At 71.9% G+C, this 55,595-nt stretch carries 56 protein-coding genes, 1 tRNA gene and 1 riboswitch (1 of these 58 only partly in view); of the genes, 30 read left to right on the forward strand and 27 right to left on the reverse strand.

The genetic code is table 11. The features are described from left to right. Positions 1–1,025, reverse strand: the 5' portion of a protein-coding gene (locus tag BLW78_RS12910; protein ID WP_056522549.1) for a catalase. It extends 565 nt beyond the left edge of the window; only the first 1,025 of its 1,590 coding nucleotides appear in the window; it begins with the start codon at positions 1,023–1,025; the stop codon falls past the left edge of the window. Between the two features lie 136 nt (positions 1,026–1,161). Between BLW78_RS12910 and BLW78_RS12915 the strand changes: the two genes are divergently transcribed. From BLW78_RS12915 to ilvA, 5 genes are all read left to right on the forward strand, one after another. Beyond that, positions 1,162–2,097, forward strand: a complete 936-nt coding sequence (locus tag BLW78_RS12915) for a LysR substrate-binding domain-containing protein (protein ID WP_056522542.1) — start codon at positions 1,162–1,164, stop codon at positions 2,095–2,097. Positions 2,098–2,187: 90 nt separating this feature from the next. Continuing rightward, on the forward strand, positions 2,188–3,678 hold the full coding sequence (locus BLW78_RS12920; protein ID WP_091680052.1) for an argininosuccinate lyase: 1,491 nt from the start codon (positions 2,188–2,190) through the stop codon (positions 3,676–3,678). 110 nt (positions 3,679–3,788) lie between these two features. Next, positions 3,789–4,847: an AbrB family transcriptional regulator gene (locus BLW78_RS12925; protein ID WP_091680054.1), complete on the forward strand. Its 1,059-nt coding sequence runs from the start codon at positions 3,789–3,791 to the stop codon at positions 4,845–4,847. Further along, positions 4,844–5,191 carry a diacylglycerol kinase gene (locus BLW78_RS12930; protein WP_020093477.1) on the forward strand — a complete coding sequence of 116 codons (348 nt, stop codon included), beginning with the start codon at positions 4,844–4,846 and terminating at the stop codon, positions 5,189–5,191. Before BLW78_RS12925 ends, BLW78_RS12930 begins: the two co-directional genes overlap by 4 nt. Positions 5,192–5,216: 25 nt before the next feature. Beyond that, positions 5,217–6,809: a threonine ammonia-lyase, biosynthetic gene (gene ilvA / locus BLW78_RS12935; RefSeq protein WP_280142463.1), complete on the forward strand. Its 1,593-nt coding sequence runs from the start codon at positions 5,217–5,219 to the stop codon at positions 6,807–6,809. A gap of 19 nt (positions 6,810–6,828) precedes the next feature. Here the strand turns inward: ilvA and BLW78_RS12940 are convergent, their stop codons facing one another. From BLW78_RS12940 to BLW78_RS12950, 3 genes are all read right to left on the reverse strand, one after another. Next, entirely contained in the window at positions 6,829–7,488 is a 660-nt protein-coding gene (locus BLW78_RS12940) for an MgtC/SapB family protein (protein WP_082557725.1), read from the reverse strand. An 82-nt stretch (positions 7,489–7,570) separates the two neighbouring features. Next, complete coding sequence (locus BLW78_RS12945) at positions 7,571–8,509, reverse strand: EcsC family protein (protein WP_091680060.1); 939 nt, start codon at positions 8,507–8,509, stop codon at positions 7,571–7,573. A gap of 25 nt (positions 8,510–8,534) precedes the next feature. Then, complete coding sequence (locus BLW78_RS12950; RefSeq protein WP_056522528.1) at positions 8,535–9,920, reverse strand: AmpG family muropeptide MFS transporter; 1,386 nt, start codon at positions 9,918–9,920, stop codon at positions 8,535–8,537. A 203-nt stretch (positions 9,921–10,123) separates the two neighbouring features. Between BLW78_RS12950 and BLW78_RS12955 the strand changes: the two genes are divergently transcribed. Both BLW78_RS12955 and BLW78_RS12960 read left to right on the forward strand, forming a co-directional pair. Beyond that, positions 10,124–11,200 (forward strand): histidine kinase dimerization/phosphoacceptor domain -containing protein, encoded by a 1,077-nt coding sequence (locus tag BLW78_RS12955; protein WP_091680062.1) that lies wholly within the window; start codon positions 10,124–10,126, stop codon positions 11,198–11,200. Between the two features lie 57 nt (positions 11,201–11,257). Continuing rightward, the gene (locus tag BLW78_RS12960) at positions 11,258–11,695 is read left to right on the forward strand and encodes a response regulator (RefSeq protein ID WP_020093483.1); all 438 of its coding nucleotides are present in this window, start codon (positions 11,258–11,260) and stop codon (positions 11,693–11,695) included. Positions 11,696–11,735: 40 nt separating this feature from the next. Here BLW78_RS12960 and mutS read toward each other — a convergent pair whose 3' ends face one another. The 5 genes from mutS to BLW78_RS12985 all read right to left on the reverse strand — a co-directional run bounded on the left by mutS (position 11,736) and on the right by BLW78_RS12985 (position 18,134). After that, a complete protein-coding gene (gene mutS, locus BLW78_RS12965) occupies positions 11,736–14,453 on the reverse strand; it encodes a DNA mismatch repair protein MutS (protein WP_091680065.1) in 2,718 nt (905 codons plus the stop codon). A 142-nt stretch (positions 14,454–14,595) separates the two neighbouring features. After that, positions 14,596–14,904, reverse strand: coding sequence for a hypothetical protein (locus tag BLW78_RS12970; RefSeq protein WP_026604979.1), 309 nt, complete (start codon positions 14,902–14,904; stop codon positions 14,596–14,598). A 237-nt stretch (positions 14,905–15,141) separates the two neighbouring features. Beyond that, complete coding sequence (locus tag BLW78_RS12975) at positions 15,142–15,999, reverse strand: alpha/beta fold hydrolase (protein ID WP_091680068.1); 858 nt, start codon at positions 15,997–15,999, stop codon at positions 15,142–15,144. Between the two features lie 70 nt (positions 16,000–16,069). After that, positions 16,070–16,273, reverse strand: a complete 204-nt coding sequence (locus tag BLW78_RS12980) for a hypothetical protein (protein ID WP_020093487.1) — start codon at positions 16,271–16,273, stop codon at positions 16,070–16,072. Between the two features lie 127 nt (positions 16,274–16,400). Then, positions 16,401–18,134 carry a patatin-like phospholipase family protein gene (locus tag BLW78_RS12985; protein ID WP_091680071.1) on the reverse strand — a complete coding sequence of 578 codons (1,734 nt, stop codon included), beginning with the start codon at positions 18,132–18,134 and terminating at the stop codon, positions 16,401–16,403. Positions 18,135–18,344: 210 nt separating this feature from the next. Here BLW78_RS12985 and BLW78_RS12990 point away from each other — a divergent pair, with 210 nt between their 5' ends. The 4 genes from BLW78_RS12990 (at position 18,345) to mmsB (ending at position 23,564) form a co-directional block, all read left to right on the forward strand. Then, positions 18,345–19,094, forward strand: coding sequence for an SDR family oxidoreductase (locus tag BLW78_RS12990; RefSeq protein ID WP_056522513.1), 750 nt, complete (start codon positions 18,345–18,347; stop codon positions 19,092–19,094). Positions 19,095–19,641: 547 nt separating this feature from the next. Further along, positions 19,642–20,715 (forward strand): multiple monosaccharide ABC transporter substrate-binding protein, encoded by a 1,074-nt coding sequence (gene chvE, locus BLW78_RS12995; RefSeq protein WP_091680074.1) that lies wholly within the window; start codon positions 19,642–19,644, stop codon positions 20,713–20,715. A gap of 99 nt (positions 20,716–20,814) precedes the next feature. Continuing rightward, positions 20,815–22,350: a multiple monosaccharide ABC transporter ATP-binding protein gene (mmsA, locus tag BLW78_RS13000; RefSeq protein ID WP_091680076.1), complete on the forward strand. Its 1,536-nt coding sequence runs from the start codon at positions 20,815–20,817 to the stop codon at positions 22,348–22,350. 86 nt (positions 22,351–22,436) lie between these two features. After that, positions 22,437–23,564, forward strand: a complete 1,128-nt coding sequence (gene mmsB / locus BLW78_RS13005) for a multiple monosaccharide ABC transporter permease (protein ID WP_244526938.1) — start codon at positions 22,437–22,439, stop codon at positions 23,562–23,564. A 205-nt stretch (positions 23,565–23,769) separates the two neighbouring features. On the opposite strand, the gene BLW78_RS13010 is transcribed toward mmsB, so the two are convergent. Continuing rightward, positions 23,770–24,741, reverse strand: a complete 972-nt coding sequence (locus BLW78_RS13010; protein WP_026604982.1) for a polyprenyl synthetase family protein — start codon at positions 24,739–24,741, stop codon at positions 23,770–23,772. Between the two features lie 155 nt (positions 24,742–24,896). On the opposite strand from BLW78_RS13010, the gene mtgA reads away from it, so the two are divergent. Both mtgA and BLW78_RS13020 read left to right on the forward strand, forming a co-directional pair. Beyond that, positions 24,897–25,547, forward strand: a complete 651-nt coding sequence (mtgA, locus tag BLW78_RS13015) for a monofunctional biosynthetic peptidoglycan transglycosylase (protein WP_244526931.1) — start codon at positions 24,897–24,899, stop codon at positions 25,545–25,547. A 62-nt stretch (positions 25,548–25,609) separates the two neighbouring features. Further along, on the forward strand, positions 25,610–26,254 hold the full coding sequence (locus tag BLW78_RS13020; RefSeq protein WP_091680081.1) for a hypothetical protein: 645 nt from the start codon (positions 25,610–25,612) through the stop codon (positions 26,252–26,254). A gap of 49 nt (positions 26,255–26,303) precedes the next feature. Here the strand turns inward: BLW78_RS13020 and BLW78_RS13025 are convergent, their stop codons facing one another. After that, on the reverse strand, positions 26,304–27,542 hold the full coding sequence (locus BLW78_RS13025; protein ID WP_020093496.1) for an argininosuccinate synthase: 1,239 nt from the start codon (positions 27,540–27,542) through the stop codon (positions 26,304–26,306). A gap of 212 nt (positions 27,543–27,754) precedes the next feature. On the opposite strand from BLW78_RS13025, the gene BLW78_RS13030 reads away from it, so the two are divergent. From BLW78_RS13030 to BLW78_RS13060, 7 genes are all read left to right on the forward strand, one after another. Further along, a complete protein-coding gene (locus tag BLW78_RS13030; RefSeq protein WP_091680084.1) occupies positions 27,755–28,381 on the forward strand; it encodes a 2-hydroxychromene-2-carboxylate isomerase in 627 nt (208 codons plus the stop codon). A gap of 129 nt (positions 28,382–28,510) precedes the next feature. Further along, complete coding sequence (locus BLW78_RS13035; RefSeq protein WP_020093498.1) at positions 28,511–29,209, forward strand: DsbA family protein; 699 nt, start codon at positions 28,511–28,513, stop codon at positions 29,207–29,209. Between the two features lie 216 nt (positions 29,210–29,425). Continuing rightward, positions 29,426–29,998 (forward strand): F0F1 ATP synthase subunit delta, encoded by a 573-nt coding sequence (locus tag BLW78_RS13040; RefSeq protein WP_091680087.1) that lies wholly within the window; start codon positions 29,426–29,428, stop codon positions 29,996–29,998. Positions 29,999–30,052: 54 nt separating this feature from the next. Next, positions 30,053–31,585, forward strand: a complete 1,533-nt coding sequence (gene atpA, locus BLW78_RS13045; protein ID WP_091680089.1) for a F0F1 ATP synthase subunit alpha — start codon at positions 30,053–30,055, stop codon at positions 31,583–31,585. Positions 31,586–31,719: 134 nt separating this feature from the next. Beyond that, positions 31,720–32,610, forward strand: a complete 891-nt coding sequence (locus BLW78_RS13050; protein WP_091680092.1) for a F0F1 ATP synthase subunit gamma — start codon at positions 31,720–31,722, stop codon at positions 32,608–32,610. A gap of 42 nt (positions 32,611–32,652) precedes the next feature. Beyond that, on the forward strand, positions 32,653–34,107 hold the full coding sequence (gene atpD / locus BLW78_RS13055) for a F0F1 ATP synthase subunit beta (RefSeq protein ID WP_020093502.1): 1,455 nt from the start codon (positions 32,653–32,655) through the stop codon (positions 34,105–34,107). A 140-nt stretch (positions 34,108–34,247) separates the two neighbouring features. Beyond that, complete coding sequence (locus BLW78_RS13060) at positions 34,248–34,649, forward strand: F0F1 ATP synthase subunit epsilon (RefSeq protein ID WP_020093503.1); 402 nt, start codon at positions 34,248–34,250, stop codon at positions 34,647–34,649. A gap of 7 nt (positions 34,650–34,656) precedes the next feature. Here BLW78_RS13060 and BLW78_RS13065 read toward each other — a convergent pair whose 3' ends face one another. From BLW78_RS13065 to hrpB, 7 genes are all read right to left on the reverse strand, one after another. Further along, complete coding sequence (locus tag BLW78_RS13065; protein ID WP_091680095.1) at positions 34,657–35,895, reverse strand: CCA tRNA nucleotidyltransferase; 1,239 nt, start codon at positions 35,893–35,895, stop codon at positions 34,657–34,659. Beyond that, positions 35,892–36,149 (reverse strand): DUF6111 family protein, encoded by a 258-nt coding sequence (locus tag BLW78_RS13070; RefSeq protein WP_020093505.1) that lies wholly within the window; start codon positions 36,147–36,149, stop codon positions 35,892–35,894. Before BLW78_RS13070 ends, BLW78_RS13065 begins: the two co-directional genes overlap by 4 nt. Before the next feature lie 9 nt (positions 36,150–36,158). Continuing rightward, a complete protein-coding gene (locus BLW78_RS13075; RefSeq protein ID WP_091680098.1) occupies positions 36,159–36,830 on the reverse strand; it encodes a CoA pyrophosphatase in 672 nt (223 codons plus the stop codon). After that, positions 36,827–37,411: a DUF1285 domain-containing protein gene (locus BLW78_RS13080; RefSeq protein ID WP_091680101.1), complete on the reverse strand. Its 585-nt coding sequence runs from the start codon at positions 37,409–37,411 to the stop codon at positions 36,827–36,829. Before BLW78_RS13080 ends, BLW78_RS13075 begins: the two co-directional genes overlap by 4 nt. A gap of 90 nt (positions 37,412–37,501) precedes the next feature. Further along, positions 37,502–38,725 carry an SMP-30/gluconolactonase/LRE family protein gene (locus BLW78_RS13085; RefSeq protein ID WP_091680103.1) on the reverse strand — a complete coding sequence of 408 codons (1,224 nt, stop codon included), beginning with the start codon at positions 38,723–38,725 and terminating at the stop codon, positions 37,502–37,504. Between the two features lie 74 nt (positions 38,726–38,799). Beyond that, positions 38,800–39,240, reverse strand: coding sequence for a PaaI family thioesterase (locus BLW78_RS13090; RefSeq protein ID WP_091680106.1), 441 nt, complete (start codon positions 39,238–39,240; stop codon positions 38,800–38,802). Positions 39,241–39,281: 41 nt separating this feature from the next. Further along, on the reverse strand, positions 39,282–41,747 hold the full coding sequence (hrpB, locus tag BLW78_RS13095; protein WP_091680108.1) for an ATP-dependent helicase HrpB: 2,466 nt from the start codon (positions 41,745–41,747) through the stop codon (positions 39,282–39,284). 185 nt (positions 41,748–41,932) lie between these two features. Here hrpB and BLW78_RS13100 point away from each other — a divergent pair, with 185 nt between their 5' ends. The 4 genes from BLW78_RS13100 to BLW78_RS13115 all read left to right on the forward strand — a co-directional run bounded on the left by BLW78_RS13100 (position 41,933) and on the right by BLW78_RS13115 (position 44,254). Further along, positions 41,933–42,580, forward strand: coding sequence for a carboxymuconolactone decarboxylase family protein (locus BLW78_RS13100; RefSeq protein WP_091680111.1), 648 nt, complete (start codon positions 41,933–41,935; stop codon positions 42,578–42,580). A gap of 150 nt (positions 42,581–42,730) precedes the next feature. Continuing rightward, positions 42,731–42,964 carry a hypothetical protein gene (locus BLW78_RS13105; RefSeq protein WP_056522462.1) on the forward strand — a complete coding sequence of 78 codons (234 nt, stop codon included), beginning with the start codon at positions 42,731–42,733 and terminating at the stop codon, positions 42,962–42,964. A 107-nt stretch (positions 42,965–43,071) separates the two neighbouring features. Further along, the gene (locus BLW78_RS13110; RefSeq protein WP_020093513.1) at positions 43,072–43,443 is read left to right on the forward strand and encodes a hypothetical protein; all 372 of its coding nucleotides are present in this window, start codon (positions 43,072–43,074) and stop codon (positions 43,441–43,443) included. 112 nt (positions 43,444–43,555) lie between these two features. Continuing rightward, on the forward strand, positions 43,556–44,254 hold the full coding sequence (locus tag BLW78_RS13115) for a YoaK family protein (RefSeq protein WP_091680113.1): 699 nt from the start codon (positions 43,556–43,558) through the stop codon (positions 44,252–44,254). On the opposite strand, the gene BLW78_RS13120 is transcribed toward BLW78_RS13115, so the two are convergent. The 5 genes from BLW78_RS13120 to BLW78_RS13140 form a co-directional block, all read right to left on the reverse strand. Further along, complete coding sequence (locus BLW78_RS13120; RefSeq protein WP_091680114.1) at positions 44,244–44,492, reverse strand: flagellar protein; 249 nt, start codon at positions 44,490–44,492, stop codon at positions 44,244–44,246. The two genes, BLW78_RS13115 and BLW78_RS13120, sit on opposite strands and share 11 nt — an antisense overlap. 102 nt (positions 44,493–44,594) lie before the next feature. Continuing rightward, positions 44,595–44,759, reverse strand: a complete 165-nt coding sequence (locus BLW78_RS13125) for a hypothetical protein (protein WP_244526932.1) — start codon at positions 44,757–44,759, stop codon at positions 44,595–44,597. Positions 44,760–44,802: 43 nt separating this feature from the next. Further along, positions 44,803–44,889, reverse strand: a tRNA-Leu gene (locus BLW78_RS13130). A 33-nt stretch (positions 44,890–44,922) separates the two neighbouring features. Beyond that, complete coding sequence (locus BLW78_RS13135; RefSeq protein WP_091680119.1) at positions 44,923–46,116, reverse strand: FAD-dependent monooxygenase; 1,194 nt, start codon at positions 46,114–46,116, stop codon at positions 44,923–44,925. 12 nt (positions 46,117–46,128) lie between these two features. Further along, positions 46,129–46,386, reverse strand: coding sequence for a zinc-finger domain-containing protein (locus BLW78_RS13140; RefSeq protein ID WP_020093518.1), 258 nt, complete (start codon positions 46,384–46,386; stop codon positions 46,129–46,131). 197 nt (positions 46,387–46,583) lie between these two features. On the opposite strand from BLW78_RS13140, the gene map reads away from it, so the two are divergent. The 6 genes from map to BLW78_RS13170 all read left to right on the forward strand — a co-directional run bounded on the left by map (position 46,584) and on the right by BLW78_RS13170 (position 52,356). Further along, on the forward strand, positions 46,584–47,414 hold the full coding sequence (gene map / locus BLW78_RS13145) for a type I methionyl aminopeptidase (protein ID WP_170855148.1): 831 nt from the start codon (positions 46,584–46,586) through the stop codon (positions 47,412–47,414). Positions 47,415–47,420: 6 nt separating this feature from the next. Next, a complete protein-coding gene (gene radC, locus BLW78_RS13150; RefSeq protein ID WP_091680120.1) occupies positions 47,421–48,167 on the forward strand; it encodes a RadC family protein in 747 nt (248 codons plus the stop codon). A gap of 96 nt (positions 48,168–48,263) precedes the next feature. After that, positions 48,264–49,697 (forward strand): circularly permuted type 2 ATP-grasp protein, encoded by a 1,434-nt coding sequence (locus tag BLW78_RS13155; protein ID WP_020093520.1) that lies wholly within the window; start codon positions 48,264–48,266, stop codon positions 49,695–49,697. Positions 49,698–49,762: 65 nt separating this feature from the next. Further along, positions 49,763–50,710: an alpha-E domain-containing protein gene (locus BLW78_RS13160; RefSeq protein WP_020093521.1), complete on the forward strand. Its 948-nt coding sequence runs from the start codon at positions 49,763–49,765 to the stop codon at positions 50,708–50,710. Between the two features lie 21 nt (positions 50,711–50,731). Then, positions 50,732–51,559, forward strand: a complete 828-nt coding sequence (locus tag BLW78_RS13165; RefSeq protein WP_020093522.1) for a transglutaminase family protein — start codon at positions 50,732–50,734, stop codon at positions 51,557–51,559. A 44-nt stretch (positions 51,560–51,603) separates the two neighbouring features. After that, complete coding sequence (locus tag BLW78_RS13170; protein ID WP_020093523.1) at positions 51,604–52,356, forward strand: proteasome-type protease; 753 nt, start codon at positions 51,604–51,606, stop codon at positions 52,354–52,356. A gap of 58 nt (positions 52,357–52,414) precedes the next feature. On the opposite strand, the gene BLW78_RS13175 is transcribed toward BLW78_RS13170, so the two are convergent. From BLW78_RS13175 to thiO, 4 genes are read right to left on the reverse strand one after another with little or no spacing between them, the layout of a single operon-like run. Further along, the gene (locus BLW78_RS13175) at positions 52,415–53,071 is read right to left on the reverse strand and encodes a thiamine phosphate synthase (RefSeq protein WP_091680122.1); all 657 of its coding nucleotides are present in this window, start codon (positions 53,069–53,071) and stop codon (positions 52,415–52,417) included. Then, a complete protein-coding gene (locus BLW78_RS13180; protein ID WP_091680123.1) occupies positions 53,068–53,871 on the reverse strand; it encodes a thiazole synthase in 804 nt (267 codons plus the stop codon). Before BLW78_RS13180 ends, BLW78_RS13175 begins: the two co-directional genes overlap by 4 nt. 2 nt (positions 53,872–53,873) lie before the next feature. Beyond that, positions 53,874–54,086, reverse strand: coding sequence for a sulfur carrier protein ThiS (gene thiS, locus BLW78_RS13185; protein ID WP_020093526.1), 213 nt, complete (start codon positions 54,084–54,086; stop codon positions 53,874–53,876). Beyond that, positions 54,083–55,306, reverse strand: coding sequence for a glycine oxidase ThiO (gene thiO, locus BLW78_RS13190; RefSeq protein ID WP_091680126.1), 1,224 nt, complete (start codon positions 55,304–55,306; stop codon positions 54,083–54,085). The genes thiS and thiO overlap by 4 nt, the downstream gene beginning before the upstream one ends. Before the next feature lie 64 nt (positions 55,307–55,370). Next, a riboswitch (TPP riboswitch) is annotated at positions 55,371–55,499 on the reverse strand. Between the last annotated feature and the right edge of the window lie 96 nt (positions 55,500–55,595).

Consider the following 55,595-nt stretch of genomic DNA (forward strand, 5'->3'; position numbering starts at 1 on the left):
AGCGTCCGCCCCTGCAGCATCTTGTCGTCCGAGAAGTCGATGCCGTCGACCAGCACGCCGGTGCCGAAGGCCGACTGCTCGACCTCGGCGAAGAAGTTGTCCGGCACGCGGTCGAGCACCATGCGGCCCACCGGCAGCAGCGGGAACTGGTCGACCGGCCACAGCTTCGTGTCGTCCAGCGGGTCGAACGACAGGTGGTCGTTCGGGCCGTCCGGCATGATCTGGACGCAGAATTCCCACTCGGGGAAATTCCCGGCCTTGATGTTGTCGTACAGGTCGCGGGTCGCGTGGCCGACATCCTTGGCCTGGATCTCGGAGGCTTGGCTCGAGGTCAGGTTGCGCACGCCCTGCTTCGGCTCCCAGTGGAACTTGCAGAGCACGGCCTCACCCTGGTCGTTAACCAGCTTGTAGGTGTTGACGCCCGAGCCTTCCATCTCGCGGTAATTGGCCGGGATGCCCCAGGGCGACTTCAGGTGCGTCACCATGTGGATCGACTCGGGGTGCTGGGCCACGAAGTCGAAGAAGCGCCACGCCTCCTGCCGGTTCGTCACCGGGTCCGGCTTGAACGCGTGGATCATGTCGGGGAACTTGATCGCGTCGCGGATGAAGAAGACCTTGAGGTTGTTGCCCACGAGGTCCCAATTGCCGTCGACGGTCTTGAACTTGACCGCGAAGCCGCGCGGATCGCGCTCGGTCTCCGGGCTCTCCTTGGCGCCGGCGACCGTCGAGAAGCGCACGAACATCGGCGTCTTCACGCCGGTCTCGTTCAGCACGCGGGCGCGGGTGTACTTGGAGGCCGGCTCGTCGCCGATCTTGCCGTAGGCCTCGAACCAGCCGTGGGCGCCGGCGCCGCGGGCGTGGACGACGCGCTCCGGGATCCGCTCGCGGTCGAAATGCGTGATCTTCTCGATGAACTGGTAGTTCTCGAGCGTGGCCGGGCCCCGCTCACCGACCGTGCGGGTGCTCTGGTTGTCGCGGACCGGATGGCCCTGGCGGGTGGTCAGGATCGGGCGTTGATCGCTCATGCGTACCGTCTCTCCGTACTGCGAAGGCTCTCGGTGGACAGCGGGGTCAGCCTGGAACCGTTCTGGTGAAGGGTTATGACCGGGGCGTGACCCCGAGGCAAATGCATCGTCACAAAGGTTCTGATAGACGCAGCCTATGAATCTGGCCGGCCTCTCCCTCCGCGATCTCGAATACGTCGTCGCCGTCGCCGACGAGGGGCATTTCGGCCGGGCTGCCGAGCGCTGCAACGTCAGCCAGCCGACGCTGAGCGTGCAGGTCCGTAAGCTGGAAACCGCGCTCGGCCTGACTTTGTTCGAGCGCTCGAACCGGCGGATCCTGCTCACCGAGGCGGGCCAGGCCATCGTCCGGCAGGCGCGGGTCGTCCTGGCGGAGGCGCAGCGGCTCCTGGCCCTGGCCAGCGAGGGGCGCGGCTCGCCGCTCACCGGGCGCCTCGTGCTGGCGGCGATCCAGACGCTCGGCCCCTACTTCTTCCCGCTGGTGCTGCGGCCCCTGCGCGAGCAGTACCCGCTGCTGATGCTCTCGCTGTCGGAATCGCGCACGGCCGACATCGTCGAGGGTCTGCGCGACGGTCGCATCGACGCGGCCCTGGTCTCGCTGCCGCTGCCGTCGCACGGGCTCGCGGTCTCGCCGCTCTTCGTGGAACCGTTCTGGCTCGCCTGCCCGGCCGAGCACACCCTCGCCCGGGGCGGCGCGCTCTCCGCCAACGAGATCGCGGGGCCGGACCTGCTGCTCCTCGACGAGGGCAACTGCCTGCGCGACCAGACGATCGCGGCCTGCGGCGCCGGTTCCTCGGTCGGCCGCCACGCGACCAGCCTGGAGACGCTCCGCTCGATGGTGGCGGCGGGCGCCGGGTACACGCTGCTCCCGGCCCTGGCGGTGCCGGCGAGCCCCGATCCCAGCGGCCTGACGGTGACCCGCGCTTTCGACGTCGACGGTCCCGGTCGGACCATCGCGCTGGTCTGGCGCGCGAGCGATCCGCGGGCCGCCGGCCTCGCGAGCCTGGCCGCCTTCTTCCGGGCGCACGCGCCAGCGGGCACGGCCGCCTGCCGCGACGGGGAGGCCGTCGCCTGAGCCGCCGCGGACGCCCACCTTGAGCGGTTGTGAATAGGAAGAGGGGCCGCGACCGGTCTATCAGGACGGGTGACGACAGGGAGCGGTTCGATGCGGCGCACGATGGTCTGGGCCGTACTGGGGCTGCTGATCCCCGCGGGCGCGCGGGCCGAGCCGAAGGACAGCTTCGCCCGGATCGACCAGATCAACCGCGCCTCCCTGGTGATGACGGTGGAGACCGGCATCGTGCCGCGGGCGCTGGGCGCGACCGTCGCCCGCGCCCTCGACCAGGTCGCCGCCGACGCCGCCAAGCCGGGCGCCGAGCGGCCGGACGATTACCTGCGGATCGAGCCGCTGATCACCGCCATCGCGGGGGCCGACGCCACGCGGATGCATTCCGGGCGCAGCCGCCAGGACATCATCCCGACGGTGCTGAAGCTCGAGCAGCGGGACCGTCTCCTGAACCTGGCCAAGGCGCTCGACGAGACCCGGGCGGCCCTGCTGGCAGTGGCCGAGCGCGAGGCCGACACGATCGTCCCGGCCTACACCAACGGGGTGCAGGCCCAGCCGACGACGCTCGGCCACGTCTACCTGGGCTACGCATCCGTCCTCGCCCGCGATGCCGACCGCCTCCGGGAGACCTGGGCGCGGCTGAACCTGTCGCCCCTGGGCGCGGCCGCCCTCGGCACGTCGAGCTTCCCGGTGGATCGCGAGAGGCTGGCGGCGCTGCTCGGCTTCGACGCGCCGGTGGAGAACAGCTACGATTCCGGCCAGCTCGCGCCCATGGACATGGGGCTCGAGCTGACCGGGCTCGCGGCGAACCTCGCCACCACGGCCGGCAGCTTCGCGCAGGATCTCTACGCGCAGTACCACCAGACCCGGCCCTGGATCCTGCTGCGGGAGGGCGCGCTCACCGGGCCGAGCAGCATCATGCCGCAGAAGCGCAACCCCGTCGCACTCTACAGCCTGCGCATGAAGGCCAGCGACGTCGTGGGGGCCGCCCAGGCCTTCGTCATCATGGCGCACAACGTCGATTCCGGCATGCCGGACTACAAGCGCAACCAGGCCGAGCCGCCGGGGCGGACCCTGGCCGAGGCCGCCGAGATGTGCCGGCGCTGGACTCGCGTCCTCGACGGGCTGGTTGTGGACCGGGCGCGCGCCGCCGACGAGGTCGCGGCGGACTATTCCACCACCACCGAGCTCGCCGACACGCTCCAGCGCGAGGCCGACGTGCCGTTCCGGCTCGGCCACCACTTCGCGTCCGAGCTCGTGAGCTACGGCCGCAGCCACGACCTGCGCCCGGCCGACCTGCCCTTCCCGGAGGTGCGGCGCATCTACGCCGAGGCCGCGGCGGGGTCGGGGCTGAAGCCGGACCTGCCCCTCGACGAGGCCCGCTTCCGGGCGGCGCTGTCGGCCCGCGGCATGATCGACGCCGCGAAGGGGCTCGGCGGCCCGCAGCCCGCGGAGGTCCGGCGGATGCTGGGCGCCGCGCAGGCGCGGCTGCGGACCGACCGCGACTGGCTCGACGCCCGCCGCAAGGGCCTGGCCGACGCCCGGGCGCGCCTCGACGCCGCCTTCGCGGCCCTCACGCGCGAGCCCTGAATTCCGCGCGGGGGCGCCGTGCCGAAACTCTGCCGTGACAGGGCCAATATTGCGGTATAGCGCGCGCCTGACGCCTGCCGGCTGAAGCGGGCCTCTCCCGATCGGTCGCCTTGCCCCCTCTCCGCACCCTCGGCCTCTGGGCCGCCCTCGCCGCCGCGTCGGCGGCCGTGTCGTACGGCCTGATGCAGGCGCAGTTCCCGGCCGCGCTGCTGCTCGGGCCGATGATCGCGGCCATCGCCTTCGGCGTCGGCGGCTCGCGCCTGCGCGTCCCGCGGCCCGCGTTCCAGGCCTCCCAGGCGGCGATCGGCTGCCTCGTCGCGCACGCCGTCACCGGGCAGATCGCCCAGACCCTGATGGAGGACGGGCCGCTCATCGTCGCGGTCGTGCTGGTCACCGTCGCGGTCAGCGGCCTCGTCGGCTGGATCCTGACCCGCCTGCGCGTGCTCCCCGGGACCACCGCGGCCTGGGGCTCGTCCCCCGGGGGCGCCTCCGCCATGGTGGCGATGGCCGAGGATTTCGGCGCCGATCCGCGCCTCGTCGCCTTCATGCAGTACGTGCGCGTCGCCGCCGTGGTGTTCTCGGCCTCGCTGGCGGCCCGCTTCCTGATGGAGGCCCCGGTCCCGGGGGCGTCGTCCGGCGCCGGCGAGGTCACCGGTCCGCTCTCGCTGCTGGCGACGCTGGCGGTCGCCGTCGTCGGCGCGGGCGCGGCGCTCGCCCTGCGGGTTCCGGCCGGCGCGCAGATCGGGCCGATGGTGCTGGGCAGCCTGCTCCACGCCACCGGGCTCGTCCGGATGGCGCTGCCGGTGCCGCTCCTCGAACTCGCCTACGCCTGCATCGGCATCTACGTGGGGCTGCGCTTCACCCGCGAGACGCTGCGCCTGACCGTCACCGCCCTGCCGGGCATCCTGGCGGCGACCTTCTCGGTCATCGCCCTCTGCGCGGCGTGGGGCTGGGGGCTGACCCTCCTGCTGCCCATCGACCTGCTGACCGCCATCCTCGCCACGAGCCCCGGCGGCCTCGACTCGGTGGCGATCATCGCGGTCGGCTCGAAGGCGGACGTCTCCTTCGTGCTGGCCGTCCAGACCCTGCGCCTGTTCGTGGTGCTGCTCACCGGCCCGCTGCTCGCCAAGTGGATCAGCCGGTCCGTGCCGGAGGCCGCCATCCGATGAACGCCCTGGTCCTCGCCTTCCTCAATTCCTGGCGCGGCCTGCGCCACGGCGCGCGCACCGAGCGGGCCGTGCGCCAGGAACTCGTGCTCCTGGCGCTCGGGATCCCGGTCGCGCTGTTCCTCGGCGCGACGCTCTGGGTGCGCGTCGCCCTGATGGTCAGCCTGCTGCTGATGCTGGCCGCGGAGTTCCTGAACACCGCCGTCGAGAAGCTCTGCGACCACGTCCATCCGGGCCATCACCCGATGATCGGGACCGTGAAGGACCTCGCCTCCGCCGGCACCTTCATGGCGCAGATGGCGGCGCTGCTCGTCTGGGTGGCGGCGCTGGTGGACCGTCTCGGCTGACCTGCCGCGCGCGGGGCGCGCTCGCATCCGCGGGCCGGAGGGTCTATCTGGCCGGCATCGCCCCGCGCATCGGCCGAGACTGCACACCGTGACGGACTACATCCGCAAGATCCTCACCGCCCGCGTCTACGACGTCGCGATCGAGAGCCCCCTCGATCCGATGCCGCGCCTGACGCAGCGGCTCGGCCGGCCGGTCCTGCTCAAGCGCGAGGATCTCCAGCCGGTCTTCTCGTTCAAGCTGCGCGGCGCCTACAACAAGATGTCGGGCCTGCGCCCCGACCAGATCGCCCGCGGCGTCGTCTGCGCCTCGGCGGGCAACCACGCCCAGGGCGTCGCCCTCGCCGCCGCCAAGCTCGGCGCGCGGGCCGTCATCGTGATGCCGCGCACCACCCCCTCGATCAAGGTCGATGCCTGCCGGGCGCGCGGGGCCGAGGTCGTGCTGCACGGCGACGCCTTCGACGAGGCCCTGGCGCAGGCCAAGATCCTCGAGGCCGAGCAGGGCCTGACCTTCCTGCACCCCTTCGACGATCCGGACGTGATCGCCGGCCAGGGCACCATCGGCAAGGAGATCCTGGAGCAGCATACCGGCCCGATCGAGGCGATCTTCGTGCCGGTGGGCGGCGGCGGGCTGGCCGCCGGGATCGCCACCTTCGTGAAGTACCTGCGGCCCGGCACCAAGGTGATCGGCGTCGAGCCCGAGGACGCCGCCTGCATGGCCGCCGCGCTCGCGGCCGACACCCGGGTCAGCCTGCCGAGCGTCGGCCTGTTCGCCGACGGTGTCGCCGTGCGGCAGGCCGGCGAGGAGACCTTCCGGCTCTGCCGCGAGCACCTCGACGAGGTCATCACCGTGGACACCGACGCCATGTGCGCCGCGGTCAAGGACATCTTCGACGACACCCGCGCGGTGTCCGAGCCCTCCGGGGCGCTGAGCCTCGCCGGCGCCAAGATGTACGCCGAGCGGGAGGGCGGCGACGGCACGCTGATCGCCATCTCGTCGGGAGCAAACCTGAACTTCGATCGCCTGCGCCACATCGCCGAGCGCGCGGAGATCGGCGAGCAGCGCGAGGTCCTGATCGGCGTGACCATCCCGGAACGTCCGGGCGCCTATCGCGCCTTCATCCAGGCCCTCGGCCCGCGCGCCGTCACCGAGTTCAACTACCGCCACGCCCCGGGCTCCGAGGCGCAGATCTTCGTGGGCATCAACGTCGGCGGCGGCAAGCGCGAGAAGCAGGCGCTGATCGGCTCCCTGCGCGACGCCGGCTACCGCGTCCTCGACATGAGCGACAACGAGATGGCCAAGGTCCATGTCCGCTACATGGTCGGCGGCCGGGCCGTGGGGGTGGCGCACGAGCGCCTGTTCCGCTTCCAGTTCCCGGAGCGGCCGGGCGCGCTGATGAAGTTCCTCGAAGCGCTGGGCCCGGACTTCGACATCACGCTGTTCCACTACCGCAACCACGGCGCCGATTACGGCCGGGTGCTCGCCGGGATCGCGGTGCCGCCGGCCGAGCGCGCCCGCTTCGACGCCGTCATCGAGGCGCTCGGCTACCCGGCCACCGACGAGACCGCGAACCCGGCCTACCGTCTGTTCCTCGACGGCGAGGGCGCCGGGGCGCTCTGAGCCCCGGCGGCACGCGTCGTCAGCTCTCCGCCACGTCGACGGAGGTGACGTCCGGCATCGCCCGCAGCTTCGCCGCGATGGTCTCGAAGCTCGTCCGCGACAGGCGCACGAAGGTGACGGTGACCTCGTCGTGGTCGGGGTCGGGGCCCGGATGGACCGTGAAGGTCCGGACGCGCGAGGCACGCTCGCCGGTCGCCGCCTGGAGGGTGTCGATCGACATGGTGCCGCGCTTGGCGGTCAGCCGCAGCGTCTGGGCGCGCATCCGGTCGCGCCAGCGCTCCTCGAAGGGCTTCACGCCGGCCAGGATGCCGACGATGAGCGCCGTCGCGGCGAGCGCCGGCACGTAGAGGCCGCTGCCGATCGCCAGCCCGATCGCCGCCACCCCCCACAGGCTCGCGGCCGTAGTGAGGCCCTTCACCACCTCGCCGCGGAGCAGGATCGTCCCCGCGCCGAGGAAGCCGATGCCGGAGACGACCTGCGCGGCGATACGGGAGGGATCGAGCACCACGTGCTCGGCGCCCAGCACGTCGGCGAAGCCGAAGGCCGAGACCAGCATGATCAGGCAGGAGCCGACGCAGACCAGCATGTGGGTCCGCAGGCCGGCCGCCCAGAGCAGGCGCTCGCGCTCCAGGCCGACCACGCTGCCGAACAGGGCCGCCAGCGCCAGCCGGGCCACCATCTCGCCGTTGCCGATCAGAGCCGCCTCCGTGCCTCCGCCCCGTGCGGATGGCGCGGATCCTTGCGGCTTTACCGCGGGCGGATCAAGCGATCCCGAGCGCCGCCTTCTCGACCTCGTAGGCGGCCCGCACGGCGGCGGCGCCGTAGGCGCGCTCCAGGCGGCGCACGGTGAAATGCGCCCGCGCGGTCGACTGGAAGTGGTTCATGAAGGCGGTGTTGACCGCCGCCCCGCCGAAGGCGCCGAGGATCGGCACCGCCTGGGCGGCGACCTTCTGGGAGACCACGAGGCCGAAGCGCGCGGCGATCTGCGCGGTGAAGCGGATCAGCGCCGGCGCCGACTGGTCGAGGAGCGTCTTGCTCCCGGCGTAGCGGGCCGCCTCCGACAGGGTCTTGGCCAGCGCGGCGCGGACCGCGAAGTAGCCGCTCTCGGTGAGCGCCGAGCCCGCCTCGGTCTCCGCCATGGCCCGGCCGCCGAGGGCGAAGACCTGCACGCAGGCGAGCGCGCCTTCGGGGGTCTCGAGATCCTCCCCCTCCTCCCGGGCGATCTCGGCGATCGAGCGCAGCATCAGCGTGGTCGAGACCGGCAGCTCGACCGCCAGCGTCGCGAGGCCGAACGCGCCGCCGACCGCGCCCGAGAGCGCCGCCATCGCCTTGTGCTTGGCGTCGCCCGAGCCGAGCAGCCGCGCGAGACGGCTCTCGGCCTTCGCGGCCACGCCGCCGAGACCCTCGCCCTCGGCGGGGACGAGTTCCTTGCGCGGCAGCGTCGCCAGCGCGACGCGCAGAGCTCCCCGCATGGCCACCTCGGTGCTGCGGCTCACCGCCTCGGTGACCGGGGCCGGCAGCGACCGGCCGATAATGTCGAGGGGCGCGCCGGCCGCCGCGGAGAGCCGCGCCGCGAGGCTCGGTCGCTCCAGCACCTCCACGGCGCGGCGCAGGGCGGCGAGGTCCGCGTCGCTCAGAACCGTCTCTGGCGTCTCCGCCGGCAGCGTCTCGCCGGCGCGGGTGAGGTCGCTCGTGCTCATCCGTCGATCCCTGGATCTGTCCCGCTCACGCCGCCCCGGGGGCGCGCGCCGTGGTAGGAAGCTCGGGCCCCGGGATGCGGTTCCCCGGCTCCTGGGCGTCCCGCGCCGGGGCCGCGGCCTCCACCCGACCGCTCCGCCGCCCGACCGCGAGGCAGAGCACGAGGACGGGGATTCCCACGAGGGAGGTCATGACGAAGAAGGCCGGGTAGCCGATCGCCGCGACCACGAAGCCCGACGAGCCCGCGATCAGCTTGCCCGGCAGCGCGTAGAGCGAGGAGAACAGCGCGTACTGCGTCGCCGCGTAGGCCGGGCTGGTGAGGCTCGACATGTAGGCGATCAGCACGATCCCCGCGAAGGAGCCGCAGAAGTTCTCGATCGAGATGGCCACGGTCAGGCGCCAGATCTCGGGCGCGCCGGCCGCCAGCCACGCGAAGGCGAGGTGGGAGGCGGCGGCCAGGAAGGCGCCGAGCAGCAGCGTCGGGAACAGGCCGAACCGGGCCAGCGCCCAGCCGCCCGCGAAGCCGCCCGCGATGCCGACCCAGATGCCGTAGAGCTTGGTGACGGTGGCGATCTCCTTCAGGTCGAAGCCCAGCGTCCGGTAGAGCGGGCTCGCCATGACGCCGGACAGGAAGTCGGGCAGCCGGAACAGGGCCACGAGCAGGAGGATGCCCCAGAGCGCGCCGCCGAACCGGCCGTGCAGCTCGGTCAGCGGCTCCAGGATGGCGCGGCGCATCGACCAGAACCGGGACCGGCCGGGCGTCTCGGCGGGGGCCGCGCGCGGTCTGTCGAAGGCCGGGGCCAGCAGGGCGGCGATCATCCCGACCAGCATGAGGGCGGCCATGATCAGGTAGGCCAGCGTCCAGCCCCCCGCGGAGGCGATGAACAGCGCGCCCGCGCCGGCGCTGATCAGGCCGAGGCGGTAGCCGAGGTTCGAGGTCGCCGCCAGGATGCCCTGGAAGTCGCTGCCGGCGGCGTCGATGCGCCAACCGTCGATCACGACGTCCTGGCTGGCCGCGCAGAACGCCACCAGGAAGGCCCCGAGCCCGAGGAGCGCGAGGTTGGTCTTCGGGTCCGAGAAGGCCATCAGGATCAGGCACAGGGCGACCGCGGCCTGCGTCGTCACCATCCAGGCGCGGCGGCGCCCGAGCCGGGCGCTCAGCACCGGCACGTTCAGGCGGTCGATCGCGGGCGCCCAGAGAAACTTCAGCGAGTAGGGCAGCGCCACGTAGCTGAAGAGGCCGATCGCCCGGACGTCGATGTCCGAGAAGGCGAGGCGGAGCGTGAACGTCCCCAGCACCAGGAGCAGCGGCAGTCCGGACGAGAATCCGAGTGCCAGCATGAGCGCGATCCGCCGGTCCTCGACGATGTCGCGGAGCCGGAAGCGACGCGTCGCCTGTGGCTGGTTCGCCATGGCATGGAACTCCTGAGCGTTCGTGGCCTTGATCCCGCGAAATCGTGGCAGCCTTACGCCGCACCTGTCTCCGCTGGATCGTGCTGTCTTGCGCCCCAATCTTGGTAGAAGCTTGCTTAACGCGGTGTCCACGTCCCGCGGTCGGAGCGCGACGGTGGCGCCGCCGGACGAACGGGGCCACCGCCTGACTGTGGAATGATGCGTTGAGTGCCCGATCCGAGACCGGTCCGCCCCTCGCGACGCTGGTCGACGCGTTCGCGTCGAGCCCGTCGCCGATGGTCATCACCGATGCGCGTGCGCCCGACAACCCGATCGCCTGGGCGAACGACGCCTTCCTGAACGCCACCGGCTACGCCGCCGACGAGATCGTCGGGCGCAACTGCCGCATGCTGCAGGGGCCGGCCACGGACCGGTCGACGATCCAGCGCATCCGCGCGGCCGTCGAGTCCGCCGAGGCGATCTCGGTGGAGCTGCTCAACTATCGCAAGGACGGGTCGTCGTTCTGGAACGCGATGACCATCACGCCGGTGCGCGACGCTGAGGGGCTCGCCTACTTCTACGCCGCGCAGGCGGACATGACCCATGTCCACCAGATGGAAGTGTCGATGCGCGGCACCAACGACGAGCTGGAGCGCCTCGTCGCGGCGCGGACCCAGGACCTGACATCGGCGCTGGAGCAGAAGACCGCCCTGCTGCACGAGGTCGACCACCGGGTGAAGAACAATCTCCAGGTGATCTCGTCGCTGATGCTCCTGAAGGCGCGGCGCACGCCCGAGGGCGAGGCGCGCGACGCGCTCCAGGGCATGGCCGAGCGGATCGGCGCCCTCTCGACGGCGCACCGGATGCTCTACTCCGAGGGCGACTGCACGCACTTCAACCTCGGCGACTTCGCGGCCGAGTTCCTGGCCGACATGAATGCCGGCCTGGACCCGGAGCGGCGCCGGGTGGAGGCCGACGTCGAGCCGATCGCGGTGGCCGCCGCGATGGCGGCGCCTCTCGCGCTGATGATCCACGAACTGACGGCCAACGCCCTGCGCCACGCCTTCCCGGGCGAGCGCGAGGGGCGCGTGTCGATCGTCGCCCGCCGCACCGAGGGCGGGATGCACATGACGATCCGCGACGACGGCGTCGGCGTCGGCGCGGCGGCCCCGAACCCGGCGGGGTTCGGGCGCAATCTCGTGGAGATGGTCGTCCGGCAGATGCGCGGGACCATCGCCTGGGCGGATGCCGGCCCGGGCACGACCGTCGAGATCGACATCCCGCTCCAGCAGCCGGCTTGAGAAATCGACGTGGAGGCATCAAGCTCGTCGGCCGCGGGGCCGGAGGACGAAGAGCGCATGGGGACCGGGAACGCCGCCGCGGACGCCGCCCTCCGCATCCTCGTGGTGGAGGACGAGGCCCTGATCGCCCTCGAGCTGGAATGCCTGCTGGACGATCTCGGGCACGTCACCGTCGGCGTCGCCGGCAACGCGACGGAGGCCATCGCGATGGGCCGGTCCACGGCGCCCGACGTCGCCCTCGTCGACATCCACCTCGTCGACGGCCCGACCGGCATCGACGTGGCCCGGGCGCTGTCGGCCGACCGGCGCACCACCGTGGTGTTCATGACCGCCAACGCCAAGCGCATCCCGGCCGATTTCGCCGGCGCGATCGGGGTGATCGCCAAGCCTTATTCCGAGCGCGTCGTGGCCAGCACCCTCGACTACGTGGCCGATCGCCGGGCCGGCCGCGACGGGCCGGCCTGCCCGGACGGTTTCTCGCCCGCGCCCGTCTGAGATTCTTCGGGTCAGGCCCCCGGCGCGCGGCCCACGGGTCTCAGCCCCGCGCCGCCCGCTCGCGCTTCAGCCGGTACAGCGCGTCCAGCGCCTCGCGCGGCGTCAGCGCGTCCGGGTCGATCCCGTCGAGCAGCGCGCCCAGCGGATCCTCCGGCGGCGGCTCCGGCGGCGGGGGTGGCGCGAGGGCCGCGAAGAGCGGCAGGTCGTCGATCCGGGCGCGGGCGGGACGGCCGCGCTCGGCCTTCTCCAGGCTCTTGAGGATCGCCCCGGCCCGGGTCACGACGCTGCCCGGGAGGCCGGCGAGCCGTGCCACCTGCAGCCCGTAGCTGCGCTCGGCGACGCCCGGCACGACCTCGTGCAGGAACACGACGCCGTCCCGGTGCTCGGCCACCTTCAGGGTGGCGTTCTCCAGCCGCGCCAGCCGGTCGCCCAGCGCCGTCAGCTCGTGGAAATGCGTGGCGAACAGCGCCCGGCAGGCATTCACCTCGTGGAGGTGCTCCAGGCAGGCCCAGGCGATCGACAGGCCGTCGAAGGTCGCGGTGCCGCGGCCGATCTCGTCCAGGATCACCAGGGAGCGCCGGGTCGCCTGGTTGAGGATCGCCGCGGTCTCGACCATCTCGACCATGAAGGTCGATTGCCCCCGGGCGAGATCGTCAGCGGCGCCGACGCGGGAGAACAGCCGGTCGACCCGGCCGATCCGCGCCTCCGCGGCCGGCACGAAGGCGCCGATCTGGGCGAGCACCGCGATCAGCGCGTTCTGGCGCAGGAAGGTCGACTTGCCGCCCATGTTGGGGCCGGTGATCAGGCGGATCCGGCCGCGCGTGTCGCCGGACAGGTCGCAGTCGTTGGCGATGAACGGCTCGCCGGCCCGGCGCAGGGCCGCCTCGACCACCGGGTGGCGGCCGCCGACCACGACGAAGCTGAGCGAGTCGTCGACCACGGGACGCCGCCAGTCGAGCTCGACGGCGAGTTCCGCGTGGCTCGCCGCTACGTCGAGCCCGGCCAGCGCCTCGGCCACCTCGGCGACGGGCTCGGCCTGGGCCAGCACGCGGGCCGCGAGGTCGTCGAAGACGGCGGCCTCCAGGGCCAGGGCCCGGTCGGAGGCGCCCGAGATCTTCGATTCGAGCTCGCCCAGCTCGACGCTGGTGAAGCGCATCGCGTCCACCATGGTCTGGCGATGGACGAACTCGCTCTGCAGGCCCTTCAGGCAGGCCTCGCCGACCGATTGCGGGACCTCGATGAAGTAGCCAAGCAGGTTGTTGTGCTTGATCCGCAGGGTCCGGCAGCCGGTCTGCTCGGCGTAGCGCGCCTGAAGGGCCGCGATCACCTTGCGGGAATCCTGTCCGAGGGTCCGCGCCTCGTCGATCTCCGGGTGGTAGCCCGTGCGGACGAAGCCGCCGTCGCGCCGGCTCAGGGGCAGCTCGTCGGCGAGCGCCGCCGCCAGGGTCGCGATGAGCGCCCGGTCGGCCTCGGCCAGATGCTCGGCCAGCCGGGCGAGTTCCGCCGGGAGGCCGTTCATGGCGGCGAGGCGCGCGCCGAGATCCGCCGCGACCGCGAGGCCGTCTCGGATGGCCGCGAGGTCCCGAGGACCCGCGCGACCGAGCCCCGTCCGCGAGAGCGCCCGCGCGAGGTCGGGCGCGCGGGCCAGGGCGTCGCGCAGGAAGCCGCGCAGGCGCGCGTCCTCCACCAGATACGCCACCGCGGCGTGCCGCCGGGCGATGGCGTCGAGATGGGTCAACGGGCCCGCGAGGTGCTCGGCGAGCAGCCGCGCCCCGTTCGCCGTCACGGTCCGGTCGATCGTGGCGAGGAGGCTCCCGGCGCGCTCCCCCGACAGGGTGCGGGTGAGTTCGAGGTTGGTCCGCGTCGCCGCGTCGATCGCCAGGGTGGCGCCGCCATCCTCGCGGGTCGGAACCGCCAGGGGCGGACGGGCCGCGAGCTGCGTCCGGGCGATGTAGAGCAGCGCCGCCCCGGCGGCCGCGATCTCGGCCCGGGTGAACTGGCCGAACCCCTCCAGGGTGGAGACCCCGTACTGCTCGCGCAGGCGCCGCTCGGCGGCCGCGGGCTCGAGCTCGGCCTGCGCGAGGGGCACGACGGCGGCGCGGCTCTCCTGCCAGAGCCGCGCGAGGGCCGGATCGGCGTGGATCGCCTCCGACAGGACGATCTCCCGCGGGTCGTGCCGGGCGATGGCGCCGGACAGGTCGCCGCCCGCGACCTCGCTGAGGGAGAAGCGGCCCGTGGAGATGTCCACCGCGGCGAGGCCGTAGGCGACCGCCCCCTCCCCCGTCTTCCGGCGGCCGATGGCCAGGAGGAGGTTGGCGCGGGCGGGGTCGAGGAGCCGGTCCTCGGTGATCGTGCCGGGGGTGACGAGCCGCACGACCTCGCGGCGGACCACGGATTTCGGCCCGCGCTTCTTGGCCTCGGCCGGATCCTCGGTCTGCTCGCACACCGCCACGCGGTGGCCGAGGGCGATGAGGCGGTTGAGATAGTCGTCGGACCGGTCGACCGGCACGCCGCACATCGGGATCTCGCCGCCCGCGTGCTTGCCGCGCTTCGTCAGGACGATGCCGAGGGCCCGGGACGCGATCTCGGCGTCCTCGAAGAACAGCTCGTAGAAGTCGCCCATCCGGTAGAACAGCAGGCAGTCCGGATTGGCGGCCTTGATCTCGATGTACTGCGCCATCATCGGCGTCGCGCCGGCCGGGTCCAGGCCGGGCGTGGGCGTCGTGTCGGCGGCGGGGCGGACGGCGGTTCTGGCCATGCCGCCTCTTAGCAGAGCGACGCCGGCGAATCAGGCCGGGCGAACCGATGCGCCTGGGGAGAAGGCGCCCGGACGCCGCATCGCCGGTGGATGGCGCCCGGATCCGCCACAGCCTGCGCGGGATCCGGGCGCGGTCGCGATGTCAGTAGCGCGGGCCGCCCGTGGTGTTGCCGAGCTGCTGCTGGTAGCCCGGGCGCGACGGGTTGCGGGCGTTCGGGTTGCCGTGGCGCATCGTGTTCATGCGCCGCATCCGGCGCTCGTGCCGGGTCGAGTGATGGCGGTGCATCCGGTGATGATGCATGCGGTGATGGCGATGCATCGCCACGGTCTCGACCATGTCGGATCCGGCGAAGCCGGGCTGCGCGATCGCGGGCGCGGCCTGCGACGCGACGGTTCCCGCCAGGAGGCCGCCGAAGACCACACCCGCGGTCAGGAAAGAACGAAAAGACATCGTGGAGTAGCTCCGATCAGCCCTCATGGGCCACCACCAAGTGACAAGTGCTCGTCATGTTCCGGAGCGGCGAGCGAAAAATAGTACGTGGCTTCCGAGAAGCGAACGGATTACCGCATCGCCCGACGCGCGTCCGCACGCGCCGGCGCGGAGACTTGCGAGATCCGGCCGTGCATTGAATATCGCTCTACAACTTGCCCGCGTGGACCGGCCCGCTTCCACGCGGGTGCAAGGCGGCTAGCGGAGGAACGCGCCGAGGTCGGCGTTGACCGCCTCGGGCTCCTCGTGGGCGAGCCAGTGGCTGGCCCGCTCGTACCAGCGGAGCCGGCCAGTGTCGCAGTACGCGAGGCTCGCCTCCGCCAAGCCGGGCTGCAGCGCCGTGTCCCGTCGCCCCCAGAGGATCAGCACCGGCACGCGCACCCGCGGCGGCCGCGCCCGGGGCAGCTGCACCAGGGCCCGGTACCAGTTCAGCATGCCGGTCATCGCGCCGGGCCGGAGCCACGCCGCGACGTAATGGTCGAGATCGGCCTGCGCGAAGGTGCCGGGCCGGCTGGAGGTCGTCAGCGCGCGCCGCAGGGCCCGGCCGCGATCCGCCGTGAGCAGCCGCTCGGGCAGGCGCGGGAGCTGGAAGAGGCCCACATAGGTGCTGCGCAGCCACTGACCGGGATGGCGGCGCATGTAGGCGCCGACGATCGCGGGATGCGGCGCGTTGAGGATCGCCAGCCGGTCGATCCGCTCGGGGTGGCGGCTCGCCACCCACCAAGCGACGAGGCCACCCCAGTCGTGGCCGACGAGCCGCACCGTGGGCGCGCCGTAGGCGTCGGCCAACGCCAGGACGTCGCCGGCCAGCCGGTCCAGGTGATAGGCGGCGATCTCCGCCGGCTTGTCGCTGAGGCCGTAGCCGCGCTGATCCGGCGCGATGATCCGCAGCCCCGCCTCGGCGAGCGGCCCGATCTGGTGGCGCCAGCCGTACCAGGATTCCGGGAAGCCGTGCAGCAGGATGGTCGGCGGCCCCGTCTCGGGACCCGCCTCGGCCACGTGCAGGCCGACCTCCGGCAGGGCGATCCGGCGAAACCTCACTCCCGCGACGGTCATCCTCGCGCGCGCTCCGTCATGTCCGGCTCCCCCGCGGCGGAGAACGCGCGCGTCCTCCGGTCCGATCCGTTCAGAAGCCGAGCGCGGCGCCGTCGCCGGCGTCCGGGGAGAGCTGGTCGCGCAGACGCTCTGGCGCGGTCCGCGTCCAGAGGCACAGCAGCACGAAGGCGGCGCCGTGCAGGAGGGCGTGCGGCCCGGAATGGTCGGCCGCGGCGCGCCGGTCCGGCGCGGAACCGGGCACGGCGCCGGTCGGGGTCTTGGCAGGATGGGTCATGGTTCCGGTCTCCCGATGACGTGTTACACCGGAGATCGTCGGCGGATGGTCCGGGTTACAGGGCCGCGGGCGCCGCGCGTGCGCCGCCGCACGCGGACATCTCAGCGCACCGGGTCAGCGGACCCGTTCAGCGCATCGGATCGAGCCAGCGCGCGAGGGTCCCGGTCGCGATGCCCGCGCGGGTCTCCCGGTAGCCGAGCTCCGCCGATTCCCGGAAGCGCGACCACGCCCGCAGGTCGATGCCGGAGAGCTGCGGCTTCAGCACGGCGGTCGCGTGGGCCGCCGCCATCAGGCTCTGCGCGTCGCTCGACACGGTGGCGGCGCGCAGGAGCAGCGGGGCCAGGCCCGGCATCGCCAGCGGCGAGCCGATCAGCCTGCGCATGAGCCGTCCGCTCCACCCGCGCCGCGGCATGTCCTGGAACGCCCGGTCGGTCCCGACATCGACGGCCAGGACCGGGCCGCGCTCCAGCTCGGCGGCGACGTCGGCCGGCAGGTTGTTCATCATGCCGCCGTCGACCAGGACGCCCTCGTCGCACAGCACGGGCGGCAGGAGGCCGGGGATCGCGATGCTGGCGCGCAGGGCCTTCGGCAGGTCGCCCGAGCGGTGCACCATGGTGTTGCCGGTCGTCAGGTTCGACGAGACGCAGAAGAACGGCAGCCAGAGGTCCTCGATGCGCACGCCGCCGTAGCGCGCCGCGAGGCCGGCATCGACCTTGGCGCCGCGGGTCAACGCGTGCAGCGGCAGCGTGTAGTCGTTGATCGGGTTGCTGGTGGCGAAGAACGCCTCGATCTGGGCCTGGATCTCCGCGACGCTCCAGCCCATGGCGAGGCTCGCCGCGATGATCGCGCCCATGCTGGTCCCGCCCACGAAGTCGGGCGCGCAGGACACCTCGTCGAGGGCCTTGAGCACCCCGAGATGGGCGAGCCCCCGCGCCCCGCCGCCGCCGAGGACGAGGCCGCGCGCCGACCCGCTGGCGAGCCGCGCGAGGCGATGCAGATCCCCCCGGTCGCCGTCCCGGACCTGGATGCGCATCGCCGCGGGCAGCGCGGCAACCTCCGGATGCAGGGCCTTCGGGCGCCGGGCCGCGGGGTCCTGGCGCACGACGAGGTCCATGCGGATCCAGTCGGAGCGCACCCGGTCGAGATAGGCCGCCGCGCCCGGCCGCGGCGGCGCGCCGGGCTCGGCGAGGAGCAGGACATGGTCGCCCCGCCGCTGGCTCTGCCGGCACCAGGGGCAGTCGATGTCGTGCGCCGCGAAGATCGTGCGCGCGTGGGCGCCCTCGAAGGCCTGGAACCACGCCTCGTCGGCGCCCTCCGGCCAGTCGGTGAGGCAGCCGGTCTTCCCGGGCAGCAGGGCGTCGAAGGCGGCGGCGAGCTGCCGCGCCACCCGCGCCGGATCGGGCCCCTCGGTCACGGCCAGGATCGTGAAGATCCGCGGTGCGTGGTGGACCGAGTGGCCGCCGTAGATCGCCCGCAGGCGGTCGGCGAGCATCCGGGCGAAGTAGAGGAGCGTGTGCGGGTGCTCGGCGATCACCGCCTCGAAGGCGTCGCGGGTGAGTTGCAGGAGGTGCGAATCGCGCAGCGCCATAACGGTCGCCGCCCGCGGGGCGTCCGACAGCAGGGCCATCTCGCCGAAGGTCTCGGGCGGCCGCAGGCGCGCGATCCGGGTCGGCCGCCCGGCATGGTCGCGGGCCGAGACGCCGACCGCGCCGGAGACCAGCGTGTACAGGGCGTCCCCGGTCTCGCCCTGCTCGAACAGGGTCCGGCCGCCCGGCACCGCCACAGGCTCCATCCGGGCCCGCACGGCCGCGATTGCCGGCGCGTCGAGGCCGGCGAGGAACGGGATCTCGGGGGCGCTCACGCCGGGACCGCCGCGTCGCTCGTCCCGCGCAGGCCTGCCGACGAACCCTGCCCCATCGTTCCGTTCCCGTCCCCGTGTCTTTCGACCACCATAGCGCATGGCGGCCGCCGGTACGCCCCGTGACCGCGGCCCGCATCTGAAACGCCGACGCCTTCGCGCGGCGGCGGCCATCCGCTACAGGCGGTGAAACACCGGAACCGGGAGGAACGCATGTCGGGGCTTGAGCGGATCGCGATCGTGACCGGGGCCGGGACGGGTGTCGGCAAGGCCGCCGCCCTGGCGCTCGCCGACGCCGGATGGCGCGTCGTTCTCTCGGGACGGCGTCAGGCTCCCCTCGAGGAGGTCGCCGCGCGGATCGGTCACGGGGCGGTGGCGGTCCCGACCGACGTGACCGATCCCGACTCGATCGCCGCCCTGTTCGCGCGCACCAAGGCGGAGTTCGGCCGGCTCGACCTGCTGTTCAACAATGCCGGGATCGGCGCTCCGGCGGTCCCGCTGGAGGATCTGCCCCTCGAGACCTGGCGGCAGGTGGTCGACACCAACCTCACGGCGCTGTTCCTGTGCACGCAGCACGCCTTCCGGATCATGCGCGACCAGGATCCCCGGGGCGGCCGGATCATCAACAACGGCTCGATCTCGGCCCACGCGCCCCGACCGAACTCCATCGCCTACACGGCGACCAAGCACGCCGTGACCGGGCTGACCAAGGCGACCTCCCTCGACGGCCGGGCCTACGACATCGCCTGCGGCCAGATCGATATCGGCAACGCCGACACGCCCATGGGCGGCAAGATGAAGGCCGGCGTCCCGCAGGCGGACGGCTCCCTGCGGGCCGAGGCGGTGATGGATCCGGACCATGTCGGTCAGGCCGTGCTGTCCATGGCGAGCCTGCCGCTGGAGGCCAACGTGCAGTTCATGACCATCATGGCCACCAAGATGCCGTTCGTCGGCCGCGGCTGAAACACCGCGGTTTCCGGGCCCGCGCGGCGACGCCGCGCTGAACTGCTTGGCGGTGCGGACACGGGATCCGGCCTGCCCGGATCCGATCGGGCGGACCGGTCGTCGCCGCCGTGCCGATCGGCCGGCCGCGCCCCGTGGCCCGCGCGACCCCATCGCGCCGACCGGCGATCGAACTCGGGCCTGAACCCGCGGCGCGCTCCACACACACACCTGAGACCGCGCCGCGAGACGGGGCGCCGCGCGTGCCGATTGACGGCCCCTTCTATAACTCATACAAATCGAATGCCCGAGCTTCGCAAGGTGCGGGCTTGGCCCTCGAAGAGGCTGCCGGCGGCGCCCGAATCGCGCCTCTGCCTGCCAACCCGGCCAAGCTTGCCGGATCGGCTCCCGCAGGGATCTTCGGACGGGCAGTGGATGGGTGTCGGCCATAGACTGGGTAAGTCCAACATCGCGTTGTAACTATAAAAAATAGTCAATCGACAATAACGGAAGCACGGACTCGCTTCGAGTGAAGTCGAAATCCGGCTGTGAAGCGGTAGGGGGGATTATGATCGCCAGGCAGACGGTTCTCAAATACATCCTGGGCCTGTCGCTCCTCGGCGTGTCCGCCGCGACATCCGCGCAGGCGGCCGGCGGGGATCCGATCGGGGTCGCCATGCCGACCAAGTCGTCGCAGCGCTGGATCGACGACGGCAACAACATCGTCAGACTTCTGAAGGCCAAGGGCTACAAGCCGGATCTGCAATACGCGGACGACGACATCCCGACCCAGCTCGCCCAGATCGAGAACATGCTCACCACCGGCGTGAAGATCCTGGTGATCGCTTCCATCGACGGCACGACCCTCAGCGATGTGCTGACGAAAGCGAGCGAGCGCGGCGTCAGGGTCATCGCCTACGACCGGCTCATCCGGGGGACGCCGAACGTCGATTACTACGCCACCTTCGACAACTACAAGGTCGGCGTTCAGCAGGCGACATCCATCGTCGACGCCCTCGGCCTGAAGGACGGGAAGGGGCCCTTCAACATCGAACTGTTCGGCGGTTCGCCCGACGACAATAACGCATACTTTTTCCACGACGGCGCCCTGTCGGTGCTGAAGCCCTACCTCGACGCGAAGAGGCTCGTTGTGCGCTCGGGCCAGTTCGGCATGGACAAGGTGTCCACCCTGCGCTGGGACGCCGCGACCGCCCAGGCGCGGATGGATAACCTGCTCTCGGCCTATTACGGCAACGCCCATCTGGATGCCGTGCTCTCGCCCTACGACGGCATCTCGACGGCGATCCTCTCGTCGGTGAAGAGCGTGGGCTACGGGTCGGGCGGCGTGAAGCTGCCGGTGATCAGCGGCCAGGACGCCGAGCTGCAATCGGTCAAGTCGATCATCGCCGGTGAGCAGACGGCGACGATCTTCAAGGACACCCGGGACCTGGCCAAGGTGACGGTGGCGATGATCGACGCCATCGAGGCGGGCCGACAGCCCGAGGTCAACGACGCGAAGACCTACGACAACGGCAAGAAGATCGTCCCGTCCTACCTGCTCACGCCGGTGATCGTCACCCGGGCCAACTGGAAGCCGGCCCTGATCGACACGGGCTACTACACGCTCGACCAGCTCAAGTGACCGATGCCGGGGCGGAGCCCGGTCGCTCCGCCCGATCCGATCCCCGCCGCGACGGCTGTCGCGCGGGCCGAACGTGCAGTCCGAGCTGGTAGGCGCCGCATGCAGCCCGTTCTCGAAATGCGGGGAATCACCAAGACCTTCCCCGGCGTGAAGGCCCTCTCCGACGTCAACCTGACGGTCGAGCCAGCCGAGATCCTCGCCCTGGTCGGCGAGAACGGCGCGGGGAAGTCGACGCTGATGAAGGTGCTGAGCGGCGTGTATCCCTACGGGTCGTACACGGGCGACATCGCCTACGAGGGGCGGCCGGGCCGCTTCCGGGACATCACGGACAGCGAGCGCCTCGGCATCGTGATCATCCACCAGGAACTCGCCCTGGTGCCGTACCTGTCGATCGCCGAGAACATTTTCCTCGGCAACGAGCCGGCCCGGTTCGGGGTCATCGACCGGGATCGTGTCCAGGCCCGCGCCCGCGCACTGATGGCGATGGTGGGGCTCGACGAGAGCCCCGACACCCTCGTCACCCATCTCGGGGTCGGCAAGCAGCAGCTCGTGGAGATCGCCAAGGCGCTCTCCAAGGAGGTGAAGCTCCTGATCCTCGACGAGCCGACCGCGTCGTTGAGCGAGACCGACAGCGAGGCCCTGCTGCAGCTCCTGCTGCGCTTCAAGGCGCAGGGCATCGCCTCGATCCTGATCTCCCACAAGCTGAACGAGATCGCCAAGGTGGCCGACCGGATCACGGTCCTGCGCGACGGCAGCACCGTCGAGACCCTCGACTGCCGCGGCGGCGCGATCGACGAGGACCGCATCATCCGGGCGATGGTCGGCCGCACGCTGGAGAGCCGCTACCCGGTCCGCACGCCGCGGATCGGCGCGGTGCTGATGGAGGTGCGCGACTGGACGGTCCACCACCCCGTCCACGCCGACCGGGCGGTGGTGCGCGACGTCGACCTGAGCCTGCGCCGGGGCGAGATCGTCGGGATTGCGGGCCTGATGGGCTCGGGCCGGACCGAGCTCGCCATGAGCCTCTTCGGCCGGTCCTACGGCCGGGACATCCGGGGCACGGTCCGGATCGAGGGTGTCGAGGTCGACGTCTCGACGATCGACCGGGCGATCGCGGCCGGCCTCGCCTACGTCACCGAGGATCGCAAGCAGCTCGGGCTCGTGCTGGGCGAGGACATCGCCCGGAACACCACCCTGGCGAACCTGCCCGGGATCTCCACCGCCGCGGTGATCGACGAGGCGGCCGAGCACCGGGTCGCGACCGGCTACCGCACCAAGATGCGCATCCGCTCCGTCGGGGTGACGCAGCAGACCGTGAACCTGTCGGGCGGCAACCAGCAGAAGGTCGTGCTGAGCAAGTGGCTGTTCACCCGGCCCAAGGTGCTGATCCTCGACGAGCCGACCCGCGGCATCGATGTCGGCGCGAAGTACGAGATCTACAGCATCATCAACGAGCTGGCCGAGGACGGCCGCGGCGTCCTCCTGATCTCCTCGGAGATGCCGGAACTGCTCGGCCTCTGCGACCGCATCTACGTGATGAACGAGGGGCGCTTCGTGGGCGAATTCGACCGCGCCGAGGCCAGCCAGGAAGCGATCATGCGCGCGATCATGCGCTCCAGGGGGCCGAACGGATGACCGACATCACAGTGAGCAAGTCCGTGAGCCCCGGCCACGACATCGTCCCGGCGGGTGCGGCCGGGGTCCGGCGCGGCCGCCTGCCGATGGCGCCGCTGCGCGCCTACGGGCTCGTCGTCGCGCTGGCGGCGATCACGCTGTTCTTCGAGGTCGCGACGGGCGGCGTCCTGTTCCAGCCGCTGAACCTGACCAACCTGATCCTCCAGAACAGCTACGTCGTCGTGATGGCGCTCGGGATGCTGCTGGTCATCGTGGCCGGGCATATCGACCTGTCGGTCGGCTCGGTGGTCGGTTTCGTGGGGGCGCTCGCCGCCCTGCTGATGGTCCGCTTCCACGTCGACCCGTTCTCGGCGGCCCTCCTGTGCCTCGCGATGGGCGCGGTCATCGGCGGTCTGCAGGGCTACTTCGTGGCCTACCTCGCCATCCCGAGCTTCATCGTCACCCTGGCCGGCATGATGGTGTTCCGCGGCCTGACGCAGGTGCTGCTGCAGGGGGCCTCCATCGGACCGTTCCCGGAGGTGTTCCAGCTCCTCGCCAAGGGCTTCCTCGTCAACGGCGCCGGACCCTGGACCGCCGTCCTGATCGCCGCCGCGCTGGTCGCGACGCTGACCGGGCTGAACTGGCGACGGCGGCAGGCGCGGCTGCGGAACGGGAGCCCGGCCGAGTCCCCGGCGGCGTTCATCGGCCGCAACGGCGTGACCGCCATCCTGATCCTGGCCTTCGCCTGGCAGATGAGCGCGTACCGGGGCCTGCCCAACGTGCTCCTCGTGCTGCTGGCGCTGGTGACGCTCTACGGCTTCGTGACGACGCGGACGACGATCGGGCGCCGGATCTACGCGCTGGGCGGGAACATCAAGGCCGCGCGCCTCTCGGGCATCAAGACCGAGCGGCTGACCTTCCTGACCTTCGCCAACATGGGCGCGCTGGCGGGCCTCGCCGGCATGATCTTCGTCGCCCGGCTCAACACCGCGAACTCGAAGGCCGGCGTCGGCATGGAGCTCGACGTGATCGCGGCCTGCTTCATCGGCGGCGCCTCGGCGGCGGGCGGCATCGGCAAGGTCTCGGGCGTCGTGATCGGCGCCTTCATCATCGGCATCATGAACAACGGCATGTCGATCCTGGGGATCGGCGTCGACTGGCAGCAGGTGATCAAGGGCGTCGTCCTGCTCGCCGCCGTGTGCCTCGACGTCCACAACAAGACCAACCGGCTCTGACCGGCGCCGCGCGCTCCGCGGCCCCGCCTCGGATGGCCCCGATCGGGACGGCGCGGGTCCGCCTCGCGGAGGGTTTCGATCCGGCGGTGCCGCGATCGCTTGTGGCGTGCCTCGCGTGGTCGTGGCGCAGTGTTCGCGGAGGTCGGGCCGCCGGGCCCGGCCCGGCCGCCCGAGGCGGCGGCCGGGTTTCCCCCGCCCGGCGCGATCAGGTCTTGCGGGCGACCGTGAAGCGGGCGGCGTCGCGCAGGACGCGGGCGCCCTCCCCCCAGGACGACACCGCGTCCTCGCAGACGCCGACGAGGCGGTCGCACTCGGCGCGGGCCCCGTCGATGCCGAGACGGTCGACGAGCGTCGCCTTGCCGGCATCCTTGTCCTTGCCGGTGGCCTTGCCCATGGCCTCGGGCGAGGCCTCCCGGTCGAGGATGTCGTCGGCGATCTGGAAGGCCTGCCCCAGGGCGAGGCCGTAGCGCAGGAGTGCGGCCTGCTGGTCCTTGTCGGCACCGCCGACGATCGCGCCGGCCTCCACCGAGAAGGCCAGGATCGCGCCGGTCTTCATCGCCTGCATCCGCAGGGTGTCGTCCACGTCCATGTTGGCCGCGCCGAACCGACCCTCGGCGGTGAGGTCGAGGAGCTGGCCGCCGACCATGCCGCCGAGGCCCGAGGCGCGGGCGAGGCCGAGCACGAGGTCGGCGCGGATGCGCGCATCCGGCTGCCAGGTCGGGTCGGCCACGATCTCGAAGGCCAGCGTCTGCAGGGCGTCGCCGACGAGGATGGCGGTGGCCTCGTCGTAGGCCTTGTGGACCGTGGGCTTGCCGCGGCGCATGTCGTCGTCGTCCATCGCCGGCAGGTCGTCGTGGACGAGGCTGTAGCAGTGGACCAGCTCGACGCCGGCGCCGGCCGCCAGCGCGGCGGCCTCGGAGCCGCCGAGCATCCGGGCGGTCTCGATGGCCAGGAACGGCCGGAGACGCTTGCCGCCGCCGAGCACGGCGTGCCGCATGGCCTCCATCAGGCGGGGCGGCCGGGCGATCTCGCCGGCGCCGACCGCGGGGCCGAGCCGCTCGACCAGGAAGGTCTCGACCGTGCCGGCGACCTCCGTCAACCTGTGGGTAAAATCGGCGGCCGGCGTGACTGCCTTGACCGAACCGGTCGGTGCCTGCGTTGAGGGGGTCGGGGTCATCGGGCTTACGTCCGGTCCTGGCCTTGCGAAAACCAATCGGGTGTCAGTTGGGCGGGGACGGACTCACGGTGGACGGGGCTCGACGCAGGCGGGAGACGGCAGGTCGCGACCTCCCGCTCGCGCGCCTGCGCCGTTCCCGTCGCGTCCGACAGCTTGTGGGAGCGCTGCTGCTGCTCCCCGCCGTCGGGTTCGTCCTCGCGCTGACGTTGGCGCTCGTCTATAGCGCGGTGATGCCGCCGTCGACCCTGATGCTGGGACGGTGGTTGATGCTTCAGCCGGTGAGTCGGGATCCGGTCTCGCTCTCCGCCATCGCGCCGGCCCTGCCCCAGGCCGTGATCGCCTCGGAGGATCAGCGCTTCTGCCTGGATCACGGGGTCGATTTCGGCGCGATCCGCGACGTGGTCGAGGACGAGGATTCCCCGAGCCGCGGCGCCTCCACGATCGCCATGCAGACGGTGAAGAACGTCTTCCTGTGGCCCGGCCGCTCCTACATCCGGAAGGCCATCGAGATCCCGCTGGCGCTGGCGCTCGACACGCTCTGGGGCAAGCGCCGGATGATGGAGATCTACCTCAACGTCGCCGAGTGGGGCGACGGGATCTACGGCGCGCAGGCCGCGAGCCGGCACTGGTTCGGCAAGGACGCGAGCCGGCTGACCCGCAACGAGGCCGCCCTGCTCGCCGCCGTGCTGCCGAACCCGATCACCCGCAGCGCCGGCCGGCCCTCCCCCGGGGTGCGCCGCCGGGCCGCGCGGATCCAGGCGATGATGGGACAGATCGACGGCCTCACGGGCTGCTTGCGGCGGTAGCAGGGGGCGACTCGCCTCTGTAAGACGGGCCTTCCAAGCGTGAGAGCCGGGACCGATACACGATGAGCGATGCCGTCTACGACCTGAGCCTGGAGCGCATCGCCCTGATCCGCCGGATGGTCGTCGCCTGGGACGGCGCCGAGCCGGGGGCGCCGACCATCCACCCGGCCGCCCCCTATGGCAGCCTCGACCGCGACGGCGACATCGCCAACGTCACCGGCGACGACGAGGGCGCCGAGGAGGAGCACCGGTCGCTCGAGGACGGCCTCGCCGTCTTCGTCCAGAACGGGCAGCTGAAGCCGGGCCGGTACCAGTACCACAACGGTCTGGCCAAACTCGATCCGGGCGCCGTGGGCGACGTCTTCCGGGACGCGGCCACCGGCGAGACCCCGGACCTGATCACCTTCGCGGTGACGCCCGAGCACCTCGCGCTGATCCCGCAGCTGAATATCGGGTGGAACGCCGAGCAGGGGGTGCCGCGCGTCGACCCGGAGCGGCCCTACGGCGCGGACGGCGCCTACACCGCGGCGATGAAGCGCCTTCTCGCCGCCGTGCCGGGCGCGGCCGCGAACGACGACGAGGACGCGGAGACGCGGCTCGTGCGCCTCCATCGCGAATTGCAGCCGGCCCTGCAGATCTTCCTGCGCTACGCCGATCTCGGGCCCGGCGACTTCCGTCGGGCCGCCGAGCGCTGGCTCCCCGCCTGACGGCTACCTCCGGTCGCGGCCGCCCGCGCGGCGGCGACCGGCACCGGGCTCAGCCCTCGCGCTTCTTGCGCTGGGCCAGGGTGCGCAGGCGCAGGGCGTTGAGCTTGATGAAACCCGCCGCGTCGCGGTGATCGTAGGCGACGGCGCCCTCCTCGAAGGTCACGAGGTCCTGGTCGTAGAGCGAGTGCGGGCTCTCGCGGCCGATCACGTGGACGCCGCCCTTGTAGAGCTTCAGCCGCACCGTGCCGGTGACCTTCTCCTGGCTCTTGTCGATCAGGGCCTGGATCATCTCGCGCTCCGGCGAGAACCAGAAGCCGTTGTAGATGAGCTCGGCGTATTGCGGCATGAGCTGGTCCTTCAGGTGCGCGGCACCCCGGTCCAGCGTGATCGACTCGATGGCGCGGTGCGCCGGCAGCAGGATCGTGCCGCCAGGCGTCTCGTACATGCCGCGGCTCTTCATGCCGACGAAGCGGTTCTCCACCAGGTCGAGCCGGCCGATGCCGTTGGCGCGGCCGAGCTCGTTGAGCTTGGTCAGCAGGCTCGCGGGCGACAGAGCCTCGCCGTCGATCGAGACGGCGTCGCCGCGCTCGAACCCGATCGTGATGACCGTCGGCTGGTCGGGCGCCTCCTCGGGGGAGAGGGTGCGCGAGTAGACGTAGTCCGGCACCTCGACGGCCGGATCCTCCAGCACCTTGCCCTCCGAGGAGGCGTGCAGGAGGTTGGCGTCTACCGAGAACGGGCTCTCGCCGCGCTTGTCCTTGGCGATCGGGATCTGGTGCTGCTCGGCGAAGGCGATGAGCTGCTCGCGCGAGCGCAGGTCCCACTCGCGCCAGGGCGCGATCACCGTGACGTCGGGCTTCAGCGCGTAGTAGCCGAGCTCGAACCGGACCTGATCGTTCCCCTTGCCGGTGGCGCCGTGGCAGACCGCGTCGGCGCCGACGCGCTCGGCGATCTCGATCTGCTTCTTGGCGATCAGCGGCCGGGCGATCGAGGTGCCGAGCAGGTAGACGCCCTCGTAGACAGCGTTCGCCCGGAACATCGGGAAGACGTAGTCGCGGACGAATTCCTCGCGCAGGTCCTCGATGTAGATGTTCTCGGGCTTGATGCCGAGCAGCTCCGCCTTGCGGCGCGCGGGCTCCAGCTCCTCGCCCTGGCCGAGATCGGCCGTGAAGGTGACGACCTCGCAGCCGTAGGTGGTCTGCAGCCACTTCAGGATGATCGATGTGTCGAGGCCGCCGGAATAGGCCAGCACGACCTTCTTCACGGGGCTCTTCGCGGGAACGGACATGGGACTTCCGGAACTGGGCGAGGGATCTGGCTCGGCGTTTGCGGCTTATCGCGGGTGTCACCGGCCTGCAACCGGCGCGCCGCCTCGCGCGTAGCCGAGATGCCGGAGGATCGGCCGCGTTTCGCCTCACGACGGCCTTGCGGTTGTGTCAGAAACGGCGCGGGCGTTGCAGGTCGTCATCGCCGCGAGAGTGCATCGGAGAAGCGAAGTCTATGGCGCGCCAGCCAATTCTGGAGTTCTGGTACGAATTCGCCTCCACCTACTCCTACCTCGCGGCCATGCGCGTCGAGGCCGCCGCCGCCGAGGCGGACGTGGCGATCCGGTGGCGCCCCTTCCTGGTCGGGCCGCTCTTCGCCGCGCAGGGCTGGACCACCTCACCGTTCAATCTCTACGCGGCCAAGGGCAAGAACATGTGGCGCGACGTCGAGCGCGAGGCCGCCAGCCTCGGCCTGCCGCCGGTGACGCGCCCCGCCCAGTTCCCGCAGAACAGCCTCAGCGCGGTGCGGGTCGCGATCCTCGGCCAGGACCAGCCCTGGCTGGTGCCGTTCTCGAAGGCGGTCTTCACCGCGAGCTTCGCCGAGGGCCGCTCGATCGCGGAACCGGCGGCCGTCGCGGAGATCCTCGATTCGCTCGGGCTCGACGGCACACAGACCGTGCGGGCCGCCGCCGCCGAGGCCAACAAGACGAAGCTGCGGGTCAGCGTCGAGGAGGCGCGCTCCCGCGGGATCTACGGGGCGCCGACGTTCCTGGCCGACGACGGCGAGCTGTTCTGGGGCAACGACCGGCTCGAGCAGGCCCTGGCCTGGGCGACCGGCGACCGGCCGAAGGGGCTGCGCTAGGCCGCGCCCGCCGCGCGGTAGCGCGACGTTCACGGCCGCTCGGCCATGAAACCGACTCGACCCCCTGGTTCTGGTCCGGCTCCGCTTCGGCGCGGCCGGAGCGGGACAGCGATGCCCCGGACGAGTCCCATGCCTGTTTCGAAGCCTGTCTCGCGACGCCTCCTGCTCGCCGCAGCCGCCACCTTCGGTGCCGGCCTGACCAGCGCCTCCGCGCAATCCTACGGCCAGCGGGTCGCGGTGACGGGCGACGACGGGCGCGCGGTGGCGAACTCGATCCTGCCGGGCGAGATCACCGGGCAGATCCCGGCCCTGCGCGGCGTGACCTATGTCGGGCCGCGGGATGCCGGCACCACGCTCTACGAGTTCTTCGACTTCAACTGCCCGTACTGCCGGAAGGCGGCCGCCGACGTGGTTGCCCTGCACGACAGCGATCCGGAGCTGCGGATCGGGCTTGTCCACAACCCGATCCTGTCGCCGCAATCCGCCCAGGCCGCCAAGGTGATGCTCGCGGTGCAGCGCAAGCTCGGCTCCGAGGCGGCGTGGCGCTTCTACCAGACGCTGCTGGGCAAGCCCGGCCGCATCGACGGGCCCGGCGCGCTCGCCGTCGCCGCCACGATGGGGATCCCGCAGGCGGAGGTCGAGGAGATCGCCGACAGCGAGGAGGTGCGCGCGGCGCTGAAGAGCCAGATGCGGATGGCCGCGGATCTCGGCCTCTACGCGACGCCGTCCTACGTGATCGGCAACAGCGGGATCCTCGGGCATCCCGGCGCCGGCGCCATGGCCAAGATGATCGCGAGCGTGCGGCGCTGCGACCGGCTCGCCTGCTGACGCGGGACCCGCGTCACACTTCCGCCGTCCTGACGCGCAGCGACGCGCGCCTGCCGTGTTGCGCGCGGCCATGCTGGCATGCTAGGCGGTCGCCGCGCCGCGAGGACAGTTCTCGACCTGTCCGTTGCCGGCGCGATCCCACGTCCCGAACGGTCTCGCACCGCGCTCCAGCCGGAGCGCGCGGAGCGGACGGGCAACCAGAGAAGAGAGCGACGGGTGGCGCAGAACGGTTCCGAGGCTGGTCCCCTGGTCGCAGGCGTGGCGGGCCGGTACGCTTCCGCCCTGTTCGAGCTCGCGCGCGACGAGCGCCAGGTCGACGCGGTCGCCGAGTCTCTCGATCAATTCGACACGCTGCTGAAGGAGAGCGCGGATCTCCGCCGCCTCGTCCGCAGCCCGGTCTTCAGCGCCGAGGAGCAGGCGGCCGCCATCGGCGCCGTGCTCGACAAGGCGGGCATCGGCGGCCTCGCCGGCAATTTCATCCGCCTCGCGGCCTCGAACCGCCGGCTCTTCGCCCTGCCCGACATGATCGACGCGTTCCGGACCCTGGTCCAGGACTCGAAGGGCATCGTGCGCGCCCAGGTCCGGGTGGCCGAGAAGCCCTCCGACGCGGTGGTCGAGGAGATCAAGGCGTCGCTGCGCGACATCGCCAAGGCCGATGTCGCCGTCGACCTCGTGGTCGACCCCAGCCTGATCGGCGGCCTCGTCGTGAAGATGGGCTCGCGCATGGTCGACGCCTCCCTCAAGACCAAGCTCAACGGTATCCGCCTCGCGATGCGGGCCGCGCGGTAAGCGCCCCCATCCGACCCGAACACGCATAGACGCATCAGCGACAGAGGCCCGAGTATGGACATCCGCGCCGCCGAGATCTCCGCGATCCTGAAAGAGCAGATCAAGAACTTCGGCGAGGAGGCCGAGGTCTCCGAGGTCGGGCAGGTCCTGTCCGTCGGCGACGGCATCGCCCGCGCCTACGGCCTCGACAACGTCCAGGCCGGCGAGATGGTCGAGTTCGAGTCGGGCGTGCGCGGCATGGCCCTGAACCTCGAGCAGGACAACGTCGGCATCGTGATCTTCGGCTCCGACCGCGAGATCAAGGAAGGCCAGACCGTCAAGCGGACCGGCGCCATCGTGGACGTGCCGGTCGGCAAGGGCCTGCTCGGCCGCGTCGTCGACGCCCTCGGCAACCCGATCGACGGCAAGGGCCCGATCGTCTCCACCGAGCGTCGCCGCGTCGACGTCAAGGCTCCGGGCATCATCCCGCGCAAGTCGGTGCACGAGCCGATGGCGACGGGCCTCAAGGCGATCGACGCCCTGATCCCGGTGGGCCGCGGCCAGCGCGAGCTGATCATCGGCGACCGCCAGACCGGCAAGACTGCCATCGCCCTCGACACGATCCTGAACCAGAAGCCGGGCCACGCCGCCGGTGGCGACGAGAAGGCCAAGCTCTTCTGCATCTACGTCGCCATCGGCCAGAAGCGCTCGACGGTGGCCCAGTTCGTGAAGGTCCTGGAGGACCAGGGCGCGCTGGAGTACTCCATCGTCATCGCCGCCACGGCGTCCGACGCGGCCCCGATGCAGTTCATCGCGCCATTCGCCGGCTGCGCCATGGGCGAGTACTTCCGCGACAACGGCATGCACGCCGTGATCGTGTACGACGATCTCTCCAAGCAGGCCGTGGCCTACCGCCAGATGTCGCTGCTGCTGCGCCGCCCGCCGGGCCGCGAGGCGTATCCGGGCGACGTGTTCTACCTCCACAGCCGCCTGCTCGAGCGCGCCGCCAAGATGGGCGACGCCGCCGGCAACGGCTCGCTGACCGCGCTGCCGGTCATCGAGACCCAGGCCAACGACGTCTCGGCCTACATCCCGACCAACGTGATCTCGATCACCGACGGCCAGATCTTCCTCGAGACCGACCTGTTCTACCAGGGCATCCGCCCGGCGGTAAACGTCGGCCTCTCGGTGTCGCGGGTGGGCTCCTCGGCCCAGACCAAGGCGATGAAGAAGGTCGCCGGCAAGATCAAGGGCGAGCTCGCGCAGTACCGCGAGATGGCCGCCTTCGCGCAGTTCGGCTCGGATCTCGACGCCTCCACCCAGGCCCTCCTGAACCGCGGCTCGCGGCTCACCGAGCTCCTGAAGCAGCCGCAGTTCTCGCCACTGAAGATGGAAGAGCAGGTCGCGGTGATCTACGCCGGCGTGAACGGCTACCTCGACAAGATGCCGGTGACCAAGGTCCGCCCGTTCGAGGACGCGCTGCTCTCGACCCTGCGCTCCAAGCACAAGGACCTGCTCGACTCGATCGCCGCCTCCAAGGACCTGTCGGACGAGAACGCCGGCAAGCTGAAGAGCGTCGTCGAGAGCGTCGCCAAGTCGATCGGCTGATGTGAGGCCCCTCCCCTCGGGGAGGGATCTTGGGTGGTGCGGGGGGATCCCGGTCCCCGCCGCACCGCCCGAACTTCCGGCTCCTTCCCGCCGAGGGAAGGAGAGGCCCATAGAACGGACCTGGACCTCACCCGATGGCGAGTTTGAAGGACCTGCGCAACCGCATCACCTCGGTGAAGGCGACGCAGAAGATTACCAAGGCCATGCAGATGGTCGCCGCCGCCAAGCTGCGCCGGGCGCAGATGGCCGCCGAGGCGGGCCGTCCCTACGCCGAGAAGATGTCGGCGGTGCTCGGCAACCTCGCGGGCAACCTCGTCGGCGGCGTCGGCGCCCCGCGGCTTCTGTCCGGGACCGGCTCCGAGCAGACGCACCTGCTCGTGGTGTGCACCGGCGACCGCGGCCTCGCCGGCGCGTTCAACTCGTCGATTGTCCGCCTCGCGGTGCGCGAGCACGCCCAGAAGCTCGCCGCCGAGGGCAAGACCGTCAAGATCATGACGGTCGGCAAGAAGGGCCTCGACGCGCTGCGCCGGCAGTACCGCGACCAGATCGTCGAGAGCATGGATATCCGCGGCAACCGCCCGGTGGATTACGAGTTCGCCGCCTCGATCGCCGACAAGATTCTGACCCGCTTCGAGAGCGGCGAGTTCGACGTCGCGACCCTGTTCTACTCCGAGTTCCGCTCGGTCATCTCGCAGATCCCGACCGCGCAGCGCCTGATCCCCGCGGAGCTGCCGGCGGTCGACACGACCGCGAAGGCGGCCGCCGGCAACGCCGCCCTGGAATTCGAGCCGTCCGAGGAGGCGATCCTCGAGACGCTGCTGCCGAAGAACCTGACGGTGCAGATCTACCGGGCGCTCTTGGAGAACGCCGCCTCCGAGCAGGGCGCGCGCATGAGCGCCATGGACTCGGCGACCCGCAACGCGGGCGAGATGATCAAGAAGCAGACGCTGATCTACAACCGGACGCGTCAGGCCATGATCACCAAGGAACTCATCGAGATCATCTCGGGTGCGGAAGCCCTCTGAGGCACCGCGACCCGACCGCACAGCTTGAAGGGTAGGTTAACGATGGCGAACACCGCACTCCCCGGCACCGGCTCCAACAAGGTCGGCAAGATCACCCAGGTCATCGGCCCCGTGGTCGACGTGCAGTTCGAGGGCCACCTGCCCGAGATCCTGAACGCGCTGGAGACCAAGAACAACGGCGCCCGCCTCGTTCTCGAGGTTGCCCAGCAGCTCGGCGAGAACACCGTCCGCTGCATCGCCATGGACACGTCCGAGGGCCTGACCCGCGGCCAGGAGTGCACCGACACCGGCGAGCCGATCAAGGTTCCGGTCGGCATGAACACGCTCGGCCGCATCATGAACGTCATCGGCGAGCCGATCGACGAGGCCGGCCCGGTCCAGGCCGACACGTTCCGCGCCATCCACCAGCCGGCCCCCTCCTACGCCGAGCAATCGACCGAGGCCCAGATCCTCGTGACCGGCATCAAGGTGGTGGACCTGCTCGCCCCCTACGCGAAGGGCGGCAAGATCGGCCTGTTCGGCGGCGCCGGCGTCGGCAAGACCGTGCTGATCATGGAGCTGATCAACAATATCGCCAAGGTGCACTCGGGCTACTCGGTGTTCGCCGGCGTGGGTGAGCGCACCCGCGAGGGCAACGATCTCTACCACGAGATGATCGAGTCCAAGGTGAACGTCGACCCGAAGGAGCACGGCTCCGCCGAGGGTTCGAAGTGCGCCCTGGTCTACGGCCAGATGAACGAGTCGCCGGGCGCCCGCTCGCGCGTCGCCCTGACCGGCCTCACGATCGCCGAGCAGTTCCGCGACGACGGCCAGGACGTGCTGTTCTTCGTCGACAACATCTTCCGCTTCACGCAGGCGGGCTCCGAGGTGTCGGCGCTCCTCGGCCGCATCCCCTCGGCGGTGGGCTACCAGCCGACGCTCGCCACCGACATGGGCGCCCTCCAAGAGCGCATCACGACCACGACCAAGGGCTCGATCACCTCGGTGCAGGCCATCTACGTTCCGGCCGACGACCTGACCGACCCGGCGCCCGCCGCCTCGTTCGCCCACCTCGACGCCACGACCGTGCTGTCGCGCTCGATCGCCGAGAAGGGCATCTACCCGGCGGTGGACCCGCTGGACTCGACCTCGCGCATGCTGTCGCCGGCGATCCTCGGCGAGGAGCACTACGATGTCGCCCGCCGCGTCCAGCAGACCCTGCAGCGCTACAAGGCTCTCCAGGACATCATCGCGATCCTGGGCATGGACGAGCTGTCCGAGGAGGACAAGCTGACCGTGGCCCGCGCCCGCAAGATCGAGCGCTTCTTCTCGCAGCCCTTCTCGGTGGCCGAGGTGTTCACCGGCTCGCCGGGCAAGCAGGTCGCCCTCGAGGACACCATCAAGGGCTTCAAGGGCCTGGTGAACGGCGACTACGACGACCTCCCGGAGGCCGCCTTCTACATGGTCGGCACCATCGAGGAGGCCCAGGAGAAGGCCAAGAAGCTCAAGGCCGCGTAAGACGACACCCCCTTCCCCGCGCGGGAAGGGGACAGAGGCCGCGCGGGCGACCCTGACCGGTGCCGTCCGCGCAGCCTTTTTCCGAGACGCTCCGCCCGCTCGGCGGGGCGCGCGCCGCCGATCCGGGAACACGTCAGGCCATGGCCACCTTCCACTTCGATTTCGTCGGCCCCGAGCGGACGCTGTATTCCGGCGAGGTGACCGCCGTTCAGCTGCCCGGCACCGAGGGCGAGATGACCGTGATGCCGGGCCACGCGCCCGTGCTGACCTCCCTCCGGGTCGGCGTCATCGTGATCACCGAGAGCCAGGGCAGCGGCAAGCGGATCTACGTCCGCGGCGGCTTCGCCGATATCGGCCCGACGGCCGTGACCGTGCTGGCCGAGCGCGCCGCCCCGATCGAGGAGCTGACGCACGAATCCCTCGACCGCGACATCGAGGCGATCGAGATGCAGCGCGACGCCACCGAGGACCTGCAGAAGCGCGAGGAGCTGAACGGCCAGATCGTCCAGCTCCAGGAAACCAAGGCGCTCCTGAAGCTCTGAGCCTCGTTCAGCGGGCGCTCTCCAGCGCCCGCGCCAGCAGGTCGGCCCGCGCTGCCGCGTCCGTCGGGCAGCCCCGCTCCAGCCAGATCCTCCGCGCCGCGGCCAGCCCGCGCCCGATCCCGGGCCCCGGCGTCACCCCGGCCGCGACGAGATCCGCCCCCGCCAGGGGAAAGGCCGGCGACGCCCCCTCCCCCTCCAGGGCCCGCAGGGCCGCCCGCGCCGCCTCCGTCACGGCGGGCCGCGGCTCTCCGGCCAGGATCGCCAGCGCTTCGGCCAGGCACGACAGGCCGTGCTCCGCCGCCAGGGCCCGCGCCGCGACCGCGTCCAGCACCGCGCATCCGTGGAGATCGGCCAGCGCCGCGGCGTAGCCGAGCAGCTGCCCGTGCTCGCTCTTCGACAGGCGCAGCCGCGCGCGCAGCCGGTCGGCGTCGTGCCGGGCGCCGACGGCAAGAGCCGCGAGGCGCGTCACCGGAGGCAGGCCCGCGGCTGCGGCCCGTTCCAGCCGCCCGAGCTCCCCGACGCCGCCGGTGATCCGCGGCAGCAGCCCGCTCGTGCTCAGCGTCGTCACCATGGCCGCGCCGCCGGGGGCCGCGAGCAGCTTCAGGAATTCCGCGCGCACGCGCTCGCGAGAGAGCCGGTCCAGGCTGTCCCGCGCGGCCACGCAGGCCGCCAGGGCCGCGGCGTCGGGCGCCCCGGCGCCGAACCGCGCATGGAAGCGGAAGAAGCGCAGGATCCGCAGCGCGTCCTCGCGGATCCGGGTCGCGGGGTCGCCGATGAAGCGCACCCGCCCGGCCGCGAGGTCGGGCCTGCCGCCCACCGGGTCGTGCAGGGTTCCGTCGGCACCGAGGGAGAGCGCGTTGACGGTGAAGTCGCGGCGCTCGGCGTCGCGGAGGAAGTCGCTGCCGAAGCGGACGACGGCGTGACGCCCGTCGGTCTCGACGTCCTCGCGCAGGGTCGTGACCTCGATCGGCCCGTCCTCGGTCACTAGCGTGATGGTGCCGTGCTCGATGCCGGTCGGCACCGCCTTGAGGCCGGGCGCTCGCTGCGCCGCCCGCATCACCGCCTCGGGCCGGTGGGTGGTCGCCATGTCGATGTCGGCGGTCGGCGCGCCGAGGAGGGCGTCGCGGACGCAGCCGCCGATCAGGCGGGTCTCCGCGCCCGGCGCGTCCAGGGCCGCGAGGACGCGGCGCACGCCCGGGCGTTCGAGCAGGGCCGCCAGCCCCGCCGGATCGAGGGCGCGGCTCACCGGAAGCCACCGGGTACGAGGCGGCCGTTCTCCATGTGGGTCGGCACGTAGCCCCCGGGACGGCGCTCCGAGAACAGGCCCTCGTAGACGAGGGTGCCGATCACCACCGCCAGCCCGGCCAGGACGAGGCGGAACAGGTGCGCATCCCAGTGCACCCGGCGCAGGGGATTGCGACCGGACAGCAGCAGGTAGACGAGGAACAGCGCGAAGGGGATGAGGAAGAGGCCGAACTCTTCGAGGATGCGGCGGAGCATGCGGTCAGCCTAACGCGCCGCGCGGTCGGCGTCGCCCGGCGCCGCCTCCGGGTAGAGCCGTTCCCGCAGATTGTTCAGGATCCCCGCCGTGACGCCCCAGATCAGCCGCTCGCCGAAGGTCAGGGCGTAGAACCAGCGCTCGCGGCCCTGCCACGCGCGGGAGCGCAGGCGGTAGCGCTCCGGATCCATGAGGAACGGGAGCGGCACCTCGAAGACGTCGGCCACCTCGTCCGGGTTCGGCGTCAGGACCGCGTCGGGATCGACCAGGCCGATGACCGGGGTCACGAGGAAGCCGGTGCCCGAGAGGTACGGGTCGAGATAGCCGAGGAACCGCACCGCCTCGGGCGGCAGCCCGATCTCCTCGTAGGCCTCCCGCAGGGCCGCGTCCGCAGGCCCGGGATCGGAGGGATCGATCTTGCCCCCCGGCAGCGCCACCTGCCCGGAATGGTCGCGCAGGTTGGCGGCCCGCATCGTCAGGATCAGGGTCGGACCGTCCGCGCGCGGCACGACCGGCACGAGGACGGCGGCTCGGCGGTGCGGCGGCGGCGGGATCACGGCCGTCCCGTCCGGATCGAGGCTGTGGTCGCCCCGGGGATTGGAGGTCGGATCGTCCGGTCCGGGCGGGTCCGGCGACAGGCCGACGGCGGCGCGGGCGAGGAAGTCGGCGAGCGGGTCGCTCACGCGGCGGCGACCGGCGCGATCGTGTGGAAGGCGCCGCCGGCCCACAGGCCGAGCCAGGGCTTCCCGTCGACCAGACGCTCCTCGGCGAGGTCCACGAGGTCGTAGGTGAGCGCCCGGGTCACGAGCGCCCACAGCCCGCGGCGGACATGGAGGTAGGGCTTCAGCGCCCCATCCGGCGCCTCCTCGAAGCGGAGGGCGTGCTCGGCGTCGACGCTCACCAGGTCGTCGACGTTGGTCCGGAACGAGACCCGCCGGTCCGCCCCGCTCCCGTCCACCGCCATCTCGACGGCCACGAAGGCCGCGTCGTCCACGGTGATGCCCACGCTCTCCACCGGCGTGACCAGGACGGTCCGGCCGTCCGGCTCGCGCCGCAGGATGGTGGCGAAGAGCTTGACCAGCTTGTCCCGTCGGATCGGCGAGCCGTTGTGGAACCACGTCCCGTCCGCGGCGATGCGGATGTCGATGGCGCCGCAATAGGGCGGGTCCCACCGCTCGACCGGCGGCAGCCCGCGCTTCGGCAGATCCCCGAGGGCCGCGCTGAGGCGGCTCAAGGTCGGGTCGGGGGCGGGATCCTCGGTCATGCCCGTGACAGATAGCGTCGCGATGCCCGGTCAGCCATGGCCGAGAGGAGGATCGGCGCCGGTTCCGTCCCGGATCGCAGGTGCGCGATCCTAGGCCGGCCCAGCGCCCTGGGTATTCACCGTCAGGGCGTAGAGCGACTGGCTCGCCGCCATGAACAGGCGGTTGCGCTTGGGGCCGCCGAAGGTGAGATTCCCGCACACTTCCGGCAGGCGGATCCGACCGATGAGCTTGCCCTGGGGCGTCCAGACGGTGACGCCGTTGTAGCCCACGGCCCGGCCGGCATTGCTCGACACCCAGAGATTGCCGTCGACGTCGGTCCGCAGGCCGTCGGGCCCGCATTTCACCCCGTCCACGACGCAGTCCGAGAAGAGGCGCTTGTTCGAGAGCGCCGCCCCGGCCCCGACGTCGAAGGCGTAGATCTCGCCCTTGCCGCCGGGTCCGGTATCCCCGGGACCCTTGCCGGTGGAGCAGACATAGAGCGTCCGGTGATCGGGCGAGAAGCACAGGCCGTTGGGGTCGGGCACCTCGTCGTCGGTGAGCACCCGGTCGACCCGGCCGGACGGGTCGATGCGGTAGACGGCGTTCGGGAGCACGCGTCGCCGCGGGACGGTCCCGGCGGGCTGGCCGAGCCGCGGATCGAGATGGCCCAGCCGGTTGCTCGGGCCGCCGGCGACGTCGGGCAGGCCCTCGTAGAGCAGCGCGCCGTAGGGCGGATCGGAGAACCAGTAGGCGCCGTCCGGGTGCTGGACGACGTCGTTGGGCGAGTTGAGCGGCTTGCCCTCGAACGAATCGGCCAGGACCGTCGCCGAGCCGTCGAGCTCATAGCGGACGACCCGCCCGGTGGCGTGCTCGCAGGTAAGCTGTCGCCCCTGGCGATCGAAGCTGTTGCCGTTGGAGTTGTTGCTCGGCATCCGGAAGGTGGAGACGTGCCCGTCCTCCTCCAGCCAGCGCATCTGCCGGTTGTTCGGGATGTCGCTCCAGACCAGGTAACGGCCGACCGAGTTCCAGGCCGGTCCCTCCGCCCATAGGGCGCCGGTCCAGAGCCGGCGGATGGCACTGTTGGGCACGATGTAGGGCTCGAACGCCGGGTCGACCGTGACGATGTCCGGATCGGTGAAGTAGGTGGTCGGGGCGGCGCCAGGCCGGAAGTCGCGCGGCGGGCTCGTCACCGTGCTGGGCGGTTCCGGTCGGGCCGCCGCGTCGCCGGCAGTGACGGCCAGGGCCCCCAGGCCCGCGAGGATCGTGCGCCGGGATCGCGGAATCGACCCGCGTTCACCTGCGATCCCGGATGCGTCGGTCCGCGACGGTCGCATGCGATCCTCCCCCGCGCATCCGGCCAGGGCGCCGCGATGCGCGCGGGCAGGTTAGGACCGGCGTCCTGCGCGGGTCAATCGGGACGCCGCCGCAGGATCTTCCAGACGCCGTCCGCCGAGGCGAGGAGACGGGTGCCGTCGCGGACGTCGCCGCGCATGAACACGAGGGAGCCCGTGCGCTTGACGACCTGCGGCCGGATCTCGATCCAGTCGCCGAGGCGGCCGACATCGATGAACTTCATCTCCAGCTGGATGGTCACGCAGTTGGCGCCCCCGGCGGCGCGCATCGCGGTCTCGCCGAGGGCGCGGTCGGCGAAGCTCATCAGCATGCCGCCGTGGACCACGCCGATCAGGTTGGCGTGCTTCTGATCGGCCCGGAACGCGTAGGCGCCGTCCGCACCGCGGACGTGCAGCGGCCCGACATGGGCGATGAAGCCCTTGTCCTCCACCGGCGTCCAGCCTTCGGCGGAGGGGTCGTGGGCGGCGGGGTCGTGGGCATCCGTGTCGGTCGTCATCGCGTCGGGCTCGTTCGTGTCGGGGTCTCGGAGGGCGGCTGTCAGGTTCCCCGGGGCTTGGCCCGGCGGGTCGGGGCCTCGCTGAGCGGGTCCTCCGGCCAGGGATGGCGCGGGTAGCGCCCGCGCATCTCGGACCGCACGGCCGTCCAGGATCCGCGCCAGAAGCCCGGCAGGTCCCGGGTGATCTGGATCGGTCGCTGCGCCGGCGACAGCAGGTGCAGGACCAGCGGGCGCCCGCCGGCCCTGGGATGCCGGTCGAGGCCGAACAGCTCCTGGACCCGGACCGCCAGCGCCGGCTCCTCGGCCGTGTAATCCACCGGGATGCGCGAGCCGGTCGGCACCTCGACATGGGTCGGCGCCTCCGCGTCGAGTCGGGCGCGCAGGTCCCAGGGCAGCAGGGCCTGGAGGGCGTCCGCGAGGTCGCTCGCCGTGACCGACGCCAGGGCGGCGCGCCCCACTAGGGCAGGCGCCAGCCACGTCTCCGCGGTGCGAGCCAGGGCGTCGTCCGACAGGTCGGGCCAGGCCGCGCCGTCGGCGGCGTGCAAGAAGGTCACCCGGGCCCGCCACTGCGCCAGGGCCGGCGTCCACGGCAGGCAATCGATCCCGAGATCGGCGATGCCGCGCGCCAGGATCGCGGCGCTGTCCGTATCGGGCGGCACCGGCAGCGGCCGTGATCCGAGACTGACCGCTCCGAGCCGCCGGACCGCCCGCGCCCGCAGGGCCGCCGCCTGCGGATCGAAGGCGATCTCGGTGCGCGACTCGATCCGGTCGGCGAAGAGCCGCTCGATCGCCTCGGTGCCAATCGCCGCCGCGGCCAGGATCCGCGCATTCCCGGCCGACCCGGCGAGGTCGGCGATCACCAGATGGGTCTCCCGGGCGAGCGGGCTCGCCGGGTCGAGGCGCCCGGCCCGACCGCTCGCCATCACGAACTCGCCCTCGCGGCCGCGCGCCCGGGCGACCCGGTCGGGATAGGCGAGTGCCAGGAGCGGCCCGGCGGCGGCCGGGCCGGCATCCGGACTCGTCGGCCCGTCGGCCCCGGCGCTCCGGGCCCAGCCCTCGGCGAGCCGGCGCATGTCGGCGGCGCGCCCGCCCCGGTCGCGGCGGAAGCGCTCGACTCGGTCGTCGAGGTCGGCCCCGTCGCCGCCGAGGCCGCGCTCGACCAGCACGGCGGCGAGGTCGGCGGCGGCCCGCGCCTGGCCGGTACCGGCCGCGCCCGTCACCATCCGGGCGAGCCGCGGCGGCAGCGGCAGCGCCCGCAGCCGCGCGCCGACCGGCGTCAGGCGGCCGTCGGCGTCGAGGGCGCCCAGCTCACTCAGCAGGGCGCGGGCCTCCGCCAGGGCCGGCGCCGGCGGCGGGTCGAGGAAGGCGAGCGCGCCCGGGTCGGTCACGCCCCAGGCGGCGCAGTCGAGGAGCAGCCCGGCGAGGTCGGCCGACAGGATCTCGGGCCGCGTGAACGGCTCCAGGGCGTTGGTGCCAGCCTCGGACCAGAGCCGCCAGCACAGGCCGGGCTCGGTGCGGCCGGCGCGGCCCCGGCGCTGGTCCACCGAGGCGCGGGAGGCGCGGGCCGTGACCAAGCGGGTCAGGCCGAGGCCCGGCTCGTAGACCGGGACCCGCGCCAGCCCCGAATCGATGACGATCCGGACGCCCTCGATGGTGAGGGAGGTCTCGGCGATGCTGGTCGCGAGGACGACCTTCCGCGTTCCGGCGGAGGCCGGCGCGACGGCGCGGTCCTGCTCGGCGGGCGTCAGCGCGCCGTAGAGGGGGGCGACCTGCACGTCGGGGCCGACCTTCTCGGCCAGCAGGTCGGCGGTCCGGCGGATCTCCGCCTGCCCGGGCAGGAACACCAGGATCGAGCCCGGATCCGCCCGCAGGGCGCGCAAGGTGACCTCGGCGACCGAGTCCTCGATCCGCCGGTTCGGATCGCGCTCCGCGTAGCGGGTCTCCACCGGGAAGGCGCGCCCCTCGGAGGCCACGACCGGGGCGTCGCCCATCAGCCGCGCGATCCTGGCGCCGTCGAGGGTCGCCGACATGACGAGGATCCGCAGATCTTCCCGCAGGCCGCCCTGCGCGTCGAGCGCCAGCGCGAGGCCGAGATCGGCGTCGAGGGAGCGCTCGTGGAACTCGTCGAACAGGACGGCGCCGATCCCGGACAGTTCCGGATCGTCCAGGATCATCCGGGTGAACACGCCCTCGGTGACCACCTCGATCCGCGTGCGGCCGGAGATCTTCGAGCCGAGGCGGACGCGCAGGCCGACCGTGCCGCCGACCGGCTCGCCCAAAGTCTGGGCCATCCGCGCGGCGGCGGCCCGGGCCGCGAGGCGGCGCGGCTCCAGCAGGACGATCTTGCGCCCGTCGAGCCAGGGCGCCGCGAGCAGGTCGAGGGGCACGCGGGTCGTCTTGCCGGCGCCGGGGGGCGCCACCAGGACGGCGGCGTTCCGCGCGGCGAGCGCGCGGCGCAGATCGGGGAGCGCCGCCTCGATCGGCAGCACGGGTGCGGGACCGGCCATCGCGGCCGCTGATGGCGCGGTGCGGCGCCGAGCGCAACCGGGCCGGGCCCGGGACCGCGACGCGTCCGGCATTCCCGTGACGCCGCGCGCGATTCGACACGGGCTTGCCGCCCCGGGCCCTGGTGGCCGCGCGGCGCCGCCGCGATCGTGCGGCGCGACTGCACAGATCCAACGGGAGCGAAACGATGACCCTCCGCCGCCGCGCGCTGACTCTGGCCGCCCTCGCCCTGGCCCTGCCGCTGGCGACTCCGCTGGCGACCGTGGCGGCGCGGGCGCAAGACCGGCTGCCGACCATCCCGCCCCAGGACTACACGCCCGAGCAGAAGCAGGCGGCCGAGGCCTTCGCGCAGGCGCGCGGCAAGCCGCCCTTCGGGCCGTTCGAGCCGCTCATGCACTCGCCGGAGGTGATGACGCTCGCCCGCTCGATGGGCGACTACCTCCGCTTCAAGCCGAAGATCGGCACCACGCTCTCGGAGCTGGTGATCCTGATGACCGCCCGCCGCTGGACGCAGGACTACGAGTGGTACGTCCACGCGCCGATCGCCGAGAAGGCCGGCATCTCCGCCGACATCATCGCGGCGATCCGCGACGGTCGCCGGCCGGCCAGGATGAGCGACGACGAGACCCTCGTGTACGAGTTCACCGCCGAGCTCCAGGACACGAAGCGCGTCTCCGACGCGACCTTCGCCCGCGCTGAGGCCCGGTTCGGCAAGCCCGGCGTCGTCGATCTGGCGGCGATCTCGGGCTACTACACGTTCCTGGCGATGGAGCTGAACGCGGCCCGCTACCCGATTCCCGCCGACGGCAAGCCGCTGCCGCGCATGCCCGAGTGAGCCGGCTTATCCACAGTCGTCCGGCAGCGGAAACCGCGTTGTCCACAGGGTTTGGCAGGTCACGCGCGGCCGGCCCGGCCGCCGTTGACGGAACGTTAACCCTTATGGCTTGTTCTCTTTTCGTTCCCGGACGCGACGAAGGAGAACCCGATGCTGACCCAGGTCCTGGCCCAGCGCGACGATCACGTATGCCCCGTCGAGGCGATCAGCACCGCGTATCTCGGCTTCGCGGGCGGCGATGCCGGGATCGCCCTGCGCTGCGCGATCGCCGACGCCCTGTCCGACCTGATGGAGGCCGAGCGGCGCACGCGCGAGCGCAGTCGCCTGATCTCCCGAGGCTACATCCGCACCGCCCCCGACATGGAGGCCGGACCGGCAAGCTGAACCGTGGCTGCAGGCCGGCTTCAGCATCGGTGCAGCGCGGGCGCGGCATTGTCCCTTGTGTGATCCGGGGCGCCGCAGGCGCTCCCCGCACTCACCGGAGACAGGTCATGACACGCATCGCTCTGCTCTCGGCCGCCGCGCTGATCGGCGCGGGCACCCTGGCCTCCACCGCCGCCGAGGCCCGCGGCGGCGGCGCCATCGCGGCCGGCATCATCGGCGGCCTCGCGGCCGGCGCCCTGATCGGCGCCGCGACCCAGGCCCACGCGGCGCCCGGCTACGGCTACGGATACGCGGATTACGGCTACGCCCCGGCTCCCGTGGTCGTGCGGCGGCCCCCGGTCTACCGCGTCTACGAGGAGGACGCGCCGGTCTACGCCACCCGCCGGACCGTGACCTACGAGCGGGTCCCGGTCGGCTACGGCCCCGCCCGCCACTGGGGCGGGGATTACGAGGGCGGCTACGGCTATCGCGGCTGGTGAGCCGGGGGTTGCGCCCGGCGCCGTGACGGCGCCCGGGCGCGTGGCTTAAGACGGTGGCGGCGCCGACCGAATCGGGTTCTCGGCACCCCACCGACGGGTCATCGACGGGTCCATGCTGGTCCACGAAGGCGAGACGCGCACCCCCGAGGCCGACAGGGCGCTCGCCCTCTCCCTCGCCGGGATGGCCGGCGCGCTGAACACCGCCGGCTTCTACGCGGTGGGCCTCTACGCCTCGAACATGACCGGGAACGTCTCGGCCATCTCGGACAGGACCGGCACGGGCGACCTGCTCCTCGCCCTGCAGGCCGGTCTGCTCGTCGTCCTGTTCGTGCTCGGCGCCGCCACCGCGACGCTGCTGATCCGCCGCCGCCGCCGCGGGCACCGACCGGGCGCCTACGCCTACGGGGTCTGCGCGGAGGCGATCCTCCTCGTAGGCGTCGGCCTGGTCGTGCTGCCGCTCCACGAGCCGGCGCGGAGCCACGCCCTGGTACTCGGCCTGAGCTTCGTCCTGGGCCTTCAGAACGCGGCCGTGACCAAGATCTCCGAGGCGCGGGTGCGGACCACGCACGTCACCGGCATGATCACCGACATCGGCATCGAACTCGCGCGCTGGCTGGACCGCGGGACACCCGGCGCGGATCCACTCAAGCCCCACGATCCGGAGCGGCTGCGGCTGTACCTGCTGACCGTCGGCGCCTTCCTGGCGGGCGGTGTGGCGGGGGTCGTGGCCTACCGCCTCGTCGGCGTGGCCCTGCTCTTCGCGGCGGCCGCGATCCTGGCCGGACTCGCCCTCCCCGCTCTCAGGCGGTGACGTCGAGGAGCTGGCCCATCATGCGGTCGGCGGAGCGCGCCACCGCGGCGTTCAGCGCGAAGGCCGATCGCGACCCCATCAGGTCCAGCGCGGCGCCCGACAGGTCCACCTGCGCGGCCGGCGGCAGGGCCGTGTCGCCGGTGGGCGCGCCGCTCGCCGCGATGGTCTCGGCCGCTCTCCCGAGCCGGTCGGTGGCCCGGGTCATGCCGGTCGCGGCGGTCTGAAGGGCGTCGATCATACCGGAATCTCCCCGCCGCCACTCTGGCAGGGACACGACAAGGGCCGGTTTCGGCGATCGCTCGAATGCGATCCATCCGGCGCGACGGCCGCCGCGTCCGCCTCACCCCTTCGGCGCGCACACGGTCACCGGAGAGGCGCCGCCGTAGGGCCGCTCCGCCTCGGCGATCTGCTTCGCGGCGGCCTCGCAGGCCTGCTTGGTGTTGAACTCGACCGATCCGATCGCGGAGCCCGAGCCGGCGAGCATGATGATGAGCACGTAGATCACGCCATTCCCCTCCGGCATCCCGGTCCGGCGTCGCGCTGCGTGCTGGTGCGGACGGCGGGACTCGAACCCGCACGGCCTCGCGGCCGCAAGATTTTAAGTCTCGTGCGTCTACCGGTTCCGCCACGTCCGCATGCACCCTCGGTAGCGGGGGCGGCGGGTCCGATCAAGCGGGGGGCGTCCAGCCATACAGCCAGGCGTAGCGGTCGCGCATGCCGTCCGGGCCGAGACGGGCCATCACGGCGTTGCGCAAAAACGCCACCACGCCGCCGGCGTGGTAGGTCCGGCCGTTGCTCCGCGCCGCTTTCTGAACCCGTCGCACCCGTGCGGTCCGCGCGCCCGAATACGCCGCGAGCGCGGCCGGAACGTCGGCGTTGTCCGCGAGGGCGCGCGTGAGGACCGCGGCGTCCTCGATCGCCAGGGCGGCCCCCTGCGCGAGGTAGGGCAGCACCGGGTGGCCGGCATCGCCGATCAGCGCGAGCCGGTCGCGGGCGAGCGGGCGCGCCACGGCCCGGTCGGCGAGCGACCAGACCAGCCAGGAATCCGGCAGGCTCAGGAGGTCGCGCAGGGGCGCGGCGCTGCCGCGCAGATGCCCGCGCAGCACGGCCGGCTCCCCGAGCCGGCCCCAGCCCTCGTCGCCCACCGCCTCGGGCACCACCGCCACCACGTTCAGGAACTGGCCGTCCCGCACCGGGTAATGCACCACGTGCCGGCCGCGGCCGAGCCACAGGCCGGTGGCGCCGCCGCGCAGGTCCTGCGGGACCGCCTCCATCGGGATGAGCGCGCGCCACGCCGCGGCCTGACCCGGGCGGAGCGGCGCCGAATCGAGATGCGCGCGCAGCCGGGACCTCAGCCCGTCCGCGCCGATCGCGAGGTCGTAGGCGACCGGCTGGGCCCCGCTCGCGCCCTCGACGGTGAGGACGGCCTCGGACGCGGTCTGGGACACGGCGGTTACGGTGCGCCCCATCAGCAGGCGGATCGTCGAGCGGCTCCGGAGCGCGTCGAGCAGCAGCGTCTGCAGGTCGGCGCGGTGGATCACGTAGTAGGGCGCGCCGAAGCGGCTCTGCGCCTGCGCGCCGAGCGCCACGCCGCCGATGCGGCGGCCGCTGTCCAGGGCCCGCACCTCGACGGCGGGCGGCTCGCTCGCCGCCCGGCGCAGCGCCGCGGAGAGCCCGAGGCCCGCCAGAACCCGGCTCGCGTTGGGCGAGATCTGGATCCCGGCCCCGACTTCGCTGAAGCCGGTCCGGCGCTCGATCACCGTGACGGCGTGGCCGGCATCCGACAGCGCCAGCGCCGCCGTCAGGCCGCCGATCCCGGCCCCGACGATCCCGATCCGCAGTGATGGACTGCCAGAAGGCACGGTGGGCGGCGCCTACTCCGCCGCGACCTTGGCGTCGTCCCGCCACACGCAGGCCTGCGGCTCCGCCTCGTCGGCCTTCAGGCCGGCCCGGTAGCGGTAGAGCGTCGAGCAGTACTGGCAGATGATCTCGCTGTCGGCGCCCATGTCGAGGAACACGTGCGGGTGGTCGAACGGCGGCAGCGCGCCGATGCACATGAACTCTTTCACGCCCACGGTGATAACCGGCACGCCCGGCTCGTTGTGGAAGTGCGGTACCGCCTTGCCTGCCATCCGGCCCTCGCCTGCCCCGCGACCGACCGCGCGGCGAATCTGCCAGCGCGCTCCCGGGCGTCTCGCGGCCGCTTATGCCGCCAGCCCCGCGACCGGCGCAAGCCTCGCCCGACCTACGACCGATGCGGCTTGGACTCGCGGGCCCCGCGCCGTACATAGGGCGAAGCCCGATTGACGCCGCCGCGAAAAAAGTCCCGATCATGCAGCAGGAACAGGCCAGTGCGCAGGGTGCGCGCCGCGCCCCGGAACCGCCGATCCACGGTCCCGAGGGCTTCGAGGGCATGCGCCGGGCGGGGCGGCTCACCGCCGAGGCCCTCGACCTGCTGATGGAGGCGACGCAGCCCGGCGTCACCACCGAGGAGCTCGACAGGCTCGCCTACACCTTCGCCATGGACCACGGCGCCTATCCGGCCTCGCTGCTCTACCGCGGCTATCCGAAGTCGATCTGCACCTCGATCAACCACGTGGTCTGCCACGGCATCCCCAACGACAAGCCGCTGCGCGAGGGCGACATCGTCAACCTCGACATCTGCCTGATCCTCGACGGCTGGCACGGTGATTCGAGCCGGATGGCCTATGTCGGCGAGGTGCCGCGCAAGGCCCAGCGCCTGTGCGAGATCACCTACGAGGCGCTGATGCGGGGCGTCGCCGCCGTGAAGCCCGGCGGATCGACCAACGACATCGGCCGGGCGATCCAGTCCTACGCCGAGGGCGAGCGCTGCTCGGTGGTGCGCGATTTCTGCGGCCACGGCCTCGGGCGCACCTACCACGACGCGCCCACGATCCTGCACTACGTCGAGGCCAGCTACGACGTGCCGTTCAAACCCGGCCAGTTCTTCACGATCGAGCCGATGATCAATCTGGGCCGGCCCGCCGTGAAGGTCCTGGGCGACGGCTGGACCGCCGTGACCCGCGACCGCTCGCTCTCCGCCCAGTTCGAGCACACGGTCGGTGTCACCGAGACCGGCGTCGAGATCTTCACGATCTCGCCGAAGGGGCTGCACCAGCCCGTCAACCCGGCCGCCTGACCGGCCGTGCCCGAGCGGCAGGACGACGGTGAGGCGGGGCTGTTCGCCGACAGCGCCACCCCGTCGCCGGTCGAGAAGGAGACGCCGCACTACCACGGTCATCGCGACCGCCTGCGGGAGAAGTTCTCCGCCGCGGGGCCCGACGCGCTGCCCGATTACGAGCTGCTGGAGCTCGTCCTGTTCCGGGCGATTCCCCGGCGCGACGTGAAGCCCCTCGCCAAGGCGCTGGTCGCCCGGTTCGGCAGCTTCGCCGAGGTGGTCAGCGCCGAGCCGGCGCGGCTCATGGAGGTGGAGGGCGTGAGCGGCGGGGTCGCGTCCGACCTCAAGGTGATCGAGGCCGCGGCGCGGCGGCTGGCCCGGGGCGCGATCCGCGAGCGCGCGCTCCTGGGCTCGTGGAGCGCCCTGCACGAGTACCTGCGCGCCACCATGGCGTTCGCCCCGCGCGAGGAGTTCCGCGTCCTCTTTCTCGACAAGCGCAACCACCTCATCGCCGACGAGGTGCAGGGACGCGGCACAGTCGACCACACGCCGGTCTACCCGCGCGAGGTCGCCCGACGGGCGCTCGAACTGTCGGCGACGGCCATCATCCTGGCCCACAACCACCCGTCCGGCGACCCGGCCCCGTCGGCGGCCGACGTGGCGATGACCCGCGAGATCGTGGCCGTCCTGGCGCCGCTCAAGATCGTGGTCCATGACCACGTGATCCTCGGCCGAAACGGTCACGCCAGCCTGAAAGGCCTGAAGTTGATCTGATCCTCCGGCCTCCTTGAGCGTTATCGCCCGCGGATATAGCCATGATCGGGTGGCGCGCCTCTTGCCTCAAGAGCGGGAGCGTACGGGAGGAGCGAGATGGCGGTGACGGCCTTCGACGAGATGAACGGGATCGGCGCGGCCGATCCGGCGGCCGTCCGCGACGCCTACGGCCAGCTCAAGGCCTGGCTCGACTCCACGCCGCCCGAGCATTTCAACACCCGCCGCAGCCAGGCCGAGCTGCTGTTCCGCCGGATCGGCATCACCTTCGCGGTCTACGGCGACAACGAGTCGACCGAGCGGCTGATCCCGTTCGACATCATCCCCCGGGTGATCACCAAGCCGGAATGGGCCTTCCTGGAGCGCGGGCTGACGCAGCGGGTCACCGCCATCAACCTGTTCCTGAAGGACATCTACGGCGCCCAGGAATGCATCAAGGCCGGCATCATCCCGGCCGACCTCGTCTACCGCAACGCCCATTACCGCATGGAGATGCGGTCCTTCCGCGTGCCGCACGACCTCTACGTGCACATCGCCGGCATCGACATCGTCCGGACCGGCGAGAACGACTTCTTCGTGCTGGAGGACAACGCCCGCATCCCGTCGGGCGTCTCCTACATGCTGGAGAACCGGGAGGTCATGCTGCGCCTGTTTCCGGACCTGTTCTCGAAGCACCGGGTCGCGCCGGTGGAGAACTACCCGGACGCCCTGCTCGCCACCCTGCGCAGCCTCGCGCCGGGCTCGGCGACCCGGGACCCGACCGTCGTGCTGCTGACCCCCGGACGCTACAATTCCGCGTTCTACGAGCACTCGTTCCTGGCCGACAAGCTCGGCGTCGAGCTGGTGGAGGCGTCCGACCTCTTCACCAAGGACGACGTCGTCTACATGCGCACAACCGAGGGGCCGCGGAAGGTCGACGTCATCTACCGCCGCCTCGACGACGACTTCCTCGACCCGCTGGTCTTCCGCCCGGACTCGGTGCTCGGCGTGCCCGGCCTGATGAACGCCTACGAGCGCGGTTCGGTCACCCTCGCCAACGCGGTCGGGACCGGCATCTCGGACGACAAGGCGGTCTACAGCTACATGCCGGAGATCGTGAAGTTCTTCACCGGCGAGGAGCCGATCCTGCACAACGTGCCGACCTATCGGTGCCGCGAGAAGGACGCGTTCGCGTACGTGATGGACAACCTGTCCGACCTGGTGGTGAAGGAGGTCAACGGCTCGGGCGGCTACGGGATGCTGGTCGGGCCGCATGCCAGCAAGCGCGAGCTCGACGACTTCGCCAAGAAGCTCAAGCACGCCCCGGACGGGTTCATCGCCCAGCCGACCCTGTCGCTCTCCACCTGCCCGACCTTCGTGGCCTCGGGCGTCGCGCCCCGCCACGTCGACCTGCGGCCCTTCGTGCTGTGCGGGGCCGACAAGATCCGCATCGTTCCGGGCGGCCTGACCCGGGTGGCGCTGAAGGAAGGCTCCCTGGTGGTCAATTCCAGCCAGGGCGGTGGCACCAAGGATACCTGGGTGCTCGACGCCTGAGCTCCGCGATATCCGGACGTTCCGAGGCGCGGACACCGTGGTCCGCACGACTTGGCTGAAGACCGATGCTCTCCAGGACTGCCGACAACCTCTTCTGGCTCTCCCGCTACGTCGAGCGCGCCGACTTCGTCGCCCGCATCCTCGACGCGGCGCACCGATTCGCGTCGCTGCCGACGAGCTACGGCGGCGGCGGGAGCAACGAGTGGGAATCGGCCCTCGCCTCGGCCGGCGACCCCGACGCGTTCAAGACCCATTACAGCGCGATCAACGCCGACACGGTCTGCGACTTCCTCGCTTTCAGCCCGCACAACCCGTCCTCGATCCGCTCCTGCATCGAGGCGGCCCGCGAGAATGCCCGCTCGGTCCGCACGGCGCTCACCACCGAGATGTGGGACGCGATCAACGGCGCGTGGCTGGAACTGCGCAACTACGCCGGCAAGGACCTCAACCGCGACGAGTTCGGCCGCTTCCTCGACTGGGTGAAGACCGTGTCGCTGACCTTCGACGGCTCGGCCTTCCGGACGATGCTGCGCAACGACGCCTTCTGGTTCACCCGGCTCGGCACGGCGATCGAGCGGGCGGACAACACCGCCCGCATCCTCGACGTGAAGTACCAGATCCTGCTGCCGCACGACGAGACGGTGGGCGGCAGCCTCGACTACTTCCAGTGGACCACGATTCTGCGCGAAGTGTCGGCGTTCAACGCTTACCACTGGGTCTACCGGGAGAGCATCAAGCCGCTGCTGGTGGCCGACCTCCTGATGCTCAACAAGCAGATGCCGCGCTCCTTCGCGAACTGCTACGGCGTGATCGTCGAGTATCTCGACCTGATCGCCGACGCCTACGGCCGCCGGGGCCCGAGCCAGCGCCTCGCGGGAAACATGTTGGCGAAGCTGGAGGGCGAGGATATCGACCGGGTCTTCGCCACCGGGCTGCACGAGTTCGTCGAGGCGTTCATCGCCGAGAACAACAAGGTGGGCGAGGCGATCGCGAAGCAGTATCTGGTCGGCTGAACAGGACGGACAGGACGGCGCATGCGCATCCGCGTGGTTCACGAGACCATCTACACGTACGAGCAGCCGGCCCGCGGGCTCGTGCAGGTCCTGCGGCTGACGCCGCGCGACCATGATGGGCAGTACGTCCGCGGGTGGCGGATCGACACCACCGTCGACGGGCGGCTGACCGCCCGCGAGGACGGGTTCGGCAACGTCGTCCACTGGTTCACCCCGGACGAGCCGGCCGACGCCCTGACCATCCGGGTCACCGGCGAGGTCGACACCGACGACACGCACGGCGTCGTGCGTGGCACGGTGGAGCGCCTGCCGGACGAGTTCTATCTGCGCGACACGGACCTGTGCGCCGCGAGCCCGGAGTTGCACGCCTTCGCGGAGCGCGTCGCCGCCGAGGACGACGGTGCGACCTTGGCCCGACTCCACCGGCTGATGGGGGCGGTCCACGGTGCTGTGGCCCACGAGCCCGGTCCCGCGAGCGGCGCGGTGCCGGCCGGCAAGGCGTTCGCGGCGGGCCGCGGAATCTGCCAGGATCTCGCCCACGTGCTCATCGCCGCCGCCCGCCACATCGGCATCCCGGCGCGCTACGTCGCCGGCTACCGGGCCCGGGAGGACGGGCAGGCGGATGTCGAGGCGCCCCACGGCTGGGTCGAGGCCCTGGTGCCGGATCTCGGCTGGGTGGCGTTCGACCCGTGCTACGATGTCAGCCCGACGGACAACTACATCCGCGTCGCCACCGGCCTGGACTATCTCGGGGCGGCGCCGATCCGCGGCAGCCGGACCGGCGGTGGCACCGAGACACTGGACGTGAAGCTCCGGGTCGAGCAAGGCAGGGCCGCCGCTCAATCCTGACCGTCCCGACCCCGGTCCGCCGACCGCACGAGAGCCCGAAAACGATGACCTACTGCGTCGGTGTCCTGGTGGAGGAAGGGCTGGTCATGGTCGCCGATACCCGCACCAATGCGGGGCTCGACGACATCTCGACCTACCGCAAGCTCCACCATTTCAACGTGCCGGGCGAGCGGGTGATGATGCTCGCCTCCGCGGGCAACCTCTCGATCACCCAGTCGGTGCTCAGCCTGCTCCAGGAGGGCGTGCCCGGCGAGGAGGAGGGTGAGCCGCCGCAGAAGCTCGTCGAGGCGCCGACGATGTTCCAGGCGGCGCAGCTGATCGGCCGGGCCATCCGGCGGGTGCGCGCCATCGAGAAGGACGGGTTCGAGGCGGCCAATATCCGGTTCTCGATCTCGCTGCTGTTCGGCGGCCAGATCGGCACCGGCGAGATGCGGCTGTACCTGATCTACTCCGCCGGCAATTTCATCGAGTGCAGCACCGACGCGCCGTTCCTCCAGATCGGTGAACACAAGTACGGGAAGCCGATCCTCGACCGGGCGGTGAAGTACACGACCGACCTCTATGACGCCCTCAAGGTGAGCCTGGTCTCGATGGATTCGACCATGCGGTCGAATCTGGGCGTCGGCCTGCCGATCGACATCGCGGTCGCCCGCCGGAACGCGCTGACGCTCGAGGTGAATCACCGGATCGAGGCCGGCGAGGGCTACTTCCACGATCTGCGCGAGCGCTGGTCGGCTGCGCTGCGCGCGGCGCACCGGGCGATCCCGCGCCCGCCCTACGGACCGTCCAACGCCTAGAGCAACCACAGCATCGGCCGTCTTGCTCCGCTGCGCTCGCCGGGACGGGGGCAGATTTCTACGTGGCTGTCCGAGCCGCTGAAGACTCCGCTGCGCCCCAGGCCTTCAGGAGCGCCCGGGTCGCCTCGGCCGGATCCATCGCCCGCATCGGGCCGCCCATGACGGCGAAGCCCGCCGCCCCCGCCGCGCGACAGGCCCCGATCACCTCCGGACCGACACCGCCCAGGGCCACGATCGGCAGGCCCGCCGCGCGTGCGGCGGCGAGGCCCTCCGGTCCGAGAGCCGGTCCGTAACCGGGCTTGCTCGTGGTCGCGAAGATGGGGCTGAGGGTCACGTAGTCGGCGCCGGCCCGCGCGGCGGCCGCGGCCTCACGCGGCGCGTGCGCGGAAACGCCGATGAGCGCAGCCGCGCCCAGGGTGGCCCGCGCCGCCGCGATCGCCTCCGGTCCCGAGCCGCCGCCGAGATGCACGCCGTCGGCACCGAGGGCGCGCGCGAGCGCGACATCGCCTCCGATCGTCAGGACGCCGTTCGCGGCCCGCACGCGCTCGGCCACGCGCGCGCCGAGGCGCAGGCGGGCATCCGCCTCCAGGTCCCTGTCGCGGAACCAGATCCAGCGCCCGCCGCCGTCGAGGACCGCCTGGACGGTCTCGGCGAGGGGCCGCGGATGCCCGTGCCGGTCCGTCACCGCGAGCAGCGGCAACGGCAGCGCCCTCACGAGCCGACGAGGCCGAGCTGCGGGCTCGACGGTTCGGCCCGGCCGCGGCGGGGGATCCGCCCGGCGAGGTGGGCGTCGCGCCCGGCCTCCACGGCCCGGCCCATGGCGCGAGCCATCCGCACCGGATCGTCGGCCTTGGCCACGGCGGTGTTGATCAGGCAGGCGGAGGCGCCGAGTTCCATGGCGATCACCGCGTCCGAGGCGGTGCCGATCCCGGCATCGACCACCACCGGCACTGTCGCCCGGCGGCAGATCAGCTCCAGGTTGGCCGGATTGGCGACACCCATCCCGGAGCCGATCAGGGAGCCCATGGGCATCACGGCGGCGCAGCCGAGATCCTCCAGGCGCTGGCACACGATCGGGTCGTCGTTGCAGTAGGGCAGCACGACGAAGCCGTCGTCCACGAGATGGCGGCAGGCCTCGATCAGCTCCATCACGTCCGGGTAGAGCGTCTCGCGGTCGCCGATCACCTCGACCTTGATCCAGTTGGTGTCGAGCGCCTCGCGGGCGAGCTCGGCGGTCATGATCGCGTCGCGGGCCGTCTCGCAGCCGGCGGTGTTCGGCAGGAAGCGCTTGCCCTTCAGGATCTTGACCGTGTCCGAGCCGTGGCCCTGGAGCGAGACCCGGCGGATCGAGGCGGTGACCACGTCGGCGCCGCTCGCCGCGACGGCGTCGCGCATGATCGCCTGCGTCGGGTAGCCGGCGGTGCCGATGAACAGCCGGGACGACAGCCTCACCCCGGCGATGGTCAGGCTGTCATCCCCGCCCTCGGGGCGCGGCGGCAAGTGGCTCTGGTCCATGCTCAACCTCCCTGCATGGCGCGGACGATCTCGACCCGGTCGCCCTCCGCGACCGGTGTCTCGCCCCAGTCCCGGCGGCGCAGAACGCGGCCGTTCAGCGCGATGGCGACGCCCTGCGGACTCTCGATACCGCTCTCCTCCGCCTCGAGGCGGAACAGGGCGTCCACCGTCTCGACCGCGCACTCTCGCGGCTCACCGTTGACCAGGAGTTTCATGCCGAGGCCCTCAGCGCTTCCGGCTGGCCGAAGCGCGCGCGGGTGAAGGGACGCGCCACCTCCGGCAGCGCGCCGCGCAGCACCAGCGCGGCGATCGCGTCGGCGGTGACCGGGGCGAGCAGGTAGCCGTTGCGGTGATGCCCGGTGGCGGCGACGAGGCCAGGGGCGATCGCGTCGAGGATCGGCGCGTCGTCGTCCGAGGTCGGTCGGTAGCCGCTCCACACAGCCTCCACCTCCATCTCCTCGATGCCGGGCAGCACCCGGCGGGCGCCCTCCAGCAGGGCGTAGAGCCCGCCCGCGGTGACGCCGGGACGGAAGCCACAATCCTCCACGGTCGCGCCCACGACGAGCTGGCCGTCGCTCTTCGGGGCCATGTGGACCTGCTCGGTCCAGACCATCCGCGCCAGGGTACCAGTCCGAGCGGTGGTGCGCAGGGCCAGGGACTGGCCCTTCAGCGGGCGGACCGGAAGGGCGAGCGCGTCGGGCAGCAGGCCGCCCTCCCCGCTCCAGGCGCCGGAGGCGAGGATGACGGTCTCCGCCGGGACGACGCGGTCGCCGGCGCGGATCCCGGTCACGCGGCCGCCCGACCAGTCCAGGGCGGTGACGGGGGCCCGCTCCGCCAGGATCACGCCGGCGCGGCGGCAGGCCTCGGTGAGGGCGTCCACGACCAGGCGAGGATCGACCTGATGGTCGCGCGGACAATGGATCCCGGCGGTGACGGAGGGGCGCAGGCCCGGCTCCAGGCGCCGGACCTCGCTGCCCGGCAGCCACGTGGCCTCGAGCCCCGAGCGGCGCTGCAGGTCGTAGCGGAAGCGCAGGCGCTCGACCTCGTCGCGGCCGACCGCCAGCACCAGGGTGCCGTCGGCGCGGTAGTCGATCGCCCGGCCGGACTCGGCCTCCAGGGCGTCGCGGAACGCGGGCCAGAGCCGCAGCGAGTCCAGGGCGAGCGGCAGCAGCGGATCGGAGCCCGGCTCGTGCTCGGCGGCCGGGGCCAGCATGCCGGTGGCCGCGAGGCTCGCGCCCGCCCCGATCGTGTCCCGCTCCAGCACCGTCACGGCGCGGCCGGCCCGGGCGAGGCGCCACGCGATCGACAGCCCGATCAGCCCGCCGCCGACCACGGCGACGTCCGTTCGCGCCGGAAGGGTCGCCGGCGCGACGCTGCCGTCCGGGTTGCGGCGGCGGCCGATCGGTGAGGCGGGTCGGTCGAGGGGCACAATCATCTCCGCGGATTGCCGTCGCGGAGATCGGGCCGTGCGCTTCGGTGAGAAGCTGTGGCCTGCCTTTCAGGCGGCCGCGGTCCAATCCCTACGCCGGTATGAGCCGGATCAGGTTCGAAGGATTTCCGCGCCGCAGGTCCTGACGGACGTGCCAGCGGTTTCTCAGCCCCTTGCCGGGGATCTCCCTGGAACAGACGCAGATGTGGCTCCCCGGCCGCTGCCGGTCAACCCCGCGCCGCGAGCATCCAGTCGTTCCCGCGACAATCCGCGGATCCCGGTGACGATCTGGACA

Source organism: Methylobacterium sp. 275MFSha3.1 (genome assembly GCF_900108435.1).
GTDB lineage: Bacteria > Pseudomonadota > Alphaproteobacteria > Rhizobiales > Beijerinckiaceae > Methylobacterium.

Bases quoted from the DNA above. Each gene is read 5' to 3' on its own strand.
- BLW78_RS12980 (WP_020093487.1), bottom strand. From the start codon at position 16,273: ATGACCCATCCTGCCAAGACCCCGACCGGCGCCGTGCCCGGTTCCGCG.
- thiS (WP_020093526.1), bottom strand. From the start codon at position 54,086: ATGAAACTCCTGGTCAACGGTGAGCCGCGAGAGTGCGCGGTCGAGACG.
- BLW78_RS13030 (WP_091680084.1), top strand. From the start codon at position 27,755: ATGGCGCGCCAGCCAATTCTGGAGTTCTGGTACGAATTCGCCTCCACC.
- BLW78_RS13080 (WP_091680101.1), bottom strand. From the start codon at position 37,411: ATGACCGAGGATCCCGCCCCCGACCCGACCTTGAGCCGCCTCAGCGCG.
- BLW78_RS13140 (WP_020093518.1), bottom strand. From the start codon at position 46,386: ATGGCAGGCAAGGCGGTACCGCACTTCCACAACGAGCCGGGCGTGCCG.
- BLW78_RS13160 (WP_020093521.1), top strand. From the start codon at position 49,763: ATGCTCTCCAGGACTGCCGACAACCTCTTCTGGCTCTCCCGCTACGTC.
- BLW78_RS12950 (WP_056522528.1), bottom strand. From the start codon at position 9,920: ATGGCGAACCAGCCACAGGCGACGCGTCGCTTCCGGCTCCGCGACATC.
- BLW78_RS12940 (WP_082557725.1), bottom strand. From the start codon at position 7,488: ATGGTGGCCCGGCTGGCGCTGGCGGCCCTGTTCGGCAGCGTGGTCGGC.
- BLW78_RS13010 (WP_026604982.1), bottom strand. From the start codon at position 24,741: ATGACCCCGACCCCCTCAACGCAGGCACCGACCGGTTCGGTCAAGGCA.
- atpD (WP_020093502.1), top strand. From the start codon at position 32,653: ATGGCGAACACCGCACTCCCCGGCACCGGCTCCAACAAGGTCGGCAAG.
- BLW78_RS13090 (WP_091680106.1), bottom strand. From the start codon at position 39,240: ATGACGACCGACACGGATGCCCACGACCCCGCCGCCCACGACCCCTCC.
- BLW78_RS12960 (WP_020093483.1), top strand. From the start codon at position 11,258: ATGGGGACCGGGAACGCCGCCGCGGACGCCGCCCTCCGCATCCTCGTG.
- BLW78_RS13180 (WP_091680123.1), bottom strand. From the start codon at position 53,871: ATGGACCAGAGCCACTTGCCGCCGCGCCCCGAGGGCGGGGATGACAGC.
- BLW78_RS12990 (WP_056522513.1), top strand. From the start codon at position 18,345: ATGTCGGGGCTTGAGCGGATCGCGATCGTGACCGGGGCCGGGACGGGT.
- BLW78_RS13120 (WP_091680114.1), bottom strand. From the start codon at position 44,492: ATGATCGACGCCCTTCAGACCGCCGCGACCGGCATGACCCGGGCCACC.
- thiO (WP_091680126.1), bottom strand. From the start codon at position 55,306: ATGATTGTGCCCCTCGACCGACCCGCCTCACCGATCGGCCGCCGCCGC.
- atpA (WP_091680089.1), top strand. From the start codon at position 30,053: ATGGACATCCGCGCCGCCGAGATCTCCGCGATCCTGAAAGAGCAGATC.
- mmsA (WP_091680076.1), top strand. From the start codon at position 20,815: ATGCAGCCCGTTCTCGAAATGCGGGGAATCACCAAGACCTTCCCCGGC.
- BLW78_RS13035 (WP_020093498.1), top strand. From the start codon at position 28,511: ATGCCTGTTTCGAAGCCTGTCTCGCGACGCCTCCTGCTCGCCGCAGCC.
- BLW78_RS13165 (WP_020093522.1), top strand. From the start codon at position 50,732: ATGCGCATCCGCGTGGTTCACGAGACCATCTACACGTACGAGCAGCCG.
- BLW78_RS12915 (WP_056522542.1), top strand. From the start codon at position 1,162: ATGAATCTGGCCGGCCTCTCCCTCCGCGATCTCGAATACGTCGTCGCC.
- mutS (WP_091680065.1), bottom strand. From the start codon at position 14,453: ATGGCCAGAACCGCCGTCCGCCCCGCCGCCGACACGACGCCCACGCCC.
- BLW78_RS12975 (WP_091680068.1), bottom strand. From the start codon at position 15,999: ATGACCGTCGCGGGAGTGAGGTTTCGCCGGATCGCCCTGCCGGAGGTC.
- BLW78_RS13155 (WP_020093520.1), top strand. From the start codon at position 48,264: ATGGCGGTGACGGCCTTCGACGAGATGAACGGGATCGGCGCGGCCGAT.
- BLW78_RS13070 (WP_020093505.1), bottom strand. From the start codon at position 36,149: ATGCTCCGCCGCATCCTCGAAGAGTTCGGCCTCTTCCTCATCCCCTTC.
- BLW78_RS13115 (WP_091680113.1), top strand. From the start codon at position 43,556: ATGCTGGTCCACGAAGGCGAGACGCGCACCCCCGAGGCCGACAGGGCG.
- BLW78_RS13025 (WP_020093496.1), bottom strand. From the start codon at position 27,542: ATGTCCGTTCCCGCGAAGAGCCCCGTGAAGAAGGTCGTGCTGGCCTAT.
- chvE (WP_091680074.1), top strand. From the start codon at position 19,642: ATGATCGCCAGGCAGACGGTTCTCAAATACATCCTGGGCCTGTCGCTC.
- mmsB (WP_244526938.1), top strand. From the start codon at position 22,437: ATGGCGCCGCTGCGCGCCTACGGGCTCGTCGTCGCGCTGGCGGCGATC.
- BLW78_RS13085 (WP_091680103.1), bottom strand. From the start codon at position 38,725: ATGCGACCGTCGCGGACCGACGCATCCGGGATCGCAGGTGAACGCGGG.
- BLW78_RS13105 (WP_056522462.1), top strand. From the start codon at position 42,731: ATGCTGACCCAGGTCCTGGCCCAGCGCGACGATCACGTATGCCCCGTC.
- BLW78_RS13110 (WP_020093513.1), top strand. From the start codon at position 43,072: ATGACACGCATCGCTCTGCTCTCGGCCGCCGCGCTGATCGGCGCGGGC.
- BLW78_RS12920 (WP_091680052.1), top strand. From the start codon at position 2,188: ATGCGGCGCACGATGGTCTGGGCCGTACTGGGGCTGCTGATCCCCGCG.
- BLW78_RS13100 (WP_091680111.1), top strand. From the start codon at position 41,933: ATGACCCTCCGCCGCCGCGCGCTGACTCTGGCCGCCCTCGCCCTGGCC.
- BLW78_RS13050 (WP_091680092.1), top strand. From the start codon at position 31,720: ATGGCGAGTTTGAAGGACCTGCGCAACCGCATCACCTCGGTGAAGGCG.
- BLW78_RS12930 (WP_020093477.1), top strand. From the start codon at position 4,844: ATGAACGCCCTGGTCCTCGCCTTCCTCAATTCCTGGCGCGGCCTGCGC.
- hrpB (WP_091680108.1), bottom strand. From the start codon at position 41,747: ATGGCCGGTCCCGCACCCGTGCTGCCGATCGAGGCGGCGCTCCCCGAT.
- BLW78_RS13020 (WP_091680081.1), top strand. From the start codon at position 25,610: ATGAGCGATGCCGTCTACGACCTGAGCCTGGAGCGCATCGCCCTGATC.
- BLW78_RS12970 (WP_026604979.1), bottom strand. From the start codon at position 14,904: ATGTCTTTTCGTTCTTTCCTGACCGCGGGTGTGGTCTTCGGCGGCCTC.
- BLW78_RS13060 (WP_020093503.1), top strand. From the start codon at position 34,248: ATGGCCACCTTCCACTTCGATTTCGTCGGCCCCGAGCGGACGCTGTAT.
- BLW78_RS12945 (WP_091680060.1), bottom strand. From the start codon at position 8,509: ATGAGCACGAGCGACCTCACCCGCGCCGGCGAGACGCTGCCGGCGGAG.
- BLW78_RS13170 (WP_020093523.1), top strand. From the start codon at position 51,604: ATGACCTACTGCGTCGGTGTCCTGGTGGAGGAAGGGCTGGTCATGGTC.